The organism is Coralloluteibacterium thermophilum (assembly GCF_042654365.1).
Classification (GTDB): domain Bacteria; phylum Pseudomonadota; class Gammaproteobacteria; order Xanthomonadales; family Xanthomonadaceae; genus Coralloluteibacterium; species Coralloluteibacterium thermophilum.
Map to the genome: position 1 here is coordinate 1 of NZ_JBHSGG010000005.1, position 53,034 is coordinate 53,034.

Annotated in this window: 38 protein-coding genes, 1 tRNA gene and 3 pseudogenes; 11 read left to right on the plus strand and 31 right to left on the minus strand. The window is 72.6% G+C overall.

Annotated elements, in window-relative coordinates; all coding sequences use genetic code 11:
* A pseudogene (locus tag ACFO3Q_RS03210) lies at positions 1-6,589 on the minus strand (hypothetical protein); the annotation flags it as partial.
* A gap of 222 nt (positions 6,590-6,811) precedes the next feature.
* Positions 6,812-7,276: a DUF4019 domain-containing protein gene (locus tag ACFO3Q_RS03215; RefSeq protein WP_377003194.1), complete on the minus strand. Its 465-nt coding sequence runs from the start codon at positions 7,274-7,276 to the stop codon at positions 6,812-6,814.
* A 1,262-nt stretch (positions 7,277-8,538) separates the two neighbouring features.
* Between ACFO3Q_RS03215 and mutS the strand changes: the two genes are divergently transcribed.
* Positions 8,539-11,112, plus strand: coding sequence for a DNA mismatch repair protein MutS (gene mutS, locus ACFO3Q_RS03220; RefSeq protein ID WP_377003195.1), 2,574 nt, complete (start codon positions 8,539-8,541; stop codon positions 11,110-11,112).
* Positions 11,109-11,597, plus strand: coding sequence for a hypothetical protein (locus tag ACFO3Q_RS03225; protein WP_377003196.1), 489 nt, complete (start codon positions 11,109-11,111; stop codon positions 11,595-11,597). The genes mutS and ACFO3Q_RS03225 overlap by 4 nt, the downstream gene beginning before the upstream one ends.
* 1,273 nt (positions 11,598-12,870) lie before the next feature.
* Here ACFO3Q_RS03225 and thrC read toward each other — a convergent pair.
* The 4 genes from thrC to ACFO3Q_RS03245 all read right to left on the minus strand — a co-directional run bounded on the left by thrC (position 12,871) and on the right by ACFO3Q_RS03245 (position 18,470).
* Positions 12,871-14,169: a threonine synthase gene (gene thrC / locus ACFO3Q_RS03230; protein ID WP_377003198.1), complete on the minus strand. Its 1,299-nt coding sequence runs from the start codon at positions 14,167-14,169 to the stop codon at positions 12,871-12,873.
* Positions 14,157-15,131 (minus strand): homoserine kinase, encoded by a 975-nt coding sequence (locus ACFO3Q_RS03235; RefSeq protein ID WP_377003199.1) that lies wholly within the window; start codon positions 15,129-15,131, stop codon positions 14,157-14,159. Before ACFO3Q_RS03235 ends, thrC begins: the two co-directional genes overlap by 13 nt.
* Positions 15,128-17,644: a bifunctional aspartate kinase/homoserine dehydrogenase I gene (thrA, locus tag ACFO3Q_RS03240; RefSeq protein WP_377003200.1), complete on the minus strand. Its 2,517-nt coding sequence runs from the start codon at positions 17,642-17,644 to the stop codon at positions 15,128-15,130. The genes ACFO3Q_RS03235 and thrA overlap by 4 nt, the downstream gene beginning before the upstream one ends.
* 403 nt (positions 17,645-18,047) lie before the next feature.
* Positions 18,048-18,470 (minus strand): RNA-binding S4 domain-containing protein, encoded by a 423-nt coding sequence (locus ACFO3Q_RS03245; protein ID WP_377003201.1) that lies wholly within the window; start codon positions 18,468-18,470, stop codon positions 18,048-18,050.
* Between the two features lie 142 nt (positions 18,471-18,612).
* Here ACFO3Q_RS03245 and ACFO3Q_RS03250 point away from each other — a divergent pair, with 142 nt between their 5' ends.
* The gene (locus tag ACFO3Q_RS03250) at positions 18,613-20,145 is read left to right on the plus strand and encodes an MATE family efflux transporter (RefSeq protein WP_377003202.1); all 1,533 of its coding nucleotides are present in this window, start codon (positions 18,613-18,615) and stop codon (positions 20,143-20,145) included.
* Here ACFO3Q_RS03250 and ACFO3Q_RS03255 read toward each other — a convergent pair.
* From ACFO3Q_RS03255 to ACFO3Q_RS03265, 3 genes are read right to left on the minus strand one after another with little or no spacing between them, the layout of a single operon-like run.
* Positions 20,070-21,386, minus strand: coding sequence for an ATP-binding protein (locus tag ACFO3Q_RS03255; RefSeq protein WP_377003203.1), 1,317 nt, complete (start codon positions 21,384-21,386; stop codon positions 20,070-20,072). The genes ACFO3Q_RS03250 and ACFO3Q_RS03255 overlap by 76 nt on opposite strands.
* Entirely contained in the window at positions 21,383-22,045 is a 663-nt protein-coding gene (locus ACFO3Q_RS03260; protein ID WP_377003205.1) for a response regulator transcription factor, read from the minus strand. The genes ACFO3Q_RS03255 and ACFO3Q_RS03260 overlap by 4 nt, the downstream gene beginning before the upstream one ends.
* Positions 22,046-22,074: 29 nt before the next feature.
* Positions 22,075-22,413, minus strand: coding sequence for a PepSY domain-containing protein (locus ACFO3Q_RS03265; protein WP_377003206.1), 339 nt, complete (start codon positions 22,411-22,413; stop codon positions 22,075-22,077).
* Between the two features lie 120 nt (positions 22,414-22,533).
* Between ACFO3Q_RS03265 and ACFO3Q_RS03270 the strand changes: the two genes are divergently transcribed.
* Complete coding sequence (locus tag ACFO3Q_RS03270) at positions 22,534-22,968, plus strand: PepSY domain-containing protein (RefSeq protein WP_377003207.1); 435 nt, start codon at positions 22,534-22,536, stop codon at positions 22,966-22,968.
* Between the two features lie 54 nt (positions 22,969-23,022).
* Here ACFO3Q_RS03270 and htpG read toward each other — a convergent pair whose 3' ends face one another.
* The 7 genes from htpG to ffh all read right to left on the minus strand — a co-directional run bounded on the left by htpG (position 23,023) and on the right by ffh (position 30,318).
* Entirely contained in the window at positions 23,023-24,924 is a 1,902-nt protein-coding gene (gene htpG, locus ACFO3Q_RS03275) for a molecular chaperone HtpG (protein ID WP_377003208.1), read from the minus strand.
* Between the two features lie 328 nt (positions 24,925-25,252).
* Positions 25,253-25,639, minus strand: coding sequence for a 50S ribosomal protein L19 (rplS, locus tag ACFO3Q_RS03280; RefSeq protein ID WP_377003209.1), 387 nt, complete (start codon positions 25,637-25,639; stop codon positions 25,253-25,255).
* A 92-nt stretch (positions 25,640-25,731) separates the two neighbouring features.
* Positions 25,732-26,496: a tRNA (guanosine(37)-N1)-methyltransferase TrmD gene (gene trmD, locus ACFO3Q_RS03285; RefSeq protein ID WP_377003210.1), complete on the minus strand. Its 765-nt coding sequence runs from the start codon at positions 26,494-26,496 to the stop codon at positions 25,732-25,734.
* A gap of 170 nt (positions 26,497-26,666) precedes the next feature.
* Positions 26,667-27,173, minus strand: a complete 507-nt coding sequence (gene rimM / locus ACFO3Q_RS03290) for a ribosome maturation factor RimM (RefSeq protein WP_377003211.1) — start codon at positions 27,171-27,173, stop codon at positions 26,667-26,669.
* 37 nt (positions 27,174-27,210) lie between these two features.
* Positions 27,211-27,471: a 30S ribosomal protein S16 gene (rpsP, locus tag ACFO3Q_RS03295; protein ID WP_377003212.1), complete on the minus strand. Its 261-nt coding sequence runs from the start codon at positions 27,469-27,471 to the stop codon at positions 27,211-27,213.
* Positions 27,472-27,949: 478 nt separating this feature from the next.
* Positions 27,950-28,750 carry an aminotransferase class IV gene (locus ACFO3Q_RS03300; protein WP_377003213.1) on the minus strand — a complete coding sequence of 267 codons (801 nt, stop codon included), beginning with the start codon at positions 28,748-28,750 and terminating at the stop codon, positions 27,950-27,952.
* A gap of 188 nt (positions 28,751-28,938) precedes the next feature.
* Positions 28,939-30,318, minus strand: a complete 1,380-nt coding sequence (gene ffh, locus ACFO3Q_RS03305) for a signal recognition particle protein (protein ID WP_377003214.1) — start codon at positions 30,316-30,318, stop codon at positions 28,939-28,941.
* A gap of 110 nt (positions 30,319-30,428) precedes the next feature.
* On the opposite strand from ffh, the gene ACFO3Q_RS03310 reads away from it, so the two are divergent.
* Positions 30,429-31,220 (plus strand): cytochrome C assembly family protein, encoded by a 792-nt coding sequence (locus ACFO3Q_RS03310; protein WP_377003215.1) that lies wholly within the window; start codon positions 30,429-30,431, stop codon positions 31,218-31,220.
* Between the two features lie 356 nt (positions 31,221-31,576).
* On the opposite strand, the gene ACFO3Q_RS03315 is transcribed toward ACFO3Q_RS03310, so the two are convergent.
* From ACFO3Q_RS03315 to murJ, 9 genes and pseudogenes are all read right to left on the minus strand, one after another.
* On the minus strand, positions 31,577-32,113 hold the full coding sequence (locus ACFO3Q_RS03315; RefSeq protein WP_377003216.1) for a GNAT family N-acetyltransferase: 537 nt from the start codon (positions 32,111-32,113) through the stop codon (positions 31,577-31,579).
* The gene (radA, locus tag ACFO3Q_RS03320) at positions 32,110-33,489 is read right to left on the minus strand and encodes a DNA repair protein RadA (protein ID WP_377003217.1); all 1,380 of its coding nucleotides are present in this window, start codon (positions 33,487-33,489) and stop codon (positions 32,110-32,112) included. The genes ACFO3Q_RS03315 and radA overlap by 4 nt, the downstream gene beginning before the upstream one ends.
* A gap of 141 nt (positions 33,490-33,630) precedes the next feature.
* Positions 33,631-33,706, minus strand: a tRNA-Thr gene (locus ACFO3Q_RS03325).
* Positions 33,707-33,755: 49 nt separating this feature from the next.
* On the minus strand, positions 33,756-34,706 hold the full coding sequence (gene ispH / locus ACFO3Q_RS03330) for a 4-hydroxy-3-methylbut-2-enyl diphosphate reductase (protein ID WP_377003218.1): 951 nt from the start codon (positions 34,704-34,706) through the stop codon (positions 33,756-33,758).
* A gap of 53 nt (positions 34,707-34,759) precedes the next feature.
* Positions 34,760-35,260: a signal peptidase II gene (gene lspA, locus ACFO3Q_RS03335; protein WP_377003219.1), complete on the minus strand. Its 501-nt coding sequence runs from the start codon at positions 35,258-35,260 to the stop codon at positions 34,760-34,762.
* 92 nt (positions 35,261-35,352) lie between these two features.
* Positions 35,353-35,472: pseudogene (locus ACFO3Q_RS03340) on the minus strand (zinc finger domain-containing protein); the annotation flags it as partial.
* 98 nt (positions 35,473-35,570) lie between these two features.
* Positions 35,571-38,160, minus strand: a pseudogene (gene ileS / locus ACFO3Q_RS03345) (isoleucine--tRNA ligase); the annotation flags it as partial.
* A gap of 59 nt (positions 38,161-38,219) precedes the next feature.
* A complete protein-coding gene (locus ACFO3Q_RS03350; protein ID WP_377003234.1) occupies positions 38,220-39,161 on the minus strand; it encodes a bifunctional riboflavin kinase/FAD synthetase in 942 nt (313 codons plus the stop codon).
* A 129-nt stretch (positions 39,162-39,290) separates the two neighbouring features.
* Positions 39,291-40,847 carry a murein biosynthesis integral membrane protein MurJ gene (gene murJ / locus ACFO3Q_RS03355; protein WP_377003220.1) on the minus strand — a complete coding sequence of 519 codons (1,557 nt, stop codon included), beginning with the start codon at positions 40,845-40,847 and terminating at the stop codon, positions 39,291-39,293.
* Positions 40,848-40,969: 122 nt separating this feature from the next.
* Between murJ and rpsT the strand changes: the two genes are divergently transcribed.
* Positions 40,970-41,242, plus strand: coding sequence for a 30S ribosomal protein S20 (rpsT, locus tag ACFO3Q_RS03360; protein WP_377003221.1), 273 nt, complete (start codon positions 40,970-40,972; stop codon positions 41,240-41,242).
* 225 nt (positions 41,243-41,467) lie between these two features.
* Here the strand turns inward: rpsT and obgE are convergent, their stop codons facing one another.
* The 3 genes from obgE to rplU all read right to left on the minus strand — a co-directional run bounded on the left by obgE (position 41,468) and on the right by rplU (position 43,378).
* Positions 41,468-42,547 (minus strand): GTPase ObgE, encoded by a 1,080-nt coding sequence (gene obgE, locus ACFO3Q_RS03365; RefSeq protein WP_377003223.1) that lies wholly within the window; start codon positions 42,545-42,547, stop codon positions 41,468-41,470.
* A 243-nt stretch (positions 42,548-42,790) separates the two neighbouring features.
* On the minus strand, positions 42,791-43,045 hold the full coding sequence (gene rpmA / locus ACFO3Q_RS03370; RefSeq protein WP_377003224.1) for a 50S ribosomal protein L27: 255 nt from the start codon (positions 43,043-43,045) through the stop codon (positions 42,791-42,793).
* Positions 43,046-43,057: 12 nt separating this feature from the next.
* Positions 43,058-43,378 carry a 50S ribosomal protein L21 gene (gene rplU, locus ACFO3Q_RS03375; protein WP_377003225.1) on the minus strand — a complete coding sequence of 107 codons (321 nt, stop codon included), beginning with the start codon at positions 43,376-43,378 and terminating at the stop codon, positions 43,058-43,060.
* 328 nt (positions 43,379-43,706) lie between these two features.
* Between rplU and uvrA the strand changes: the two genes are divergently transcribed.
* From uvrA to ACFO3Q_RS03395, 4 genes are all read left to right on the plus strand, one after another.
* Positions 43,707-46,604 carry an excinuclease ABC subunit UvrA gene (gene uvrA / locus ACFO3Q_RS03380; protein WP_377003226.1) on the plus strand — a complete coding sequence of 966 codons (2,898 nt, stop codon included), beginning with the start codon at positions 43,707-43,709 and terminating at the stop codon, positions 46,602-46,604.
* Positions 46,601-47,230 (plus strand): acyl-CoA thioesterase, encoded by a 630-nt coding sequence (locus ACFO3Q_RS03385; protein WP_377003227.1) that lies wholly within the window; start codon positions 46,601-46,603, stop codon positions 47,228-47,230. Before uvrA ends, ACFO3Q_RS03385 begins: the two co-directional genes overlap by 4 nt.
* A 208-nt stretch (positions 47,231-47,438) precedes the next feature.
* Complete coding sequence (locus tag ACFO3Q_RS03390; RefSeq protein WP_377003228.1) at positions 47,439-48,881, plus strand: DUF4139 domain-containing protein; 1,443 nt, start codon at positions 47,439-47,441, stop codon at positions 48,879-48,881.
* A gap of 58 nt (positions 48,882-48,939) precedes the next feature.
* Entirely contained in the window at positions 48,940-49,704 is a 765-nt protein-coding gene (locus tag ACFO3Q_RS03395) for an enoyl-CoA hydratase/isomerase family protein (protein WP_377003229.1), read from the plus strand.
* Between the two features lie 105 nt (positions 49,705-49,809).
* On the opposite strand, the gene ACFO3Q_RS03400 is transcribed toward ACFO3Q_RS03395, so the two are convergent.
* From ACFO3Q_RS03400 to ACFO3Q_RS03410, 3 genes are all read right to left on the minus strand, one after another.
* Positions 49,810-50,712, minus strand: a complete 903-nt coding sequence (locus ACFO3Q_RS03400) for a hypothetical protein (protein ID WP_377003230.1) — start codon at positions 50,710-50,712, stop codon at positions 49,810-49,812.
* 160 nt (positions 50,713-50,872) lie between these two features.
* Complete coding sequence (locus ACFO3Q_RS03405) at positions 50,873-51,541, minus strand: NUDIX hydrolase (RefSeq protein WP_377003231.1); 669 nt, start codon at positions 51,539-51,541, stop codon at positions 50,873-50,875.
* A gap of 121 nt (positions 51,542-51,662) precedes the next feature.
* Positions 51,663-52,376, minus strand: coding sequence for an FKBP-type peptidyl-prolyl cis-trans isomerase N-terminal domain-containing protein (locus ACFO3Q_RS03410; RefSeq protein ID WP_377003232.1), 714 nt, complete (start codon positions 52,374-52,376; stop codon positions 51,663-51,665).
* Between the two features lie 303 nt (positions 52,377-52,679).
* Here ACFO3Q_RS03410 and ACFO3Q_RS03415 point away from each other — a divergent pair.
* Positions 52,680-53,034: hypothetical protein (locus ACFO3Q_RS03415; RefSeq protein ID WP_377003233.1), on the plus strand; the 355-nt coding region annotated here is incomplete at its 3' end.

Consider the following 53,034-nt stretch of genomic DNA (forward strand, 5'->3'; position numbering starts at 1 on the left):
CGGTCACCGGATCGTAGGTGGCACCGCCGCCGAGCGCGCCGGCCACGCTCTCGATGCCCTGCCGGGTCGCCAGCAGCTGCGAGCCGTTGATGGCGTCGAGGCTGGTCTCCGAGATCTCGCCGTCCGCCACGCCGGTCAGCACGCGCGCATCGCCCGCGTTGTTGGTGAAGTCCACGGTGTCGCCGTCCGTCCCGGCCGCCACCGTGATGACGCGGGTGGTGGCGTCCTGCTGCACCAGGCCCACCGTGCCCTCCGACAGACTCTCCTCGAGGCTGGTGGTGCGGCCGTCGATGTTGGTGATCGCACCCTCCACGCCGGTGACGGCCGTACCGCCCACGGTGTAGGTCGGCGCGCTGACCGTGCCGGTCGCCGGGTCGTAGGTCGAGCCGCCGCCCAGCGCCGCCGCCGTGGTGCTGCCCTGGGTGGACACCACGCCGTCCTGCGCCACCAGGGCGTCGCCCACGTTGGTGTAGCTGCCGCTCGACAGCACGTAGGTCGGGCCGGTGAACGCGCCGTCGGCACCGACGGCCGCACCGCCACCGTAGGCCTGGGCCATGTCCTGCCGCGTCGCGTAGAGCTGCGAGCCGGCCACCGCCTCGTCGCTGGTCGCCGTCACCGCGCCCTCGGCCACGCCGGCCAGGGTGCGCGCCTCGCCGTCCACGTTGGCGAAGGTCACGCTGCCACCGCCGACCTGGGCGCCGACGGTGATCTCGCCGTCCTCGACCGGCTGGCGCACCAGACCGACCGCACCCCCCTCCAGCTCCGCCAGCGCGCTCTCCAGCGAGCCGATGGCGCTCTCGTTGTTGATCGTGCGGCCGTCGATGTTGGTGATGGCATCGCCGAGGTTGGTCACCACGGTGCTGCCGCCCATGCCGTCGCCGACGGTGTACTGCGGCGTCGTGAAGGTGCCGGTCACCGGATCGTAGGTGGCACCGCCGCCGAGCGCGCCGGCCACGCTCTCGATGCCCTGGCGGGTCGCCAGCAGCTGCGAGCCGTTGATGGCGTCGAGGCTGGTCTCCGAGATCTCCCCGTCCGCCACGCCGGTCAGCACCCGCGCCTCGCCGGCATTGTTGGTGAAGTCCACGGTGTCACCATCCGTCCCGGCCGCCACCGTGATGACGCGGGTCGTGGCGTCCTGCTGCACCAGACCGACCGTGCCCTCGGCGATGCTCTCCTCCAGGCCGGCGATGCTGCTCTCGTTGGCCGTCGTCCGGCCGTCGATGTTGGTGACGGCGTCGCCGAGGTTGTTCACCACCGTGGTGCCGCCGGCGCCGTCGCCCACGGTGTACTGCGGCGGCGTGAAGGTGCCCGTCGCCGGGTCGTAGGCCGCGCCGCCGCCCACGATGCCCGCCACGCCCTGGCCCTGCTGCGCCACGATGGCGTCCTGTGCGGTCAGTGCGTCGCCGACGTTGGTGTAGGGCGTCCCGCCGATGGCATAGGTCGGCCCGGTGAAGGCCCCCGTCACCGGGTCGTAGAGCGCGCCGCCACCCAGTGCCGCCGCGACGTCGCCGATGCCCTGCCGGGTCGCGTAGAGCTGCGAGCCGTTGATGGCGTCGAGACTGGTCTCCGAGATCTCGCCGTCCGCCACGCCGGTCAGCACCCGCGCCTCGCCGGCGTTGTTGGTGAAGTCCACGGTGTCGCCGTCCGTCCCGGCCGCCACCGTGATGACGCGGGTCGTGGCGTCCTGCTGCACCAGGCCGACCGTGCCCTCCGCCAGGCTCTCTTCGAGGTTGGTGGTGCGGCCGTCGATGTTGGTGATCGCCCCCTCCACTCCGGTGACGGCCGTACCGCCCACGGTGTAGGTCGGCGCGCTGACCGTGCCGGTCGCGGGGTCGTAGGTCGAGCCGCCGCCCAGCGCCGCCGCCGTGGTGCTGCCCTGGGTGGACACCACGCCGTCCTGCGCCGCCAGGGCATCGCCCACGTTGGTGTAGCTGCCGCTCGACAGCACGTAGGTCGGGCCGGTGAACGCGCCGGTCGCCGGGTCGTAGGTGGCACCGCCGCCCAGCGCCCCCACCGTGCTCTCGGTCCCCTGCCGGGTCGCGAAAAGCTGGGAACCGTTGACGGCGTCGAGGCTGGTCTCCGAGATCTCGCCGTCCGCGACGCCGGTCAGCACCCGCGCCTCGCCGGCGTCGTTGGCGAAGTCCACGGTGGTGCCGCCGGTCTGGGCGCCGACGGTGATCGTCGCGGTGGGATCGGCCTGGCGCACGATGCCGATCTCGCCGCTTTCCAGCGCGGTGATGGCGTTCGTGTTCGCCGTGGTGCGGCCGTCGATGTTGGTGAGGGCGTCGCCCAGGTTGGTGGCGACCACGCTCCCGTCGGCGAGGGCGTAGTTCGGCGGCACGAAGTTGCCGTCCGCGTCGTAGTGGGCGTTGCCGCCCAGCGCCTCCACCAGGTCGTTGCGGGTGGCGCCGATGTCCGCGGTGTTGGTCGCCACCTGCTGGTTGGTCGCATAGAGCTGGGAACCGCTCACCGCGTCCACGCTGTCGGCGGAGATCTCGCCCTCGGCCACGCCGGTCAGGCGGCGCTCGATGGCGTTGGCATTGGTGAAGTCCACGATGTTGCCGCCGCGGCCGGCGCCCACGGTGATCGGCTCGATCGGGCTGAGGTCGGACTGCTGGACCAGGCCCAGCTGCCCGTCGATCAGCCCCTGGATGTTCGCCTCGGCGATCGACACGCGCCCGGTCTCCGGCGCGGCCAGCGCGGCGATGTCGTTCTCGTTGGTCGCGGTCCGGGTGAAGAGGTTGTTGATCGCCCCGTCCACGCCGACCACCTCCTCGCCCTCGATCTCGTAGGTCGGCAGGGTCACGATGCCCGTGTCGGGGTCGTAGGCGGCGGTGCCGCCGAAGGCGTCGGCAATGCTCTGGCCGAGGATCTCGGTCGCGCCGCGCAGCTGCAGGACGTTGACCGCGTCGTAGTCGCCGGAACCGGCCGCGAGGTTGGTGATCTGCCGCTGGACGCCGGCGCTGCCGATGGAGACCTCGCCTGCGGACGACTGCGGCGCCGTGAGCCCGAACGCGGCGTAGTCCGTCTGCACCCCCACGCCCGTGGCCGAACCCCTGCCGAGCGCCACCGAGTCGGCATGATCGACCGTCGTGTCCGCGCCCAGCGCCATGCTGCCGGTCGCGTTCTCGGTGAGGGTGGCCTGGCGCCCGATGCCGACGCCGTCCGTCGCCAGGGTCGCGATGGACACGGCATCGCCCATGCCGACGCCGAAGTCGGCGTTGACGATCGTATTGGGGCCGATGGCGATGGCGTGCGAGCCGATCGCGACCGAGTCGTTGGCGTCGGGGTCCACGCCGTCCGGGTTGGCATGGAAGAAGTGCAGGCCCGAGACCTCGAAGGATTCGAGGCGGCTGTTCACCCAGCCCATGTTGACCGCGTCGTCGGCCTCCAGCGGGTTGAGGACGCCCGAGATCCTGCGCAGCGCGCCGTCCTGGTTGCGGATGTCGATCACGGTCCCGCCGGTGTTGCCGCCGAGGGTGATGGTCGCGGCCGGATCGACCGTGCCGCCCGTGCCGAGCTGCTGGACCATGCCGGCGGCGCCGGTCTGGATGGCGACGATGCGCGTGTCGAGGTTGGACACCGCGCCGCCGACGCCGCTCACCAGGGTGGGCGTGGTGCCGCTGCCGTCGTCCACCTCGTACTCGGGCGTGGAGACCGTGCCGGTCGCGGGGTCGTAGGCGGCGCCGCCGCCGAGCCCGGCGGCGAGGCTGCTGCCCAGCGCCTCGGACGCGCCCTGCAGCTGGGCGACGTTCACCGCGTCGGTGGCCTCGGAGCCGGCGGCGACGTGCGTGATCTGCCGCTCGCTGCCGGCCGCGCCCACGGCGACCTCGCCCACGGACGACTGCGGGTCGGCCAGACCGAAGGCCGCGTAGCCGGCCTGCGCCCCGCGGCTGGTGGCCGATTCGGCGCCGAGCGCGACGGACGCGGCGTGCCCTGCGTGGGCATTGCGGCCGATCGCCACCGCGCCCACCGCCGCATCCGGCGCGGTCGGGTCGGCGGCCGCGTCCGAACCGGCCCGCGCGCCGTGGCCGATGGCGACGCCGCTCTCGGCGTCGTTCTCCACCGTCGCGAGATAGCCCGCGCCGAAGCCGTAGTCGCCGCTGACGATGACCTCCGGACCCGAGGCCGTGGACAGGTTGCCGCCGGCGACCGCGCCGCCGGCCGGGTTGTCGGGATCGGGACCCGGATTGACCTGGAAGTACACGCCCTCCGCGAACTCCACCGCGGCGATGGCCGACTGGAGCTGCGACAGGTTGACCGCATCGTTGGCGTCGGTCGCGTTGGCGACCCCGACCAGGCGCCGCGCGGCGCCGATGTCGTTGGCGAAGCTGACGGTGTCGCCGCCGGTGCCGGCGCCCACGGTGATGCCCGCGGACGGGTCCGCCGCGCCGGCCGGCCCGACCTGCTGCACCAGGCCCGCCTCGCCGACCTGCATCGCGGTGATGCGCGTGTCGAGGTTGTCCACCGCGCCGCCGACCCCGGTCACCTCGGTGGTCGCCGTGCCGCTGCCGTCGTCGACGGTGTAGACCGGCGCGGTGATCGTGCCGGTGTCGGGATCGTAGGTCGAACCGCCGCCGAGCGCCCCGGCGGTGCTGTTGAAGGACTGCGAGGCCGTGGTCCCGAGGTTGGAGACGATGGCCTCCTGCGCTTCGAGCGCATCGTGGACCGTCGTGTAGTTCTCGCCGCCGATGTTGTAGGTGGGCGGCGTCAGCACGCCCGTTTCCGAGTAGGCGGCATCGCCGCCGAGCATCGCCGTCAGGTCGTTGCCCACCGCGCGCAACTGGCGCACGGTCACGGCATCGCTGTCGGCCGCGCCGTCGGCCACGAAGGTGATCCGACGATTCAGGGTGGCGTTGCCGACCGAAACCGTCGAGCCCGGCACGGCCTCGCCGGTGCGCCAGCCCGTCCCGCTCGGCGCGGCGGTCTGCGACAGATAGCCCAGCGCCACCGAGTTCGCGTGACCCGCCACCGCCTCGCGGCCGAGGGCGGTCGCACTGGTCTGGGTCGCCTGGGCCTGGATGCCGAGCGCGGCGGAGCCGGCCCCGCTGGCCGTGGAGCGGTCGCCCAGCGCCACGGCGCTGGTGGCCGAGGCCGTGGCGCTGAAGCCGATGGCCACGGTCTGGGCGGCGGTGGCCTGCGCCTGCTGGCCGATCGCGGCCGAAAGCTGCCCGGTCACGTTGGTCAGCCTGCCGATGCCGACGCCGCCGCTGGCCGTCGCGCCGACCTGCGCGCCCGAGCCCAGGGCGATGGCGTCGGCCGCCAGCGCCTGGGTGTTGGTCGTGGTGTTCTGCGAGTTGCTCCCGGCCACCTGGGTCGAGCCCGCACCGATGGCGATGGAGCGTGCCCCGGCGGCGGCGGCGGAGTGGCCCATGGCCGTACTGGCGACGCCGGACGCCGTGGCCGCCAGGCCATGGGCCATGGCGTAGTCGGCACTGGCCAGCGCCTGGCGGCCGACCGCGATGGCGTTGAAGGCCGTGGCCTGGTTCGCCACGCCGAGGGTGATCGCGCTCTGCCCGGTGGAGCGCGAGTTGGCGCCCACCGCCACGGCGGTGCTGCCCAGCGCCTGCGACTGCGAACCGAGCGCCATGGAGGCCGCGCCCGAGGCGAGCGAATTGGCGCCCACCGCCGTGGTGTAGAGCGGCAGGGCGAGGTCCGCGCCCAGGCCCTGCCCATCCGTGCGCAGCTCCGGCACGCCGGTGGCGGCGACGGCGCCGCTGGCGGTCGCCTGCCGGCCGAGGGCGATGCCGCGCTCGGCGGCCGTGGCGACCTGGGCCTGGGTGCCGATGGCGATGGCATCGGCGGCCGCGGCCTGGGTGTTGGTGGTCGTGTCCTGCCCGACCTGATCGCCGGTGATCGACCCGGCGGTGCCGAAGGCGATCGCGCGCGCGCCCGTGGCCGAGGCCGAGTGACCCAGGGCGCTGCTGCCCAGGCCCGTCGCCGTCGCCACGTTGCCCATCGCCATGCTGAAGCTGCCGGACGCCACATTCTGGCGTCCGATGGCGATGGACGTGTTGCCGCTCGCGGTGCTGTGGCCGCCGATGGAGACCGACGAGAGGCCGGTCGCCTGGGCCGATGTACCCAGGGCGACCGCGAGACCGGCGGTCGCGCGGGAGCCCGCACCCACGGCGACGCCTCCCGCCAGGCCGCTCGAGTCGCCCGCACGCGCGTCGTCGCCGTAGGCCGTGCTGGAGTAGTTCGTGTCGGCCGAGATGGGCACGCCCAGCCCGTCCGTGCGCCTGGCGCCGATGTTCGTCCCAACGCCGCCGGCGAAGGCGTTGACGCCCACCGCGGTACCGGCGGCCTGCCCGGTGCCCACCGCCTGCGAGCCGCCACCGATGGCGATGCCGCGCAGTCCCGCGGAGATGACGCCGCCGCCCGCCGTGTACTGCTGCGCCAGGGCGCCGGACGCCCAGAAGGCCAGCGCACCCGCGACGATCAGCGCCAGCGCGCTGCGGCGCACCATGGGCCGCGGACGCCGGGGAAGGCGCAGGGGACCGCCCTGTACCGGGCGCGGCCACGCGGGCCGTGCGAGAACGGTGACCTCACCGAGCCGGACCGGCCGGCAGTTGACGTGGATGGTTCGCATGTCCAGATCCTCAAGCGTGCGTGCGGGGCTGGTCCTGGTGGGTCCGCCTTCGCGCGGAGTACGGAAACGTCGGGAGCGGAGGCCGGCGCCCGGGCCTGCGCCGGGCGGAACGGAATCCGGGTGCGGCGGCGGGTGCCGTCGCGATGTCGGGCCGCCGCGCGGGGTCGCGCGCGGGCGGGGCCTCCGGCGGCGGGCGGGCACCCGTGCCGGAGGCGGGGGCGCTCATCCGGTCGGGGCGACGATGTAGCCGGCGAAGCGCCACTGGCAGTCGTCGTCGCGGCGGAACGAAACCAGTTCCTCCGCCGGTCCGCCCGCGAAGCGGCTGCGGAAACCGACGCTGACGTAGCGGCCAGGCGCCACGGCGCCGTCCTGGGCCTGGATGTCCATCAGCTCGACGCGGATCCAGTCGCGGCGCTGCAACTGGCCCAGAGGCCGCCGCGCGTTCTGGACCGACTCGACGAACTGCTGCTCCGTGACCGCGGCATGCGTCACCGGCGTGGCCTGCCGCCAGAGCTGGGCGAGCTGCGGCGCCTGCGCCCGGTCCACGGCCTGGGCCATGGCCAGGGCGGCGTCGTGGAGGGTCCCGGGCGGCGACGTCGCGTCGTCGCGACACGCCTGCTGCTGCGCCCAGGCACCGCCCGCGGTCCCGGCCAGGGCCACCGCCACACTCAATGCAATCGCCTTCATTCCACCCTCCATGACGCTCTCTGGTCGCGCGGATGCGCCGGGCCGGCCGCGGCATTCGGGTGCCGGACCCGTCGCATGAATCCTTCTGCCCGGCGGGGGACGCCCCCTGACCGGAAAATCCCGCCGTGGAACCGGCCTCGCCGGCCACGGCGGACAAAATGCAGGCATTACCCGGCAGCCGCCCTCCGGAATACCCGGATGGACGTCGACGTTGTTTTTCGTTACCGATGCGACCGGGCGCGGAGTGCCTGCATCGCGCGCCGCTCCCGACGACCGCCGGGTCGCTCGCCCGGCCGCCTACCGGTGCAGGCGCCGGGCGCGGCGCGGGACGGTCAGGGGTGCCGGCATATCGGGACCGGACCGGGAATACCGGTCTCGCGGCGCCACTGCCGGATGTCCGGCGGGCGCCCGCGCCAGTTTCCGACGACCGGCTCCGGAGGCAGCGGCCTCCGCGCGGAGGGAAATTCGATGTTTCGCTGCACACATCCCTGCAGCGGGCCTGGATACGGCCACGTACCCGTTACGGACGACCGCGACATCGAGAGCATTCTCATCGTTGCTCCAGGGCGTTCCTTCGTCGAAAACGATTCTGCCCACGCGAAAATCGCTTCCGCAATATGGCCCGCAGCACCCCGCAGCCTTCACCCCTCGATCACTGAGATCATTACGCAACATCGACACGCAAACCCATGAAAACCCTCGGGAAGTCGCACTCCATCACGCGCCTGCGATATTCATTAACATGATCCCGCCGACGGATTCAGCGCAGGTACAAACTGCAAGCGACTGATTTTCAAGGAAAACATCTTCTGAACACTTCGTTAAGCACGTTCAGAGTTCTGCAATGAAACCACGACAAAAAAGGGCAATCCGAATGCCCTTCTGCCCCGGCGGCCCACGTTCCGAACGAAAACGGCGCCACGACCCGCACGTTCTTCTGCAGTCAGCCCGGACGCCGACATATTCGCGGGATACATATTCATTAGGTGCGCCCGGCGCCCACTGCCGCCCCACCATCCATCGGCACCCCAAGCACAAGCCCAAGTCCTGAGCCCCGAACCCCAAGCCCTGAGTCCTGCTGAGCCCCAAGCCCCAAGCCCCAAGCCCCAAGCCCTGAGCCCTGAGCCCCAAGCCCCACCCCCCCGAACCCAGCCCCTCCCCCGATCCCCTACAATCCACGGCCGCCGCGGCGCCGCCCGTCCGCCCTCCGCTTCCTCCGCTCACCCAGGCGCCCGCCCGGCGGGCCTGGCCTTCGAGTCCACATGTCCAGGAACAGCAAAGACCAGCCCGAACACACGCCGCTGATGAAGCAGTTCTTCGCCGCCAAGGCGGAGGCGCCCGACATCCTGCTGTTCTTCCGGATGGGCGACTTCTACGAACTCTTCTACGACGACGCGCGGCGGGCGGCCGAGCTGCTGGACATCACCCTGACCCAGCGCGGCAGCTCGGGCGGCGCGCCCATTCCCATGGCCGGCGTGCCGGTGCATGCGGTAGAGGGCTATCTCGCGCGGCTGGTCGCCCTCGGCGAGTCGGTCGCCATCTGCGAACAGATCGGCGACCCCGCGGCCAGCAAGGGCCTGGTGGAGCGGAAGATCGTGCGCGTGGTGACCCCGGGCACGGTCACCGACGAGGCCCTGCTGGAGGAGCGGCGCGACACCCTGCTGATGGCGGTGGCGCGCGGGCGCAACGGCTACGGCCTGGCCTGGGCCGACCTTGCCGGCGGGCGCTTCCTCTGCTGCGAACTGCCCGACGAGGACGCGCTGGCGGCCGAGCTGGCCCGCCTCGAACCCGCCGAACTCCTGGTGCCGGACGAGGACGGCTGGCCCCAGGTCGCGCTCGCCCGCGGCGGCGTGCGGCGGCGCCCGCCATGGCTGTTCGATGCCGATGCCTCGCGTCGCCAGCTCCTGAAGTTCTTCGGCCTGCAGGACCTGTCCGCCTTCGGCATCGAGGAACTGCCGACCGCGGTGGCGGCCGCCGGCGCACTGCTCGGCTACGTGGAGGAGACCCAGAAGCAGCGCCTGCCCCACCTCACCGCCATCGCGGTGGAATCCACCGCCGACACCATCGCCATGAACGCGGCGACCCGGCGCCACCTCGAACTCGACACCCGGGTCGACGGCAAGACCCGGCACACCCTGCTGGGCGTGATCGACAGCACCGTCACGCCCATGGGCGGGCGCCTGCTGCGGCGCTGGCTGCACCGCCCGCTGCGCGACCGCGGCGTGCTCGAACAGCGCCACCACGCGGTCGCCGCCCTGCTGGAATCGCGCGTGGGCGAGGACCTGCGCCAGCGCTTCCGCGGCGTGGGCGACGTCGAGCGCATCCTGACCCGCGTGGCGCTGCGCTCCGCGCGCCCGCGCGACCTCTCCACCCTGCGCGACGCCCTGGCCGCCCTGCCGGCCCTCCGCGAGGTGCTGGCGCCGCTGGACTCGCCGCGCCTGGTGGATCTCTCCCGCGAGCTCGGCGAGCACGGCACGACCGCCGGGCTGCTCGCCCGCGCGGTGATCGAGCAGCCGCCGGCGCTGCTGCGCGACGGCGGCGTCATCGCCGAGGGCTTCGACGACGAGCTCGACGAGCTGCGCCGACTGAGCACCCATGCCGACCAGTTCCTGATCGACCTGGAGACGCGCGAGCGCGCCGCGACCGGCGTGCCGACGCTCAAGGTGGGCTACAACCGCGTGCACGGCTACTACATCGAGCTGAGCAAGGCGCACGCGGGCAAGGCGCCCACGCACTACACGCGCCGCCAGACCCTGACCAACGCCGAGCGCTACATCACGGAGGAGCTGAAGTCCTTCGAGGACAAGGTGCTCTCCGCACGCGAGCGGGCGCTGGCGCGGGAACGCGGCCTCTACGAGGAACTGCTCGACGCGCTGGGCGGCGTGCTGCCGGCGCTGAAGCGGGCGGCGCAGGCGCTGGCCGAACTCGACGTGCTGGCCGCCTTCGCAGAACGCGCCGAGGCGCTGGACTGGTCGCGCCCCGAGCTGACCTCGAACCCGGTGCTGCAGATCGAGCGCGGCCGCCATCCGGTGGTCGAGGCGGTGCGCGAGGCGCCGTTCGAGCCCAACGACCTGATGCTCGATCCGGACCGGCGCATGCTGGTGATCACCGGCCCCAACATGGGCGGCAAGAGCACCTACATGCGCCAGAACGCGCTGATCGTGCTGCTGGCCCACATCGGCAGCTTCGTGCCGGCCGCGCGCGCCTGCATCGGCCCGATCGACCGCATCCTGACCCGCATCGGCGCGGGCGACGACCTCGCCAAGGGCCAGTCGACCTTCATGGTCGAGATGGCCGAGACCGCCTACATCCTCCACCACGCCACCGCGCAGTCGCTGGTGCTGATGGACGAGATCGGCCGCGGCACCTCGACCTACGACGGCCTCGCCCTGGCGCAGGCCTGCGCGACGCACCTGGCCGCGCACAACCGTGCCTGGACCCTGTTCGCCACCCACTACTTCGAGCTGACCGCGCTGGCTGAACCGGGCAGCGGCATCGCCAACGTCCACCTCGACGCGGTGGAGCACGGCGACCGGCTGGTGTTCATGCACGCGGTCAAGGACGGCCCGGCCAACCGCAGCTTCGGCCTGCAGGTGGCGGCGCTGGCCGGCCTGCCGCCGACGGTCGTCGCCGAGGCCCGGCGCAACCTCGCCGGGCTGGAGCAGCGCGCGGAGTCCGACGCCGCCAACGCCCCCGCCGGGCCGCCCCCGCAGCAGATGGGGCTGTTCGTCGCCCCGCCCTCGCCGGCGCTGGAGGCTCTGGAGAAGCTCGATCCCGACAGCCTGACCCCGCGCGCCGCGCTGGACGCGCTGTACCGCCTGAAGGCGCTGCTGTGAACGCGGCCGCCGCCGGGCGGGCCCGACGGCTCGGCGCCTGCGCCGTCTACGCGCTGGTGTTCGTCGCCCTGGGCCTAGCCCTGCAGGTGATCCAGAACGCGCTGGGCCTCGCCCTGCCCGTCCTCGCCGACACCGCCCTCGCCTGCCTCGTGGTCGTGCCGGCGGCCCTGCTGCTGGCCTTCCGCGTGGCGCGGCCGCGGCCGCTCGATCCCGTCGCCACCCATGTCGTGGTGGCGGTGCTGGTCTATGCCCTGATCATCGCCATCCTGGGCGCGGCCGGCGGACCGGCGTCCGGCGGCTGGCTGCTGTGGACGCAGCCGGAGGCCTGGGGCCGGCTGTTCGCCGCGCTCGGCCAGGGCGGCGCCATGCTCGCGGTCTCCCATCTCGCGCCCGTGCTCGCGGCGCTCGGCTGGCTCCACGTGCTGGGCGCGCGCCGCGGACGCAGCCCGGACGCGGACGACGACGGCCCGCCGGATCGCGGCTGAAGCCGCTCCCACCACCTGTAGGAGGGGCTTCAGCCCCGACCCACACCCGTCGGCGCCGCGGCATCGCGGCTGAAGCCGCTCCCACAGCAACCTGTAGGAGGGGCTTCAGCCCCGATCCACCCGTCGGCGCCGCGGCATCGCGGCTGAAGCCGCTCCCACAGCAACCTGTAGGAGGGGCTTCAGCCCCGATCCACCCGTCGGCGCCGCGGCATCGCGGCTGAAGCCGCTCCCACAGCAACCTGCAGGAGGGGCTTCAGCCCCGATCCACCCCTCGGCGCCGCAGCATCGCGGCTGAAGCCGCTCCCACAGCAACCTGCAGGAGGGGCTTCAGCCCCGATCCACCCGTCGGCGCCGCAGCGCATCGCGGCTGAAGCCGCTCCCACAGCAACCTGTAGGAGGGGCTTCAGCCCCGACCCACCCCTCGGCGCCGCGGCGCATCGCGGCTGAAGCCGCTCCCACAGCAACCTGTAGGAGGGGCTTCAGCCCCGACCCACCCGTCGGCGCCGCGGCATCGCGCCTGAAGCCGCTCCCACTGCAACCTGTAGGAGGGGCTTCAGCCCCGATCCACCCCTCGGCGCCGCAACGCATCGCGGCTGAAGCCGCTCCCACAGCAACCTGTAGGAGGGGCTTCAGCCCCGACCCACACCCGTCGGCGCCGCAACGCACGGCTGAAGCCGCTCCCACAGCAATCTGTAGGAGGGGCTTCAGCCCCGATCCACCCCTCGGCGCCGCAACGCATCGCGGCTGAAGCCGCTCCCACAGCAACCTGCAGGAGGGGCTTCAGCCCCGATCCACCCCTCGGCGCCGCAGCATCGCGGCTGAAGCCGCTCCCACAGCGACCTGTAGGAGGGGCTTCAGCCCCGACCCACACCCGTCGGCGCCGCAACGCATCGCGGCTGAAGCCGCTCCCACAGCAACCTGTAGGAGGGGCTTCAGCCCCGACCCACACCCGTCGGCGCCGCAACGCATCGCGGCTGAAGCCGCTCCCACAGCAACCTGTAGGAGGGGCTTCAGCCCCGATCCATCCCTCGGCGCCGCGGCGCGTCGCGGCTGAAGCCGCTCCCACAGCGACCTGTAGGAGGGGCTTCAGCCCCAACCCACCCCTCGGCGCCGCGGCGCACCGCGGCTGAAGCCGCTCCCACAGCAACCTGTAGGAGGGGCTTCAGCCCCGACCCACACCCGTCGGCGCCGCGGCATCGCGGCTGAAGCCGCTCTCACAGCAACCTGTAGGAGGGGCTTCAGCCCCGACCCGCCGGTGCGGCGCTCGTCCCGTCTATGTGGCCGCGTCGAGCGCGGCCGGGATGACGTCGGCGCCGGTGCCGACGCGCATCCCCTGCGCGGGCCGTGCGAGGAGGGCCGCCAGGGCCGGAGGCACCGGCACCGCGTGGCCCACCAGCGGCTCCACGATGCTCTCGAACTTGGCCGGATGGGCGGTCGCCACCACGGCGCGGTCGCCGCCCTCGCCCGCCGCGCGTGCGGCGTCCAGCGCGTGCAGGGCGCAGGCGGTATGGGGGCAGGCGACCAGGCCGTGCCGCGCCGGCGCCGCCCGCAGCGCGTCGCGGATGGCCGCGTCGTCCACCGGGACCGCGCGCAGCGCGGCGCGCAGTGCGTCCACGTCCGGCTCCAGCCAGCACAGGCGCTCGAAGTTGCTCGGTGCGCCGACGTCCATGGCGTTGGCGAGCGTCGCCACGCTCGGCACCGGCACGTACGCGCCGCCGGCGAAGAAGTCCGGCAGCACCCGGTTGGCGTTGCAGGCCAGGACGATGTCGCCGACGGGCAGGCCCATGCGCCGCGCGAGCAGGGCCGCGAGCGCGTTGCCGAGGTTGCCGGTGGGAACCACGAAGCCGAGCGGCCGCCCCGTCGTGCGCCAGTGGCCCAGCGCCGCGTGGGCGTAGTAGGCCGCCTGCGGCAGCCAGCGGCCCAGGCTGATGCTGTTGGCCGAACCGAGCGGATGCCGCGCGCGCAGCGCGGGGTCGGCCAGCGCGGCCTTCACCATGCGCTGGCAGTCGTCGAAGCTGCCGGCCACGCGCAGCGCGCGCACGTTGCCGCCCCAGGCCTCGAGCCCCTGCGCCTGGCGCGGCGACACCCGGCCCTCCGGGTACAGGATCAGTACCCGCATGCCCTCGCGTCCGTGGAAGGCCCCCGCGACCGCCGCGCCGGTGTCGCCCGAGGTGGCGACGAGGACGGTCAGCGGGCGCGCCGGATCGCGCGGCATCCGTTCGAGGCAGGCGGCGAGGAAGCGCGCCCCGAAGTCCTTGAAGGCCGCGGTCGGGCCGTGGAACAGCTCCAGCACGAAGTCCCCCGCGCCGCGCAGCGGGCGCAGGGGCGCGGCGATGGCGAAGGCCTCCGCGCAGACGGCATCCAGCGCGCCGGCCAGCGGATCGCCCTCGAAGAAGGGGGCGAGCAGGTGCGCGGCGGTCGCGGCGAGCGAGGCGTCCTCCGGAAAGCCCGCCGGGTCGAGCCGCGGCACGCGTTCGGGCACGAACAGCCCGCCATCCGGAGCCAGCCCGGCGGCCAGCGCCGCGGACAGGCCGGTCGGCGCCACGCCGCCGCGGGTGCTCAGGAACCGCATGGCCGCACCGCCGCCGCCGGCCCGGCCACCGGCGAGACCCAGGCGCGCGACGCGAAGCCCGCCGCGGCGAAGGCCGCGCGCATGGCCTCGCCCGCCGCCTGTGCGCGCTCGGCGTCGTCGAACCAGGCGAACACGCTCGGCCCCGCGCCGGAGATGCTCGCGCCGAGCGCCCGATGGTCGAAGGCCGCGGCCTTCACCGCGGCGAAGCCCGGGATCAGCCGTGCACGCCGCGGCTCCACCAGCACGTCGACGAGGCCCTCGTGGATCAGCCTGCGGTCGCCGCGCGCCAGCCCGGTGAGGAACAGCGCCAGGTGGGTACTGTGCGCGACCACCGTCTCCAGCCGGAACGGCTCGGCCAGTGCCGCGCGGGCGCGCCGCGTCTCCAGCACCTGGTCCGGATGCACCACCACGCAGTGCAGCCAGTCCGGCACGTCGAGCGGGATCATCCGCCGCGGGGTCGCCAGGACCAGCCCGCCGAGCAGCATGGGCGCCACGTTGTCGCCGTGCGCACTGCCGCTGGCCACCGCCTCGCCCTCCAGCGCGCAGGGATAGAGCGCCTCGCGCGACAGCGGCGCGTCGAGCAGGGCGTTGGCCGCGACCAGCGCGGCGACCGCGGAGGCGGCGGAACCGCCCAGCCCCGATCCCAGCGGGATGCCCTTGTCGATCTCCAGCTCGAAGCCGTGCGCCAGGCCGAGGCGCGCGCGCAGCGCCATCAGCGCGCGGCCGGCGGTGTTGGCCTCGGGGTCGCGCGGCAGGTCCGGCGCGCAGCCGCCGACTTCCGCGATGCGCACCCCGGGCGCGGCGGTCCTGCGCACGCGCACCCGGTCGCTCGGGCCGCGGACGACGTGGCCGAGCACGTCGAAGCCCACGCCGATGTTGCCGACGCTGGCCCAGGCCTCGCCGACCGCCACCTGCGGCGCCGCCCCGACGCCCTGCGGGCGCGTCGTCGTCCTCGTGCTCAAATCCGTGCCCCCAGCGCATGCGCGATCTGCAGAAGATCGCCGAAGACCCCGGCCGCGGTCACGTCCGGCCCCGCGCCCGGCCCCTGCACCACCAGCGGGTTCTCGGCATAGCGGCGGGTGCGGAACTGCACGAGGTTGTCGGTCAGCCGTCCCTGCGCGCAGGCGTCGGCCGGATCGACCGCCGCGAGCCCGACGCGGGCGGTGCCGTCGCGGTCCAGGCGGGCGAGGTAGCGCAGCACCCGCCCTTCCGCCCGGGCCGCCGCCAGCCGCGCCGCCAGCGGCGCGTCGAGCTCCTCCAGGCGCGCAAGGAAGGCCTCGCGCGGCAGCGCGGCCAGGGCCGGCGGCACCAGCCCTTCGACCTCCACGCGGTCCAGGGTGAGCGGCCAGCCGGCCTCCCGCGCGAGGATGACCACCTTGCGCGCGACGTCGATGCCGCCGAGGTCGTCGCGCGGGTCGGGTTCGGTGAAGCCCTGCGCATGCGCCTCGCGGACCAGGGCCGAGAACGGCCGGCTGCCGTCGTAGCGGTTGAACAGCCAGGCCAGGGTGCCCGACAGGATGCCCTCGATCGATAGCAGGGCGTCGCCGGTGTCGAGCAGGCTGCGCAGGGTCTGGATCACCGGCAGGCCGGCGCCGACCGTGGCTTCGTAGCGGAAGCGCGCGCCGCTGCGCAGCGCGGCCTCGCGGATGGCCGCGTAGCGCGTCCAGTCGCCGCTGCCGGCCTGCTTGTTGGGCGTGACCACGTGGATGCCCGCGGCCAGCCAGTCGGCGTAGCGCGCGGCCACCTCCGCGCTCGCGCTGCAGTCGACGATCACCGCGTGCGGCAGGGCACTGCTGCGCACGTGCGCGGCGAAGGCGTCCAAGTCGACCGGCGTGGGGTCGAAGTCCACCCCGGCGCGCAGGGCCTCGGCGTCCAGCGGCGCGTCCGACAGGCGCATGCGCCGGCTGTTGGCGATGGCGCGCACCCGGAGGTCGAGGTTGGCCGTGCTGCGCAGCCGCGCGAGCGTGTCGGCGAACTGCGCCAGCAGCGCGGTGCCGACGTTGCCGGTCCCGATCACGCCGATGGACACGGTGTGCGGCGACAGCCAGAAGGCGGCGTGGGCCGCGCGCAGCGCCCGCTCGGCGTCGCCCGCGGCGATGGCGACCGAAAGATTCCGCTCCGACGCGCCCTGGGCGATCGCGCGCAGATTGACCCGGGCGTGCGCCAGCGCGCCGAGCAGGCGCGCGGCGACGCCGGGCGTGCCGACCATGCCGTCGCCCACCGCGGCGAGCACGGCGACGTCGCGGGTCGTGGACACGCCCTGGATCTGCCCGCGCGCGATCTCGTCGACGAAGGCCGCGCGCACCGCGGCCTCGGCGGCCTCCGCCTGCGCTGCGCGGACGAGGCAGCAGATCGAATGCTCGGACGAGCCCTGCGAGATCATCACCACCGACACCCGCACGGCATGCAGCGCGGAGAACAGCCGTTCGGCGGTCCCCGGCACGCCGATCATGCCCGCGCCGCTCAGTTCCAGCACGGCGAGCTCGGACACCAGGCTCAGGCCCTTGACCGGTCCGGCGGCGGGCGACGGCCCGGGACCGATGTGCGTCCCCGGGCGCTCGGGGCGCAGGCTGTTGCGGATGCGCAGCGTCATGCCGCGCGCCATCGCGGGCGCCAGCGTCTGCGGATGGATCACCCTGGCGCCGAAGTAGGCCAGCTCGCAGGCCTCGGCGTAGGACAACGCCGGCAGGCAGACCGCATCCGGCACGCACCGCGGATCGGCGGAGAGCACACCGTCCACGTCGGTCCAGATGGTGAGTTCGCGGGCGTCGCAGAGCGAGGCGAGGATCGCGCCGGAGTAGTCGCCGCCGTTGCGGCCGAGGGTGGTCGTGCGCCCGGCGCGGTCGCGGGCGAGGAAGCCCGTGGCGACGATGCCCGACTCCGGATGCGCGGCGCGCCAGGCGGCGAGGCGGTCCGCGCTGGCCGCCCAGTCCACCGCCGCGCCGAGTTCGCCCTGCTCCACCACCAGCACCTCGCGGGCATCCAGCCAGGCCCAGCCGTCCGCCTCGCCGCCGAGCGCCGCGTGCAGCAGGCGCGAGGCGCAGAGCTCGCCGAAGCCGTGGACGTCCGCCAGGACGTCGGGCTCCGGCGGACGTGCGGGATCGAACGCGGCGAGCCGCCTGCCGAGATCGGCGAAGGCCGCGTCCAGCCATGCGTGCAGGGCGTCCGGCACCGCCAGCCCCCGCGCGGCGTCGCGATGCCGCGCGCGCAGCGCGTCCAGCTCGCCCACCCAGCCGCCGTCGCCGGTCGCCGCGCGCTCGCCGAGGCGGATCAGGGCGTCGGTGACGCCGCGCATGGCCGAGGCGACGACGAGGCCAGGCCCCGCCTCGCCGCGCAGGATCCCGGCCGCGGCGGCGATGCGGCCGGCTTCGGCGAGGCTGGAACCGCCGAACTTGTGCGCGTGCGCAGGGAGGGGAGCGGCGACGGCCGGTGCATCGGCCGGCGACGCGGGAAGGGCGACTGCGGAGCTGCTCATGGCGTGGGCCTTCTGGTGAGGCCGCGCCGGACGGGTGGGGATTCGCATCGCCGCACCCGGTCCGGGTGCGGCGGTGGAGGATCTCAGTCTCCGGACCGCACGCACGCCGGCGTACCGGTGGTACCGGTACCGCCGATGGTGGTGGTGGCGACGGTGCGGAGCACGCGCGCGGCCCGGCTGGCAGGGCCGGTCGGTCGGAACGCAGCGAGGGAGCGCGCGACGTGCATGGGCCCCGTTGTAGCGCGACCGCGGCGCGGCGGCAACCGTGCCGGCGCGCGGCCGTGCGCGGATGCCATGCGATGTAGGAGCGGCTTCAGCCGCGACCTGGGGGCGCGGCGGCGCGGCAATCGCGGCTGAAGCCGCTCCCACAGGCGCGCGGCGACGCACCGATGTGCAGGCGCGCCTAGCGCGGAAACCACGGCGGCAGGCCGTCGTCGGCCTGCTTGAACGACTTGATCTGGCGGCGCGCCTTCTTGTCGGGCCGCTGCGGCGGCGCCACCGGGCCGGCCAGGCGGCGCGCCTCGCGCGCGGCGGCGCGGGCCTCGCGCGAGGCCTCCGTCTCGGCATAGAGGGTCTGCGCCACCGGCGCCGGGCCACGGGTGTCCGACACCCCGAGCACGTCCACTTCGAAGCGCTCCTCGCCGCGGACGATCTCCAGGCGCTCGCCGGCGCGCACGGCGCGCGACGGCTTGCAGTGGGCGCCGCCGATGCGCACGCGGCCGTTGTCGATGGCCTGCTTGGCGAGCGCGCGGGTCTTGAAGAAGCGGGCCGCCCAGAGCCAGAGGTCGAGGCGGATGGCGGGCGGGGTCTCGGTGGTCGCGGTCATGCGTCGGAACGGGCTGGACGCGTCTTTCTTGATCCCGGCGCGGTGACCGGGCCGTGACGGACGCGGCGCCCAAGGATACGCGCACGCACGCTTCGCGCCGCGGCGGGCAGCCTCGGTGCCGCCGCCGCAGAGACGCTTTCGCATGCCGCCCGCCGCCCCGCCCTCCGCGCGCGACCGCCGCCTCGTCGAGGGCCCGGTCCCGCGCACGCTGGCCGTGTTCGCGCTGCCGATCCTCGCCGGCAACGTGCTGCAGTCGCTCAACGGCTCGGTCAACGCGGTGTGGATCGGGCGGCATCTCGGCGAGGCGGCGCTGACGGCGGCGACCAACGCCAACAACATCCTGTTCTTCCTGCTGGGCGCGGTGTTCGGCATCAGCATGGCGGCGACCATCCTGATCGCCCAGGCCACCGGCGCGCGCGAACCGGAGGTGGCGCGGCGGGTGATGGGCACCAGCGCGACCTTCTTCATCGGCATCTCGCTGCTCGTCGCGGCGGCCGGGTTGCCGCTGTCGCGCCACGTCCTCGGGTGGATGGGCACGCCCGCCGAGGCGCTGCCGCTGGCGGACGTCTACCTGCGGGTGATCTTCCTGGCGGTGCCCTTCCTCTACGCGCTGGCCTTCGTCTCCGCGGCGCTGCGCGGCGCCGGCGACACCCGCACGCCCTTCCTGTTCCTGGTCGTGGTGGTGCTGCTGGACATCGCGCTCAACCCGCTGCTGATCTTCGGCCTCGGGCCCCTGCCTGAGCTGGGCATCGCCGGCGCGGCGACCGCAACCCTGATCGCGAACGCGGCGAGCTTCCTCGGCCTGCTGCTGTGGCTGCGGCATCGCCGCCACCCGCTGTGGATCGGCCGCGCCGAGCGCCGACTCTACCTCCCCGATCCGGCGGTGCTGCGCACGCTGGTGGTCAAGGGCCTGCCGATGGGCCTGCAGATGGTGCTGATCTCGCTGTCGCTGATCGCGCTGATCTCCATGGTCAACGGCTTCGGCACCGAGACCACCGCGGCCTACGGCGCCGCGCTGCAGCTCTGGACCTACGTGCAGATGCCGGCGATGGCGATCGGCGCGGCCTGCTCGTCGATGGCCGCGCAGAACGTCGGCGCCGGCCTGTGGCCGCGCGTGCACGCGGTGGCGCGCGCCGGCGTGGGCTTCAACTTCCTGATGACGGGCCTGCTGATCGCGGCCATCGTGCTGTTCGACCGCTACACGCTCACCCTGTTCCTGCCGGTGGGCAGCCCGGCGGTGGAGGCGGCGCGCCACCTCAACCACATCGCGATCGGCTCCTTCCTGTTCTTCGGGGTGACCTTCGTGATCTCCGGCGTGGTGCGCTCCACGGGGGCCGTGGTGCCGCCGCTGCTGATCCTCGCCTTCGCGCTCTGGGGCGTGCGGGTGCCCTTCGCCGCCTTCATGCAGCCGGTGCTCGGCCAGGACGCCGTGTGGTGGAGCTTCCCGGTCAGCGGGGCGGGGGCGATGCTGCTGTCCCTGGCCTACTACCGCTGGGGCGGCTGGCGGCGGGCGCGGATGCTGGAGCGCGCGGTCGAGGCGACGCCGGCCAACGTCGCCGCGCAGGCCACCGCACCGCTGGCGGATGCGCCGCCGGACATTCAGCCGCCGCTCGGCAGCAGCAGCCTCGCGCGCAGCCCGGGCGAGCCCGGCTCCAGCTCGAACGCGCCGCCGTAGCTCTCGACGACCGCCTCGACGATGGCCAGCCCGTGCCCGGTCCCGGGCACGCGCTCGTCCAGGCGCACGCCGCGGCGACGGACGCGCTGGAGGTCGGCGTCGGCGAGCCCGGGGCCATCGTCGGCGACCTCGATCCACAGCCGCGCACCGTCGCTGCCGGCCCGCACGCGGACCGCGCTGCGCGCCCATTTGCAGGCGTTGTCGAGCAGGTTGCCGAGGAGTTCCTCGAGGTCCTCGCGGCTCCCGGCGAAGACCAGTTCCCCCGGCACGTCGACCTGCAGGTCCAGCCCGCGTGCCGCATGCACGCGCCGCATCAGCGCCGCCACCGCCTCGGCCACGGGCGCCACCGGACTGCGCGCGCGCGGGTCCACGCCGGCACCCACGGCGGTGTAGCGCTCGACGATGGCGCGGATGCGCGCCGTCTCGCTCCGCACGGCCTCCGGCACGGCGCCGCGCTGCAGCTCGGTCTCGATCACCGCCAGCGGGGTCTTGAGCGCGTGCGCGAGATCCTGGGCGGCACTGCGCGCCCGCGCCACGCGGCGTTCGTGCTCGTCGAGCAGGGCGTCGATCTCGGCCGCCAGCGGCGCGACCTCGGCCGGCAGCGCCTGCGCGTCGAAGCGCGCGCGCTCGCCGCGGCGCACGCGGGCCAGGGTCCGCCCGATGCGCCGGAACGGCCGCAGGCTCCAGGCCACCTGTGCGGCCAGGGCCAGCAGCAGGGCCGCGGCGATGGCGGCGACCGCCGCGGCGGCGAGCAAGCGGAACTCGCGCACCGCGCGCTCCGTCGCGTCCAGGCCGGCGGCCACCGCGACCCGCACCGGACGCTCCGCACGCGGCAGACGCACGTCCTGCTCGAACACGCGCAGGCGCTCGCCGCGCGGCCCCGTGGCGAAGCCTCGGCGCGCGCCGGCACCGGTCTCCTCCGCACCCTCTTCCAGCAGGATCCCGCCGTCCCAGAGCGAGCGCGACTGCAGCACCGCCGGTCCGTCCTCGACCCGCCAGTACCAGCCGGAGAACACGCGCGCATAGCGCTCGTCGAAAGGCTCCCGGCGCAGGCCAATGGCGCCGTCGGGCAACACCTGGAGCAGGGCCACGACGGAGGCGAAGTCGTCCTGCAGGCGGTGGTCGAGCGTGCGCTGCGCGGCGCGCTCGAAGCCCGCACCCAGCAGCCAGGCCGCCAGCAGGGCGGCGACCGCCACGCCGGCGATGCCGCCCGTCCACAGCCGCGCGCGCAGCGAGGTCACGGCGTCTCGGCGAGGCGGAAGCCCTGCCCGCGGACCGTGTGCAGCAGCGGCGCGGACAGCTTCCGGCGGATGCGGCCGATCAGCACGTCGATCACGTTCGAGTCGGGGTCGTAGCCGTTGTCGTAGACGTGCTCGCCGAGCTCGCTGCGGCTGATCACGCGGCCCGCGTGGTGCATGAAGTAGGCGAGGATGCGGAACTCCTGCGCGGTCAGCCCGAGCGGGCCGCCGTCGAGCAGGAAGCGCCCGGCGTTGACGTCGAGCTCCAGCGGCCCGCAGCGCAGGCGGGCGCTGGCATGGCCCGCGGCGCGGCGGATCAGCGCGCGCAGGCGCAGGATCAGCTCGTCGATCTGGAACGGCTTGGTGAGGTAGTCGTCGGCGCCGGCGTCGAACCCGGCCAGCTTGTCGTGCCAGCGCCCGCGCGCGGTCAGGATCAGCACCGGCAGCGCCAGCCCCGCCTCGCGCCAGCGGTGCAGGACCGACAGCCCGTCCATGCCGGGCAGGCCGAGGTCGAGCACGGCCGCGTCGAAGGACTCGGTCTGCCCGAGGAACTCCGCCTGCACGCCGTCGGCCACCCGCTCGTGCGCATAGCCGGCCTCGGCCAGGGCCGTCGCGATGCGGGCGGCGAGCGCGTCGTCGTCCTCGGCGAGCAGGATGCGCATGGGTGACTCCGGCAGCGGTGCGGCGGCGCTCAGTCGTCGTCGTAGTCGACGTCCTCGAGACGGCCGGTGCGGGCATCGTATTCCAGCTCGACCACGCGCCCGTCGGCCTGCAGGATCTCGATCTCGTACTGGTCGTCGTCGAGCTCGACCTCGATCACCCGCCCGGGATAGCGACGCTCCGCGTCCGCGAGGATCTCGGCAAGGGGGACGTAGTCGCCGCGGCGGCGGGCCTCGCGGGCGCGCTCGTGGTCGGCGTCGGCACCGGACCCGGCGCTGCGGGAAGGCAGCGGCGCCGCACCGGCCGCCAGGACGACGGCCAGCAACGCCAGGACGGCACGCGCGGGGAAGGAGCGAAGGAACGCGGTCATCCGCGCAGCATCGCGCCACGCATTAAACGCGTTGTGAACCGCACGATCAGACGCCGGTTAGACGCGATCCGGAGAGTGTGCGCTCCCGCCGGGCCACCGGCAGACACCAAGGACCACGACATGCGCCTTTCCCGCCTCCTCCCCGCCTCCCTCGCCGCCGCCCTGCTGACCGCCGGCGGCATGGCCGCCGCCCAGCCGGCCATGCGCGCCGCCGAGGCCGCCGAACTGCTGCGTGCCGCCGGCCATGCCGAGGTGCGCGACCTGGAGTTCGACGACGGGCTCTGGGAAGCCGACGTGCGGCGCGCGGACGGCCGCTGGAGCGACGTGCACATCGACCCGGCCACCGGCGAGATCCTCGACCCGGAGGACGGGCGCACCCTGCTCGATGCCGCCGCCGTCGCCGCCGCGCTCGAGGGCGCCGGCTACACCGCGATCCGCGACCTCGAACGCGAGGACGCGCTGTGGGAGGCGGACGCGCTCGATCCCCAGGGCCGCCCGGTCGAACTGCGCATCCATGGCGCGACCGGCGCCGTGCTCCACAGCCAGGCAGACTGAAACGACGAAGGGGCCGCGGATGCGGCCCCTTCCGGGTGAGCCCGACGCCGTCGCTCAGCTGAGCAGCAGGCGGTTCACGCGCTGCACGAAGGCCGCGGGATCGTCGAGCTGGGCGCCTTCGGCGACCTGCGCCTGCTCGAACAGCAGCAGGGCCAGGTCGGTGGCCTGCGCCTCGTCGGCCGAGGCCAGCCGCTGCACCAGCGGGTGCGTGGCGTTGATCTCGAGCACGGGCTTGGCGCCCGGCACCATCTGCCCCGCCGCCTTCAGCAGGCGCTGCATGTGCAGGGCCATGTCGTACTCGCCCAGAACCAGGCAGGACGCCGAATCGGTGAGGCGGGTCGAGACCTTGACCTCCTTGACCCGGTCGCCGAGCGCGGCCTTGATCTTTTCCACCACGGGCTCGGCGGCCTTCGCGGCCTCCTCGCGCCGGGCCCGGGCGTCGGCGCCGTCGGCCTCCCCGAGCTTTTCCAGGTCCAGCTCACCCTTGGCGACGTTGCGGAACGGCTTGTCGGCGAAGCGGGTCAGGTAGCCCGCCATCCACTCGTCGATGCGCTCGTGCATGAGCAGCACCTCGATGCCGCGCGCCTTCAGCGCCTCGAGCTGGGGGCTGTTCCGGGCCGCGTTCCAGCCGTCGGCGGTGAGGTAGTAGATCGCCTCCTGCCCCGGCTTCATGCGCTCGACGTACTGCTCGAGCGAGACCAGCTCGTCGGCGCTGGCGCTCTGCGTGGAGGGGAAGCGCAGCAGCTTCATCAGGCGCTCGGCGGACGACGGATCGTCGGCGACGCCCTCCTTCAGCGTGGCGCCGAACTCCTTCCAGAACCCGGCGTACTTCTCGGCCTCCTCCCGCGCCAGCTTCTCGAGCAGGTCGAGCACGCGCTTGGTCAGCGCGCCCTTGATGCGCTCGACCTGGCGGCTGGACTGCAGCAGCTCGCGGCTGACGTTGAGCGGCAGGTCGTCGGAATCGACCACGCCACGCACGAAGCGCAGGTAGGGCGGCAGCATCTGCTCGGCGGCGTCCATGATGAAGACGCGCTTGATGTAGAGCTTCAGGCCCTTGCGCTCGTCGCGTCCGCCGCCCATGAAGTCGAAGGGCGCGCGCGCCGGCACGAACAGCAGCGAGGTGAAGTTCTGGTTGCCCTCGACGCGGTTGTGCGTCCACACCAGCGGGTCGCCGAAATCGCCGGAGACGTGCTTGTAGAAGGCCTTGTAGTCGTCGTCGGAGATCTCGTTGCGCGGCCGCGTCCACAGCGCGGTGGCCTCGTTGACGGTCTCGAGCGTCTCGCCGCCGGACGCGCCCTCGTCCTTCTCCTCGTCCGCGTCCGCCTTCTCGGCGGGCAGGCGGATCGGGAAGTCGATGTGCTCGGAGTACTTGTGCACCAGGCTGCGCAGCTTCCAGCCGTTGAGGTACTCGTCCTCGCCCTCGCGCAGGTGCAGGACGATGGCGGTGCCACGGCCCGCCTTCTCGGCCGGCGCGATGGTGTACTCGCCGTCGCCGGCCGACGCCCAGGTCCAGGCCTGGTCGCTGCCGGCGCGGCGCGAGGTGACCGTGACCCGGTCGGCGACGATGAAGGCGGAATAGAAGCCGACGCCGAACTGGCCGATCAGCTGCGCGTTCGCCTTGTCGTTGTCGCTCAGCGATTCGAGGAACTTCTTCGTGCCCGAGCGCGCGATGGTGCCGAGGTGCTCGGCGAGCTCCTCCCGGCTCATGCCGATGCCGTTGTCGGCGATGGTGACGGTGCGGGCCTGCGGGTCGAAGCGGATGTCGATGGCGAGCGTCCCGTCCTCGCCCAGCAGCTCCGGCTGCTTGATCGCCTCGAAGCGCAGCTTGTCGCAGGCGTCCGAGGCGTTGGACACCAGCTCGCGCAGGAAGATGTCCTTGTTGGAGTAGAGCGAGTGGATGACGAGGTGCAGGACCTGCTTCACCTCGGCCTGGAAGGAATGCGTCTCGACGGTCATGGGCGGCAGTCGGAGTGAGTGGAAGACTGCCGCCGTAGGTGGGTCGCTGCGTTGCGGATTTCAAGCTGGGAGGGCGTGGGCATGGGGCACGGGGCTTTGGGCATAGCGGATCCGGCCACCCCGCCCCAAGCCCCAAGCCCCAAGCCCCAAAGCCCTGAGCCCTGAGCCCCAAGCCCCAAGCCCCAAGCCCCAAGCCCTGAGCCCCAAGCCCCAAGCCCCAAGCCCTGAGCCCCAAGCCCCAAGCCCTGAGCCCTGAGCCCTGAGCCCAAAGCCCAAAACAGAAACGGCCACCCGAAGGTGGCCGTTTCGTCGTCGCCCGGAGCTTGTCTTATTCGGCGGCCTGGGCGGCTGCCGAGGCGCGCGCGGTGGCGGCCAGGTCTTCCTTGATGCGGGCCTTCTTGCCCTCGAGACCGCGCAGGTAGTACAGCTTGCCGGCGCGGACCTTGCCGCGGCGCTTCACCTCGACCGAGTCGATCAGCGCGCTGTGGGTCTGGAAGACGCGCTCGACGCCGAAGCCGTGCGAGATCTTGCGGACGGTGAAGGCCGAGTTCAGGCCGGCGTTCTTCTTCGCGATGACCACGCCCTCGTAGGCCTGGACGCGCTCGCGGTTGCCTTCCTTCACCTTCACGTTGACGACGACGGTGTCGCCGGGGCCGAAATCAGGCAGCTGGCGCTGGATCTGAGCGGCTTCGAATTCCTGGATGAGCTTGTTCATGACGGTCACCGACCTGGAGTTGTTCTGTTGCGCCCAAGCCAGCCTGGCGCGTCGGAAAGTCGGGCATTATAGCCCGCAAATCCCCGCATGTGCTAGAGGGGCCGGGAGGTTTCCTGCGCGGCCCGCCACGCCCGCTGGAACGCCTCCAGCAGCGCGCGGTCGCTCGCCGAGAGCGCGGTCCGCGCCAGCAGGTCCGGCCGCCTGAGCCAGGTCCTGCCCAGCGACTGCTGCCGGCGCCAGCGCGCGATGGCCGCATGGTCCCCGCCCCGGAGCACCGCGGGCACCTCGCCCAGGGCGTGCGACTCGGGACGGGTGTAGTGCGGGCAGTCCAGCAGGCCGTCCTCGAAGCTGTCCTGCACGGCGGAGGCGGCGTCGTTGAGCGCGCCCTCCTGCAGCCTGCCGATGGCGTCCACCAGCACCGCGGCGCCGAGTTCGCCCCCGGAGAGCACGTAGTCGCCGATGGAGATCTCGAGATCGACCTCGGCCTCCACGAAGCGCTCGTCGATGCCCTCGTAGCGCCCGCAGACCAGGATCAGCCGCGGCATCGCCGCGAACTCGCGCACCCGGCGCTGGGTCAGCCGCTCGCCCTGCGGCGAGAGCAGGACCACCGGCGCCGGACGCGGATCCGCCGCGCGCGCGGCCGCCAGGGTCGCGCGCAGGGGGTCGATGAGCATGACCATGCCCGGGCCGCCGCCGAACGGCCGCTCGTCGACCCGGCGGTAGTTGCCGGCCGCGTGGTCCCGGGGGTTGTGCGCCACCACCTCCAGCAGCCCCCGCTCGCACGCCCGCCCCACCACGCCCAGCGCGGCGCTGGCCTGGATGAAGTCGGGGAAGAGCGTGAGGATGTCGAGGCGCATGGCGTGAGGGTGGAGCGGGAATGGGGAATCGGGAAGGGGGAATGGAAGCCGCTGTCGTCATGACGGCGGGTCGCCGGCAGGCGTCGTCCGGTGCCAGCATGGCCAGAAAGACGGGGCGAGCGGCTCGAGAGCGCCTGCACCTCCCTATTCCCGGTTCCCTCTTCCCCGCTTCAGAACTCCGGATCCCAGTCCACCACCATCCGCCCCGCGTCGAGGTCGATGCTGTGGATGACGTCGCCCATGACGTAGGGCAGCAGGCGTTCGCGGTCGCCGCGCACGACGACCACGTCGTTGGCGCCCGTCGCGAAGAGGTGCGAGATGCGGCCGAGGGCGACGCCCTCGACGGTGACGACCTCGAGGCCCTCGAGGTCCACCCAGTAGTACTCGCCCGGCGCCGCGGCCGGCAGCGCCGAGCGCGGCACCCAGATCTCCTGCCCGATCAGCGTCTCCGCCGCGTCGCGGTCCTCGATGCCCGGGAAGGTGGCGACGATGTTCTTGCCGGTCGCCTTGCCGCGCACGCCGGAGACCTCACGCTCGCGCCCGCCGGCGCGGAGGGTCCAGGGCTGGTAGTCGAAGATGGCGGTCCGCGGCTCGGTGTGCGACTCGATCTTGAGCTCGCCGCGGATACCGAAAACGCCGACGATCCTGCCCAGCAGGAGTCGGCGTTCGTCGTTCATGTGCACGAACCGGCCGCGCGGGGCGCGGCCGAGGACCTCAGGCCGTGGCCGGGGTCTGCGCGGCGGCTTCCTTCAGCAGCGCCCGCACCTTGTCCGTCAGCTGCGCGCCCTGGCCCACCCAGTGCTGCACGCGCTCCACGTCGATCTCGACGCGCTTCTCGGCGCCCGAGGCGACCGGATTGAAGTAGCCCACCCGCTCGATGTTGCGACCGTCGCGCGCGCTGCGCGAGTCGGTGACGATGACGTGGTAGAACGGACGCTTCTTGGCGCCGCCGCGGGTCAGTCGGATCTTGACCATGGTGGTTTTCCCAGTGTTGCCCAGTCGCCAGGATGGCGAGGTAAGCCGCGTAGTTTAGGCGACGGCGGCAGCGAAGGAAAGTGGGGTTCCAGACATCGGGTCAAACGGTCCGCAGGAGCGAGTGAGAGGAGCGGGAAGCGAGTGCGGGGCCAGGAGCCTCCCTCCTTTCTCATTCCTCACGTCTCGCTTCCCAGCCGAAAGCGCCCCTCCAACCCTCCCCCGCTTCGCAGGGGAGGGCGCTGCCGGCGCTCCGGACCAACGGCGGCAGAGGGACGAGCGCCCATGCCCATGCGACCCGCCCCTTCCCCCGCCTGCGGGGGAAGGCTGGGATGGGGGTGAACGCGCGCAGCGCGCTGGATCAAGGAGGACCGGAAGCAGGACGGGCAGCCATGCTTCCCTGTGTTCCCGCTCTTGGTGCCTCATTCCTCGCGGTACGGCGATGGGCGCCCCGCCCGCGCCTGCCGCGTGGGCGCACCGCTCAGATCCGTTCCGCCGGCTGCGACTCCAGTGCGGCGAACAGGCGGGCGGCCCAGGGATCCTGCCGGTCGAACTGCAGGCCATCGATCGCCACCACGGGGCGGATGCCTCCGGCGTTCAGCGCGAAGGCCCCCTGGAAGCGCGGGAGATCGGCCATGCGCACCGGTTCGCGCACGCAGGCGACGCCCGCGCGCGCCAGCCCCGCTTCCACCAGGCGCTCGGTCACGCCGCGGAGTGCGGGCGCGTCCGGCCAGACCACGCGCCCCTCCTCGACGAAGCACACGCTCCAGAACGAGCCCTCGGCCACGTGGCCGGCGTCGTCGATCAGCAGGATGTCGTCGAACCCCGCCTGCCTCGCCTCGCGCAGGTGGTGCAGGACCGGGAAGGTGCCCAGGTGCTTGATCGCCGGCAGCTCGCGCCGGTAGAGGACCGAACGCACCCGCAGCGGTGCGCCGGCGGGTGCCGGCGGGGCGGTGGAGACCAGGACGTCGGGCGCAGCGGCGCGTTCGGGATGCCGGCGGTCGAAGCCGCGCGAGAACACCGTCGCGCGCAGGGTGCAGGGCGCATCGCTGCCGGCGAGCGCCTGGCGCAGCCATCCGCGCACGCCGTCGCGGTCGAGCGGGCGGGCGAACAGCACCTCGGTCGCCTCCGCGAGCCGCCCAAGGTGAAGATCGAGCCCCCGCACCGCCCCCGCGCGCACCTGCATGGTGGTGAAGTGCCCGTAGTTCGCCCCGGCCAGCGCCGCGAGATCGGCGGCGCCGGCGGGGCGACCGTTCAGTTCGAGGCGGGCGGCGGGGGGCATGGCGGGTGGGCCGGAAATCGGGAAGTGGGAATCGGGACCTGGAGGATCGCACAGGCCGATGTTCCATCCGCTGTAGGCGTCGCAGGCCACATGCAGGCAAGGCGCGCTGCGCGCACTCGCCCACCACAGCGACCTTCAGGCCCCGATGACCCGTCCCGCCCCAAGCCCCAAGCCCGGGCCCCGGGCCCTCAGCGGAACGGCATCCCCCCGCGACCGCCGCCCATCATCCCCGCCATGCCGCGCATGCTCCGCATCAGGCCCTTCATGCCACCCTGGGAGAGCTTGCTCATCATCTTCTCCATCTGCATGAACTGCTTCATCAGGCGGTTGACGTCGGCGGGCGTGGTGCCCGAACCGCGGGCGATGCGCGCGCGGCGCGAGCCGTTGAGCAGGGCCGGGTGGCGGCGCTCCTTCTTCGTCATCGAGTCGATGATGGCGATCATGCGCGGCACTTCCTTGCCGGTGACCTGCTGCTTGAGGTTCTCAGGCACCTGGCCGATGCCCGGCAGCTTGTCCATCAGCGCGCCGATGCCGCCCATCCCCTGCATCTGCTGGAGCTGGTCGCGCATGTCGTTGAGGTCGAACTTCTTGCCCTTGGCGACCTTCTCGGCGAGCTTCTTGGCCTTCTCCTGGTCGACGTCGCGCTCGACCTGCTCCACCAGCGACAGCACGTCGCCCATGTCGAGGATGCGGGTCGCGATGCGGTCGGGATGGAAGACGTCCAGCCCGTCGACCTTCTCGCCGGTGCCGATGAACTTGATCGGCTTGCCGGTGATGTAGCGCACCGACAGCGCCGCGCCGCCACGGGCGTCGCCGTCGGTCTTGGTGAGCACGACGCCGGTCAGCGGCAGCGCCTCGGCGAAGGCCTTGGCGGTGTTGGCCGCGTCCTGGCCGGTCATGGCGTCGACGGTGAACAGCGTCTCCACCGGCTGGATCGCGGCGTGCAGCGCCTTGATCTCGGCCATCATCGCCTCGTCGATGGCAAGGCGGCCGGCAGTGTCGACGATCAGCACGTCGACGTGGTTCCTGCGGGCCGCGTCGATGGCGGCGCGCGCGATGTCGACCGGGTCGTCGCTGCCCTGCGAGGGATGGAACAGCACGTCCACCTGCTTCGCGAGCGTCTCCAGCTGCTGGATGGCGGCGGGACGGTAGACGTCGGCGCTGACCACCATCACCTTCTTCTTGCGGCGCTCCTTGAGGTGCCTGGCGAGCTTGCCGACGGTGGTGGTCTTGCCCGCGCCCTGCAGGCCGGCCATGAGGATCACGGCGGGCGCGGGGACGTTGAGGTTCAGCTCGGCGCTCTGCGCGCCCATCACCGTGGTCAGCTCGTCGCGGACCACCTTGATGAGGGCCTGGCCGGGGGTGAGGCTCTTCAGCACCTCCTGGCCGACCGCGCGCACCTTGATGCGCTCGATCACCGCCTGCACGACCGGCAGCGCGACATCGGCCTCGAGCAGGGCGATGCGCACCTCGCGCAGGGATTCGCGGATGTTCTCCTCGCTCAGGCGGCCGCGCCCGCGCAGGCGCTCGATGGTGCCGGAAAGGCGCTGGGTCAGGGACTCGAACATGGCTCGGGACAGGGAGACGTCGGACTGCCCAGTATACCGGGAGCGCCCCCGCGGCAGCCGCGGCCGGCCGGGCGATTCTCGGTCCCCCGCGGCTGTGCGACACTGCGCGGATGCCCCTCGTGCCCTATTTCGCCGCTCTCGCCTACCTCGTATCCGCGGCGATCGGGGCCCGCACCTTCATGGCCGCGGAGGACCGGAATCCCCTCGCCCCGAGGCTGCTCGCGCTGGTGGCGGTCCTGCTGCACACCGGCTACCACGCCATGGTGTGGCCCGACGCGCGCGGCGCGGACCTGCATTTCTTCGCCGCGCTCTCGCTGGTGGGGCTGGGCATGGCCGGCCTCAGCACCATCATCGGCTGGCAGCGCAATCTCGACGCGCTGGGGGTGGTCGTCTATCCGCTGGCGGTGGTCACCCTGCTGCTCTACCACCATTTCGGCCACGCACGGACGCAGGACCTCGACTGGCGCCTGCTGCTGCACGCATGGCTGGCGCTGCTCGCCTACGCGACGCTGGCCATCGGTGCGGTGCTCGCCATCCTGCTCTGGGTCCAGGAGCGGGCGCTGCGCCGGCGCCGCCTCGGCCCCTGGCTTCGCGCCCTGCCCCCGCTGACCCAGACCGAGGCGCTGCTGTTCGGCACCCTGTGGACGGGTTTCGTCCTGCTCTCCGCCACCCTGCTGTCGGGCGCGCTGTTCGTGCACGACCTGCTCTCCCAGCACCTCTGGCACAAGACCGTGCTCTCGGTGCTGTCGTGGATCGTGTTCGGCGTGCTGCTGCTCGGCCGCTGGCGCTACGGCTGGCGCGGCGGCAAGGCCGTGCGCCTGACCCTGGTCGCGATGGGCCTGCTGCTCCTGGCCTTCTTCGGCAGCAAGTTCGTGCAGGAGCTGCTGCTCAACTACCGGTAGAGGAGCGAGGGGGCCGCGCCCATTCCTCGCTGCTCTACCCGCAGCAAAAGCGCCCCCTCCCCAACCCTCCCCCGCTGTCCGCGGGGGAGGGAGCTGGCAGCGCTGCGTCGGACAGGTGGAATCGAGATGCACGGGCGAGGCCCTCCACGCCCACGCGACCGGCCCCTTCCCCGCCTGCGGGGGAAGGCTGGGATGGGGGTGAGCGCGCGCAGCGCGCTGCAGGGAGGGAAAGCGAGGAAACACGACAGCCGCTCCTTCCCCGCTCCTCCACCCTCACATCCTGATCAAAAGCGCCCTTCCCCAGGTCTTCCCCGCTGTCGGCGCGGGAGGGAGCCCGTGATGCGCGCGCTGGGCAATCAACCTGCAGGCGGGAACAGCCGGGCGAAGGCCAGGTGGTCCTGGGGGTCGCCGTCGCGGATGGCGCGGCACCGCAGGAGGCCCTCGCGTGCGAAGCCGTTGCGCTCCAGGACGCGGACGGAGCCGAGGTTGCGCACGTCGGCATAGGCCGCGATGCGCCGGAGGCCGAACCGCTCCGCCGCCCAGGGCACGAAGGCGGCCACCGCCGCACCGACGATGCCGCGCCGCCAGTGACGGCGCCCGAGCCAGTAGCCGAGCTCCGCGGAATGCGCGAACTCCAGTTCGCCCAGCCGCAGGCCGATCCCGCCGACGGCCTCGCCCTCCACGTCGAGCGCGAACGCCGACAGCGGGGCCTGTCCCTCCACGAACCCGAACCAGGCGTCGGCATCCTCCGGCCGGTACGGGTGCGGAAAGCGCAGGGAGAGGTAGCGCGCCACCAGCGGGTCGTCCGCGTGCCGCAGCAGGGCGGCACGGTCGCCGCGCCGCCAGGGACGGATGCGCCCGCGCCCGAAGTCGAGGACGGGCTCCTGGCTCATACCGCCTCCAGCGCCTCGGCCAGCCGCTCCACGGCGACGACCTCGAGATCCTTGAACGCGCTCTTCTTCGGCGCGTTCGCCCTGGGCACGATGGCGCGCCGGAAGCCGTGGGTCGCAGCCTCCTTGAGCCGTTCCTCGCCGTTCGGGACGGGACGGATCTCGCCCGACAGACCGACCTCGCCGAAGGCGACGGTCTTCTCCGGCAGGGGCGCGTCGCGCAGACTGGAGAGCACGGCCAGCAGCACGGGGAGATCGGCGGCGGTCTCCTGCACCCGGATGCCGCCGACCACGTTGACGAACACGTCCTGGTCGAACACGCCGACGCCGCCGTGCCGGTGCAGCACCGCCAGCAGCATGGCCATGCGGTTCTGCTCCAGGCCCAGTGCGACGCGCCGCGGATTGGCCAGCGGCGACTGGTCCACCAGGGCCTGCACCTCGACCATGAGCGGCCGCGTGCCCTCGCGGGTCACCATGACGGCACTGCCGGGGTTGGCCGCCGCACCGGACAGGAAGATGGCCGAAGGATTCGGCACCTCGCGCAGCCCCTTGTCGCCCATCGCGAACACGCCGAGTTCGTTGACCGCGCCGAAGCGGTTCTTGAAGGCGCGCAACACGCGGAAGCGGCTGCCCGACTCGCCCTCGAAATAGAGCACCGCGTCGACCATGTGCTCGAGCACGCGCGGTCCCGCGATGCCGCCCTCCTTGGTCACGTGCCCGACGAGGAACACGCTGGTGCCGGTCTCCTTCGCGAAGCGCACCAGGCGGGCGGCGCTCTCGCGCACCTGGCTGACCGAGCCCGGCGCCGCGGTGAGCTGCTCGCTCCACAGGGTCTGGATGGAGTCGGCGACGATCAGTCGCGGGCGGTGCTCGACGCAGCGCGCCAGCACCTTCTCCACGCAGGTCTCGGCCAGCGCCGCGAGGTTGTCCAGCGGCAGCCCGAGCCGCTGCGCACGCCCGGCGATCTGCCCGAGCGACTCCTCGCCGGTGACGTAGAGGCTGGGCAGCTGCTGGCCGATGGACGCCAGCGCCTGGGTCAGCAGGGTGGACTTGCCGATGCCGGGATCGCCGCCCACCAGCACGACCGAGCCTTCGACCATGCCGCCGCCGAGCACGCGGTCGAGTTCGCCGATGCCGGTCGAGACCCGCACCTCCGCCGCCTGGCTGACGCTCGCCAGCGAGGTGACCGCGGCGTTGTCGGTGCGCCCGGCCCAGCCGCTGTGGCGCGCCGGCGCCGCCGCGCCCTTGCCGGCGGAGGCCGGCTCAACCACGAATTCCGACAGCGTGTTCCAGGCGCCGCACTCGCCGCACTGGCCCTGCCACTTGTTGAAGCTGGCCCCGCATTCGGAGCAGACGTAGGCGGTCTTGGCCTTGGCCATGGGTGCTGGTTCGCGACGGACAGTGCGCAAGCCTACGCAAGCGGCGTCGCGGAAGGCGAGACGCCTGCGGCCGCCGCCGGCCTCGCCCGCCGCGGAAACGACGAAGGGCCCGCATCGGCGGGCCCTTCGTCATCGAACGTCTGGTGCCGGAAACAGGAGTCGAACCTGCGACCTACGCATTACGAATGCGCCGCTCTACCAACTGAGCTATTCCGGCGGAGCCGGCAATTCTACGGGCGGCCGCGGCCGCGGCGCAACGGCCGCGCTCAGTCGACCAGGGCGATGCGGAGCTCCTTCGGCAGGGCGAAGACCATGGTCTCCGGCTGGCCGTCGAGTTCGCGCACGCCGGTGGCGCCGAGTTCCCGCAGGCGGGCGAGCACGCCCTCGACCAGCACTTCCGGGGCGGAGGCGCCGGCGGTGACGCCGACGCGGCCGCGCCCCACGATCCAGGCCGGGTCGATGTCCTTCGCATCGTCGATCAGGAAGGCGGTGGCGCCGCACACCTCCGCCAGCTCGCGCAGGCGGTTGGAGTTCGAGCTGTTCACGGAACCGACCACCAGCACCACGTCGCAGTCCGCGGCGAGCGCGCGCACGGCGTCCTGGCGGTTCTGGGTCGCGTAGCAGATGTCGTCGTGCTTCGGCCCCTGGATGGCCGGGAAGCGCTCGCGCAGGGCCGCGATGATGTCGCGCGTCTCGTCCACCGACAGCGTGGTCTGGCTGGTGTAGGCGAGATGCCCGGGCTGGCCCACCACCAGTTTCCGCGCATCGGCCACGCTCTCGACCAGGTGGATCTGTCCGGCGCCGCAGCCGGCGTCCCACTGCCCCATCGTGCCCTCCACCTCGGGGTGGCCGGCATGCCCGATCAGGACCACGTCGCGCCCGGCGCGGCAGTGGCGGGCGACCTCCATGTGCACCTTGGTCACCAGCGGGCAGGTGGCGTCGAACACCTTGAGGCCGCGCCGCTGGCCCTCGCGCCGCACCGCCTGGGAGACGCCGTGCGCGCTGTAGATGACAATGGCGCCGTCCGGCACCTCGTCCAGCTCCTCGACGAAGACGGCACCGCGCTGCTTCAGGTCGTCCACGACGAAGCGGTTGTGCACGACCTCGTGGCGGACGTAGATCGGTGCGCCGAAGTTCTCGATGGCGCGCTTGACGATCTCGATCGCACGGTCGACGCCGGCGCAGAAGCCGCGGGGATTGGCGAGCAGGACGTCCATAACTCAGAAAGTCCGGCCATGGACGGCCGGGTTCCTCAACGGGGAGGCCGGCATTATCCCCCCTTCGTCCCGGCCTTGCCCGTGAACACGCTGAACAGCACGATCCCGATCGCGCCGCCCACGATGGCCGAGTCGGCGAGGTTGAACGCCGGCCAGTGGTAGCTGCGCCAGTAGACCAGGATGAAATCCACGACCTGGCCGTGGACCAGGCGGTCGATGACATTGCCGATCGCGCCGCCGATGACCAGGGCGAACGGCAGGGCCGTGCGCCAGTCGCTGCGCGGGGTGCGCGCCAGCCACCACGTCAGCAGGCCGCTGATGCCGATGGCCAATGCGGTGAAGAACCAGCGCTGCCAGCCGCCGGCCTCGCTCAGGAAGCTGAAGGCCGCGCCGGGGTTGTAGGTCAGGGTCCAGTCGAAGAACCCGGGGATCACCTCGATGCGCTCGTAGAGGCGGATCGAGCCGAGCACGATCCACTTGGTGAGCTGGTCGAGCGCGATCACCACGACGGAGAGCGCGAGCCAGGGCAGCGCGTTGGGTTTGACCTGCGACATTCGGGGCATCCTGCTGCAGGCGCCGGACGGCGCCAGGGGGAAAGCACGCATCGCACCGCGCCGCTCCACGCAGGAACGCGGCGCGGCACGCTCTAGAACCAGCGCCGGACCTCGCCGGGACCGTCCACGTTGCCGGCACAGCGCCCGCACAGCTGCGGGTGCGCGGCGTGGCTGCCGACGTCGGGCAGATAGTGCCAGCAGCGGATGCACTTCTCCGCGGCGCTGGGCACCGCCCGCACCCAGGCGTCGATGCCCTCGGCGCGGACCGCGTCGTCCGGGCGGGCGTCGGCCGGATGCACGCGCAGCGCCGAGGTGATGAAGAGGTAGCGCAGCTCGTCGGCGACGCCGGCATAGCGCGCCGCGGTCGCCGCGTCGACGTAGAGGTCCACCTCGGCCTCCAGCGAGGCGCCGATGACCCCGGAGGCGCGCATCGGCTCCAGCACCCGGCTGACCGCCTCGCGCAGCGCCAGCAGGGCATCGAGGTCGGCCGCGGACAGCGCGGCGTCCGCCGGCAGCGGCGCCAGGCCCTCGTACCAGGTCGCGAACAGCACGTTGTCCTCGCGCGCGCCCGGCAGGTAGCCCCAGATCTCGTCGGCGGTGAAGGCCAGGATCGGCGCGATCCACCGCACGAAGGCCTCCGCGATGCGGTACATCGCCGACTGCGCGGAGCGCCGGCCGAGCGAATCCACCGGCATGGTGTAGAGCCGGTCCTTGGTCACGTCGAGGTAGATCGAGCCGAGGTCGACGGTGCAGAAGTTCGCCAGCGCCTGCACGACCTCGGCGAAGTCGTAGCGCGCATAGGCGGCCGCGATGCGCTCCTGCAGCGCATGCGCGCGATGCACCGCCCAGCGGTCCAGCAGCACCGAGGCCTCCAGCGGCACCAGGTGCCGCGCCGGGTCGAAGCCGGCGAGGTTGCCGAGCAGGAAGCGCGCGGTGTTGCGGATGCGCCGGTAGTTGTCGGCGCTGCGCTTGAGGATCTCGTCCGAGACCGACATCTCGTTGCGGTAGTCGGTCGAGGCCACCCACAGGCGCAGGACGTCGGCGCCCATCTTGTCCATGACCTGCTGCGGCGCGACCACGTTGCCGATGGACTTCGACATCTTCCGGCCCTGCGCGTCCACGGTGAAGCCGTGGGTCAGCACCTGCCGGTACGGCGCCGCGCCGTCCATCGCCACGCCGGTGAGCAGCGAGGACTGGAACCAGCCGCGGTGCTGGTCGGAACCCTCCAGGTAGAGGTCGGCCGGCTTGCCGTAGCCGCGCGCGGCCAGCACGCCCTCGTGGGTCACGCCGGAGTCGAACCAGACGTCGAGGATGTCGGCGATCTTCTCGTACTGCGCCGCCTCCTCGCCCAGCAGCTCGGTCGCGTCCAGCGCGTACCAGGCGTCGATGCCGTCCCGCTCCACGCGGTCGGCGACCTGCCGCATCAGCGCCACGCTGCGCGGGTGCGGGTCGCCCGTCTCGCGGTGCACGAACAGCGCGATCGGCACGCCCCAGGTGCGCTGGCGCGAGATGCACCAGTCCGGGCGCCCCTCGACCATGCCGGCGATGCGCGCCTTGCCCCACTCGGGGAACCAGCCGACGGCGTCGATGGCGGCGAGCGCCTGCGTGCGCAGGCCGGCCTGGGTCATGGAGATGAACCACTGCGGCGTCGCGCGGAAGACCACCGGCGTCTTGTGCCGCCAGCAGTGGGGGTAGCTGTGGCGGATGCTGGCGTGCGCCAGCAGCATGCCGGCGGCGCGCAGCGCCTCGACGATCAGCGGCTCGGCCTTCCACAGGTGCACGCCGGCCAGGGCGGTCCCGCCCAGCGCCGGCGTGCTCGGCAGGTAGACGCCGCGACCGTCCACCGGGTTGATCTGCGCTGCGCCGTAGCGCTCCAGCAGGCCGTACTGGCGGCTGACCGCGAAGTCCTCCTGGCCGTGCCCGGGCGCGGTGTGCACGGCGCCGGTGCCGGCGTCGTCGGCCACGTGCTCGCCCAGCAGCAGCGGGATGTCGCGCTCGGCGTAGAACGGATGCGCCAGGACGTGGTTCTCCAGCGCGGCACCGCGCGCGCGACCCAGGATCGTCGGCGCGTCGATGCCGTAGCGCGCCAGCGCCGGGACGGCCAGCGCCTCGGCCAGCACCAGCAGCACGCGACGGCCGTCGCGCGCGGGCCCCTCGGCCAGCACATAGTCCAGGCCGCCGCCGACCGATACCGCGAGGCTGGCCGGCAGCGTCCACGGCGTGGTGGTCCAGATCGGCACCGCGACGACCGCCTCGCCTGCCTCGACGCCGAAGAGCGCGGCCAGGGCCTGCGGGTCGCGGGCGTCGTAGGCCACGTCGATGGCGTGCGAGGTCTTGTCGGCGTACTCGATCTCGGCCTCGGCGAGCGCCGAGCCGCAGTCGAAGCACCAGTGCACCGGCTTGGCGCCGCGCACCAGGTGGCCGTTCTCCACGATCTTCGCCAGCGCGCGGATCTCGTTGGCCTCGAACTGGAAGTCCAGCGTGCGGTAGGGGCGCTCCCAGTCGCCGAGCACGCCCAGGCGCTTGAAGTCGCGCCGCTGCAGGTCGATCTGCTCGGCCGCGTACTCGCGGCACTTCTGCCGGAACGCGGCGGCGTCGAGCTTGTCGCCGACCTTGCCGTACTTCTTCTCGACCGCGATCTCGATCGGAAGGCCGTGGCAGTCCCAGCCCGGCACGTAGGACGCGTCGAAGCCCGCCATCAGCCGCGACTTCACCACCACGTCCTTCAGGATCTTGTTGACCGCGTGCCCGATGTGGATGGCGCCGTTGGCGTAGGGCGGGCCGTCGTGCAGCACGAACTGCGGGCGGCCCTTGGCCTTCTCGCGGATGCGCGCGTACAGCCCCTCCGCCTCCCAGCGCTCGAGCATCTTCGGCTCGCGCTTCGGCAGATCGCCGCGCATGGGGAAATCGGTGGCGGGCAGCTGGATCGTGCCCTTGTACGGGTTGGTCTGGTCCTGGCTCACGCGTCGGCCTTGGCTGGGGTGGCGCCGAGGATCGCCCGCGCCTCGGCGGCGTCGCGATCCATCTGGACGACGAGGGCGTCCAGGTCGGCGAATTTCTCCTCGTCGCGCAGGTGCGCGACGAACTCCACGTCGATCCGGCGCCCGTAGAGGTCGCCGTCGAAATCGAACACATGCGCTTCGAGCAACGGCTCGATGCCGTCGACGGTCGGCCGCGTGCCGAGGCTGGCGACGCCCGGCAGCGGGAGCGCGCCGATGCCGTGCACGCGCACCGCGAAGATGCCGCCCAGCGCCGCGGTGCGGCCGCCGAGGCGCAGGTTGGCGGTGGGGTAGCCCAGCGTGCGTCCGAGCTGGCGGCCGCGCACCACGCGCCCGCCGATGGCGTAGGGCCGCCCGAGCAGGCGTCCGGCCTGCTCCAGCTCGCCCGCCTGCAGATGGTTGCGGATGGCCGTGGCGGACACGCGTTCGCCGGCGTGCATCACCGGCTCGATCTCGTGCGCGGCGAAGCCGTGTTCGGCGCCCATCCGGCGCAGCAGCGCGATGTCGCCCCCACGGCGGTGGCCGAAGCGGAACTGCGGCCCCACCCAGACCTCGCGCGCGCCGAGACGCCCGACCAGCACCTCGCGGACGAAGTCCTCCGCCGGACGCGCGGCGAAGGCGGCATCGAAGCGCAGCAGCCCGACGCGGTCGGCGCCCAGGCCGAGGAGGCCGGCGATCTTGGCGCGCGGCAGCGTCAGCCGCGGCGGGCGGGCGTCGCCGGCGAAGAACTCGCGCGGCAGGGGTTCGAAGCTCAGCGCCACCGCCTCCGCATCGAGCGCGCGGGCGCGATTCACCGCCGCCGCGACCAGCGCCCGGTGGCCCAGGTGCAGGCCGTCGAAGGCGCCGATGCACACGGCGCTGCCGCGCGGGCACGGGCGCAGGCCGTGGACGTCACGGAACAGGCGGCGCGCGGCGGCGGGCGGTGGCGTTGCGGTCACGGGGATCTCGGTGGGGCGCGCGGACGGACGGCCGCGCGCGCCGGTGGCCGCGGCGACCACCGAACCACGAAGTATAGACGCCCTGTAAAGGGCTCAATGCCGCAGGTGGCGCGGACGCAGGCCCAGCGCCGCCAGCGCCGACCCGTAGGCGAGCACGCCCGCGCCCACCGCGGCCAGCACGCCGGCGACGCGCCCGGCCGGGTGCAGCGCCGTGAAATCGCCCACGGCGGCGGAGACCGCCACCACCACGCCCGTCATCACCAGGCAGGCCAGGGCGATCTGCAGCAGCAGCCTGCCCCAGCCCGGCAACGGCCTGTAGATCCCCAGGCGACGCAGGGAGCGCCACAGCAGCACCGCGTTGACGATGCCCGCGAGCGCGGTCGCCGCGGCGATGCCGCCGTGGGCGCCGGGGACCTCCAGCCACCACAGCGGCGCGACGATGACGACGGTCAGCGCCACGTTGCTCGCGACCGTCCACAGCGCGGCGCGCATCGGCGTCTTCGTGTCCTGGCGCGCGTAGAAGGCCGGCGTCAGCACCTTGCTGAGCATGAAGGCCGGGATGCCCACGCTCATCGCGGCGAGGCTGATCGCGGTCATGCGCGTGTCCAGCACGCTGAACGCACCGTAGTTGTAGACCGTGGCGGTGATCGGCCCCGCCAGCAGCAGCAGGCCCAGCGCCGCCGGCACCGCGATCAGCAGGGCGAGGCGCAGCGCCCAGTCCAGCGAGGCGTTGTAGCCGGTGCTGTCGGTGCTCGCATGGGCGCGCGACAGGTGCGGCAGGATCACCGTGCCGATCGCGACGCCGAACAGCCCGAGCGGGAACTCCACCAGCCGGTCGGAGAGGTACAGCCAGGTCTGGCTTCCGGTGACCAGCAACGAGGCGAAGACCGTGCCCACCAGCAGGTTCAGCTGCGCGACCGAGGAGGAGAACAGGGTCGGCAGCATCAGGGTCGCCACCTTGCGCACGCCCGGATGGCGGAAGTCCACCCGGAACCGCGGCCGCAGGCCGAGCCGCCCCAGGGCGGGCCAGAGCACCGCGAGCTGCAGGACGCCGGCCGCCAGCACGCCCCAGGCCAGCGCCATCGGCGGCACCTCGAACTGCGGCGCCAGCCACAGCATGGCCGCGATCATGGCGAGGTTGTGCAGGATCGGCGTCGCCGCCGGCAACGCGAACTTCCGGTAGCTGTTCAGGACCGCCGCCACCAGCGCCATCAGCGAGATGAACAGCAGGTAGGGGAAGGTGATGCGCAGCATCGCCGCGATCAGGCCGAGCTTCTCCGGGTCGTCGAGCGCCCCGGGCGCGAACACCCGCGCCACCAGCGGCGCCAGCAGCATACCCGCCGCGGTCACCACCAGCACCACCGCGCACAGGGCGCCGGCCATGTGGTCGATGAAGTCCTTCAGCGCGGCGCGGTCGCCCTTCTCGCGGATCTCGTTCAGCACCGGCACGAAGGCCATTGCCATGGAGCCCTCGGCGAACACCCGGCGCAGGTAGTTCGGGATCCGGTAGGCGATGACGAAGGCGTCCATCGCCGACGAGGCGCCGAACAGCGTGGCCTGCAGCATGTCGCGCACGAAGCCGGCGATGCGCGACAGGAAGGTCATCCCGCTGAACGCCGCGGTCGAGCGCAGCAGCCCCGGACGGCTCATGCCGCCCTCCCCGCGCGGGCCCGCCGCGGCGCCGCCGCCTCCCGCAATTGACTCAACCCCATGAAACCACCATAATTTCCGGTCTTTCGTCCCGAACCACACCAGCTTCCAGGAATCCCATCGTGGCAAACATCAAGTCCGCCCAGAAGCGTGCCCGCCAGGCCGTCGTGCGCAACGCGCGCAACTCCAGCCAGCGCTCGCGCCTCCGCACCGCCGTCAAGAACGTCATCAAGGCCATCGGCGCCAACGACGTCGCCGGCGCCGAAGCCGCCTACAAGATTGCCGAGCCGATCCTCGATCGTTTCAGCGCGCGCGGCCTGATCCACAAGAACAAGGCGGCCCGCCACAAGAGCCGCATCAGCGCCCGCATCAAGGCGCTCAAGACCGCCGCCTGATCGGCGCGGGGTTCGGGACACGGAAAAGCCGGCGCAAGCCGGCTTTTTTGTTGCCCCGGCCCAGGCCCGGGCAGACGCCCGGGAGCACGGCACGACGGGGCCCGCCGACGCGGCCTCGCCTGCGCGCGCGGCCGCCACCGGGGCGTCCGGTTCCTGCGCCGTGCCGACGCGCGCGCCGGCGCGGCGTGGCCGCGACTGGACGGATTCCACGCCGGTTCCGCGGACTCAGCCGCCGGCGCCGCCGCGCCAGGCCGCCTCTTCCGCGGCCTCGGCCAGCGCCTCGCGCTGGCGGTCGAACTCGGCCATGACCTGCTGCGCGATCGGCCAGGTGCCCTCGCGGGCGAGCGCCGAGACCACGAACCACGGGCCGGTCCAGCCGAGCAGTCCGACGATGGCCGCCGCGTGCGCGTCGCGCTCCTCCGGCAGCATCAGGTCGCCCTTGTTGAAGACCAGCCAGCGCGGCTTGTCGAGCAGGGCCTCGTCGTACTTGCGCAGCTCGTTCTCGATCGCCCGGACCTGCCCGGCGACGGCCTCGGGCGTGGCCTCGTTCTCGTCCAGCGGCGCCATGTCGACCAGGTGCAGCAGCAGGCGGGTGCGCTGGATGTGGCGCAGGAACAGCGCGCCCAGCCCCGCGCCCTCGGCGGCGCCCTCGATCAGGCCCGGGATGTCGGCGATGACGAAGCTGCGGTGCGGCTCGACCGCGACCACGCCCAGGTTCGGATAGAGCGTCGTGAACGGGTAGTCGGCCACGCGCGGCGTGGCCGAGGAGACCGCGCGGATGAAGGTGGACTTGCCGGCGTTCGGGAAGCCGAGCAGGCCCACGTCCGCGAGCAGCTTGAGCTCGAGGCGGACCAGGCGCACGTCGCCCTCCGTCCCCGGCGTGGCCCGTCGCGGCGCCCGGGTGACCGAGCTCTTGAAGTGCATGTTGCCCAGCCCGCCCTTGCCGCCCTGCGCGACAAGGAGACGCTGGCCGTGGGCGGTCAGGTCGCCGATCAGCTCCTCGGTCTCGACGTTGGTGACCGCGGTGCCGACCGGCACGCGGATCTCCAGATCCTCGCCGCCCTTGCCGTACATCTGCCGGCCCATGCCGTTCTCGCCGCGTTGCGCCTTGAAGCTGCGCTGGTGGCGGAAGTCGACCAGGGTGTTGAGGTTCTCGTCGGCGACCAGATACACGCTGCCGCCGTCCCCGCCGTCCCCGCCGTCCGGCCCACCCAGCGGGATGAACTTCTCGCGGCGGAAGCTCACGCAGCCGTTGCCGCCATTGCCCGCGGCAACCTGGATTTCTGCTTCGTCGACGAATTTCATTGCTTGAGAGCGGGGAAGAGGGAATGGGGAAGAGGGAATGGGAGGCCTGAGGCACGAGGAAGTCTAGCTCGCGAATCGGCCATGGGACGCGAAGCACGATCCCACCGCACACGCGCATGAACGAGCGTACGCCCCCGGGATTGAGCCGAGCCGGCACCTCCCGCTTCCCGACTCCCACTTCCCGGCTTCAAAAAGAAAAGCCCCGCCGAAGCGGGGCCTTTCGCTACGGCGCAGGCGCCTGGATCAGGCGACCACGCTCACGGTGCGGCGCTTGTTCGGGCCCTTGGTCGAGAACTCGACCTTGCCGTCGACCAGCGCGAACAGCGTGTGGTCGCGGCCGATGCCGACGCCGGAACCCGGATGGAACTGGGTGCCGCGCTGGCGGACGATGATGTTGCCGGCCTCGATGGCCTGGCCGCCGTAGATCTTGACGCCGAGGTACTTCGGATTGGAGTCGCGGCCGTTGCGCGAGGAACCTACGCCCTTTTTGTGTGCCATGACTGCTTCTCCTTACTTCTTGCCGCCGGCGCTGATGCCGGTGATCTCGATTTCGGTGTAGTGCTGCCGGTGCCCCTGCTGCTTGCGGTGGTGCTTGCGGCGGCGGAACTTCACGATGCGCACCTTGTCGGCGCGGCCGTGCGCACGGACCGTCGCGGTGACGGTGGCGCCCTTGAGGTCGTCGCCCAGGGTGATCGACTCGCCGTCGCCCAGCATCAGCAGGTTGTCGAACGTGATGGTGGAACCTTCCTCGACGTCGAGCTTCTCCACGCGCAGGGTCTCGCCCTGGAGCACGCGGTACTGCTTGCCGCCGGTAACCAGAATTGCGTACATACCGGATGCTTCCTTTAGTAGTTCTTTTTCGGTGCCGCACGCCCGGACGCGGGCGAACAGAAGCGGGATGATACCGGCCCGGCCCGACGCGGGTCAATCGCGGGCGCGGCAGATCCGCGCGGAAGCCACTGAATCCGCTGTGGAATGTGAAGGCCGCCCGCCTGCACCTTCCTGAACTCCGCGACCGCGCCGTCGTCCCGGCGCCCGGGCGGGGTTGCGGCCGCTGCTATCCTGCCCCATCTGAGCCGACGTGCCGCTCCCGGCAGGCGACATGCCGCCCTGAGCGCGGCCCCTGCCCCACGCGGCGTCTCCCCCAACCGGACGGACCATGGACACCATCCGCATCCGCGGTGCGCGTACCCATAACCTCAAGAACCTCGACCTCGACCTTCCCCGCGACAAGCTGATCGTGATCACGGGGCTGTCCGGCTCGGGCAAGTCCTCGCTCGCCTTCGACACCATCTACGCGGAGGGCCAGCGCCGCTACGTCGAGTCGCTCTCGGCCTACGCGCGCCAGTTCCTGAGCGTGATGGAGAAGCCCGACATCGACTCGATCGAGGGCCTGTCGCCGGCGATCTCCATCGAGCAGAAGTCGACCTCGCACAACCCGCGCTCGACGGTCGGCACCATCACCGAGATCTACGACTACCTGCGCCTGCTCTACGCGCGCGTCGGCACGCCGCGCTGTCCGCAGCACGACCTGCCGCTGGATGCGCAGACCGTCAGCCAGATGGTGGACGCCGTGCTCGCGCTCGACCCGGAGCAGCGCTACATGCTGCTGGCGCCGGTGGTCCGCGACCGCAAGGGCGAGCACGCGCAGATCTTCGACCAGCTGCGCGCGCAGGGCTACGTGCGCGTGCGGGTGGACGGCGAGCTCCACGAGATCGACGCGGTGCCCCGGCTCGCGCTGCGCGTGAAGCACACCATCGAGGCGGTGATCGACCGCTTCCGTCCGCGGCCGGAGCACAAGCAGCGCCTGGCCGAGAGCTTCGAGACCGCGCTCAGGCTCGGCGAGGGGCTGGTCCAGGTCGTCTCGCTCGACGACGACAAGGCCGCGCCGCTGCTGTTCTCCTCGAAGTTCTCCTGCCCGGTCTGCGACTACTCGCTGCCCGAGCTCGAGCCCCGGCTGTTCTCGTTCAACTCGCCCAACGGCGCCTGCCAGAGCTGCGACGGCCTGGGCGTGACCCAGTTCTTCGATCCCGAACGCGTGGTGGGCCATCCGGAGCTCAGCCTCGCCGCGGGCGCCGTGCGCGGCTGGGACCGGCGCACGACCTACTACTTCCAGCTCGTCAGCGCGCTGGCCAGGCACTACAAGTTCAGCGTCGACACGCCCTGGAACGCGCTGCCGGAGAAGGCGCGCAAGGCCGTGCTGTACGGCAGCGGCGACGAGCCGGTGAGCTTCACCTACATCTCCGATTCCGGCGGGCGTCACCAGCGCAGGCACCCGTTCGAGGGCATCGTCCCCAACCTCGAGCGCCGCTACCGCGAGACCGATTCCGCGGCCGTGCGCGAGGAACTCTCGAAGTACATCAGCAACCGCCCCTGCCCCGACTGCGGCGGCGCCCGCCTCAACACCGCGGCGCGCCACGTGTTCGTGGCCGAGCGCAGCCTGCCGCAGATCTCCAAGCTGCCGGTGGACCAGGCGCTGGAGTTCTTCTCCGGCCTCACCCTGTCGGGCTGGCGCGGCGAGATCGCGGCGAAGATCGTCAAGGAGATCCGGGAACGGCTGAAGTTCCTGGTGGACGTGGGCCTCGACTACCTCACCCTGGAGCGCCAGGCGGACAGCCTGTCCGGCGGCGAAGCGCAGCGCATCCGCCTCGCCTCCCAGATCGGCGCCGGCCTGGTGGGCGTGATGTACGTGCTCGACGAACCCTCGATCGGCCTGCACCAGCGCGACAACGAGCGCCTGCTCGGCACCCTCACCCGCCTGCGCGACCTCGGCAACACGGTGATCGTGGTCGAGCACGACGAGGACGCGATCCGCCTCGCCGACCACGTCCTGGACATCGGCCCGGGCGCGGGCGTGCACGGCGGCGAGATCGTCGCGCAGGGCACCGTCGAGGACATGATGGCCTCGCCGCGCTCGTACACCGGGCAGTACCTGTCGGGCGCGCGCAGGATCGAGGTGCCCGCCAGGCGCCATGCGCCGGACCTGAAGCGCATGCTCCGCATCGAGGGCGCCAGCGGCAACAACCTCAAGAACGTCGACCTCGAGATCCCCGCCGGCCTGCTCACCTGCGTCACCGGCGTGTCCGGCTCCGGCAAGTCCACGCTCATCAACAACACGCTCTACCCCCTCGCCGCCAGCGAGCTCAACGGTGCCGCCGCGCGCGCCGCCGCGCACCGCGCGGTGCACGGCATGGAGCTGTTCGACAAGGTCGTCGACATCGACCAGTCGCCCATCGGCCGCACCCCGCGCTCCAACCCCGCGACCTACACCGGCCTGTTCACGCCGCTGCGCGAGCTGTTCGCCCAGGTGCCGGAAGCGCGCGCCCGCGGCTACTCGCCGGGCCGCTTCAGCTTCAACGTGCGCGGCGGCCGCTGCGAGGCCTGCCAGGGCGACGGCCTGATCAAGGTCGAGATGCACTTCCTGCCGGACGTGTACGTGCCCTGCGACGTCTGCCACGGCAAGCGCTACAACCGCGAGACGCTGGAGATCCTCTACAAGGGCCACAGCATCCACGACGTGCTGGAGATGACCGTCGAGGACGCGCTGAACCTGTTCGAGCCGGTCCCGTCCATCGCGCGCAAGCTGGAGACGCTGATCGACGTCGGCCTGTCCTACATCAAGCTGGGCCAGGCGGCCACCACGCTGTCCGGCGGCGAGGCGCAGCGGGTGAAGCTCTCCAAGGAGCTGTCGCGCCGCGACACCGGCAGCACGCTCTACATCCTCGACGAACCCACCACCGGCCTGCACTTCCACGACATCGAGCACCTGCTCGGCGTGCTGCACCGCCTGCGCGACGAGGGCAACACGGTGGTGGTGATCGAGCACAACCTGGACGTCATCAAGACCGCCGACTGGATCGTCGATCTCGGTCCCGAGGGCGGGCACCGCGGCGGGCAGATCATCGCCACCGGCACGCCGGAGGACGTGGCGCGGAACCCGGCCTCGCACACCGGGCGCTTCCTCGCCCGCATGCTTCCGGGGTTCGATGCCGCCACGCCCGCAGCGGCACCGAAGAAGGCCGGCGGAAACGGCAAGCGCAGGAGGTCGGCGGCATGAGCACGGACGAGGACAAGCGGAACGAGGCGAAGGGCAGGAAGGACGAGGCGGCCAAGCCGCGGCGCGCCCCGCGCAAGCGCGTCGCGCGCAAGCCGGCGGACGCAGCACCCAAGGCGGGGGCCGCCACGCAGGACGCGTCCCCGGCCCCTGCGCCCGCCGCCACCACGGCGCCGGCGCCGGCTCCGGTTCCGGCGCCCCCGGCCGGCGCGGCCGCAGCGGCGCCCCAGCGCGTCGTGCTCACGCGGATGCCGCTGCCGGTGCGCTGGCGCGACCTCGACGCCTTCAACCACGTCAACAACTCGAACTTCCTCACCTACCTCGAGGAGGCCCGCGTGCGCTGGCTCACCGGCCTGGCGGGCGACGGCCTCGACGGCCAGGTGCTGCCGCTGATGGCGGCGGCGCGGCTCAACTACCGGCGACCGATTCCGTGGCCCGCCGACGTGGTCGTCGAACTCCACGTCGAGCGCCTCGGCACCACCAGCGTGACCATCGGCCACCGCATCGTGGCCGCGGACGACGACGCGGTGCTCTACTGCGACGGCGATGTGACCATGGTCTGGGTCGACCTCGCCAGCGGCAAGCCGGCGCCGCTGCCGGCCCTGGTGCGCACCGCCTGCGGCGGATGATCCTGAACGGAAGGCCGGCCTCCGCGGAGACCGGCCGACCCCGTACGGCGGCGCCGTGCGTTGCAGGTGAATACCATCCGCAGACCGCACCGGGAATCCAATGATGCGCACGCCCTTCAAGTCCGCCCTCGCCTCGGCCCTGCTCGTCGCGCTCGCCGCCTGTTCGCCGGCCGCGCCCGACCGGGAGCCGGCCAACGGAGCCGCCAGCATGCCCAGCCCCTCCCGCGACGCCGCCGGCGCCACCCGCCTGACCGTGTACAGCGGCGACTTCGAAGGCGTGAACAACGCCTACCCGGGCGAGGGCATGCCCGGCCTCGCCCTGGTGAGCCAGACGCTCCGCCGACAGGTCCCCGCCGGCGACGGCGAGCTGGCCGTGACCGGCCTTCCGCGCGCGCTCGACGCCGGCACCGTCGCGCTGGCTCCGCAGGATGGCGGCGTGCAGGTGCGCGGGCAGCGCTACGAATTCGCCCTGGCGGGCCAGGAGGAACTGCTGCAGCGCTCCATCGGACGCCCCATCGAGGTGAGCTACAGCACCGGCGGCAGCCGCCAGACCGACCGCGGCGTGCTGCTCGCCGCCGGCAACGGCCTGACCCTGCGGCTCGACAGCGGGCGCATCAAGGTGCTGCGCGAGTACGACAGCTTCGACCTGGTGGAGCTGCCCGGCGGCCTCAACGCGCAGCCGACCCTGCGCTGGCAGCTCGCCGCCGACGCCGCCGGCGAGCGCGACTTCCTGCTCGACTACGCCACCGGCGGGCTGGCCTGGCGCGCCGAATACCGGGCGGTCCTTGCCGGCGCCGACGGCGCCTGCCGCATGGACTTCGCCGGCAGCGCGCAGGTCGCCAACCGCTCCGGCGCCGCCTTCGCCGACGCCGAGCTGACCCTGGTCGCCGGCGAGCCCAACCGCACCGCCAAGGTGCAGCCGCGCATGGAGCGGATGCAGATGGCCGCGGCGCCGATGGCCGCCGACGTCGCCGGCGCACCCGAGCCCCTCGCCTCCGGCGAGTACCACGCCTACACCCTGCCCGGCCGCACCGATCTGCCCGACGGCAGCGTGCAGCAGGTGCCCCTGCTGGATGCGGCACGCGGCGTCGCCTGCGAGCGTCGCTACGAGACCCGCAACGGCGTCGCCGGCTGGACGCCGCCGCGGCCGATCGTCCAGCGCGACTTCAACCTGGTCCAGGGCCGCATCCAGGTCGGCGCCTCGCTGCGCTTCCGCAACGACGCGGAGGCGGGACTGGGCCGGCCGCTGCCGGAGGGACGCGTGCGCATGTTCGACGGCGCCGACTTCCTCGGCGAGGCGACGCTGCACCACACCCCGGTGGGGGCGGAGGTCGCCCTGCCGATCGGCAACGTGTTCGACCTGAGCGGCGAACGCCGCCGCGAGGACTTCCGGCTCGACAGTGCCGGCCGCACGATGACCGAGCGCTTCGTCGTCACCCTGCGCAACGCCCGCGATGCCGCGGCCACGGTGCGGGTGGTGGAGGGCCTGCCGCGCTGGAGCGAGTGGGAGATCGTCGAGGCGGGCGGCCGTACCTGGACGCGCGAGGACGCGCATGCGGTGGCGACCGAGGTCGAGGTCCCCGCGAACGGCGAAGCCGCGGTGACCTACACCGTCCGCTACCGCTGGGCCGCGGACGTGCAGCCGCAGTAGGCCTGCCCGGGGGCGGGATTTGCGGCAGACTGCCCGCCCCTTCCCATCTTCTCCCGCCATGCTCGACATCATCGAACACGAGGGACTGCACGAACTCCGCCTCGCCCGTCCTCCGGTCAACGCCCTGGATCCGGCACTGCTCCGGGCGCTGATCGAGGCGGTCGAACGGGCGCCCCAGCGCGGCGCGCGCGGGCTCCTGCTCTCCGGCGGCCAGGGCGTGTTCTCGGCCGGTCTCGACGTGCCGCACCTGCTGACCCTCGACCGCGACGGAATCCGAGGAGCCTGGAGCGCGTTCTTCGGCGCGGCGCGGGCGCTCGCGCGCTCGCCGATACCGGTCGCGGTCGCCATCGGCGGGCACTGCCCTGCCGGCGGCTGCGTGCTCGCCCTCTGCTGCGACTACCGGGTCATGGCCGACGCGGGCGACGGCGCCGCCGCGTTCCGCATCGGCCTGAACGAGGTCCAGGTCGGGCTTCCAGTCCCGGACTCGATCCAGGTCCTCATGCGCCGGGCGGTGGGGCCGCGCGCAGCGGAAACGCTGCTGGTGACCGGCGCCATGGTCGAGGCGCGCCGCGCGCTGGCACTGGGCCTCGTCGACGAGCTCGTGGCGCCGGAGGCCGTCCACGGCCAGGCCATGCAATGGCTGCGGGACCTCGCGCGACTGCCCGCCCAGGCGGTGCGCGCAACGCGTGCGGTCGCGCGCGCGGACCTCGTCGCGGCCCTGGGCGAGGCGGACACGATGGACGTGGAGCCCTTCGTCGAGCAGTGGTTCGGCGAGGAAACCCAGGCCGCGCTGCGCGCGATGGTGGCGCGCCTCGGCCGCTAGAACGCTTCAGGCGCCGCCGCCGACGCGGCGGCGGCCTCGGTCCCCAGCCGCTCCGCAAGTTCACCTGGAGCCGGGCCGCCCCATTGAGCCCGGCTCTGAGTGAACTCAGCGGGCTTGGCAGTGCAAAGTGCCGCCTCCACCAGGATGCGGGGTCCAGCCGCAATCGAAAGAGCCGGTGCCCGATCCACTGACTTCCGCGCCGATCCGCCGGAAGTAGTCGGCAAGATCCGTCACGTCGTCACCACCGCTGGCAGGACCGTACCAGTGTCCTTGGCCTCCGAAGGATGCAGGCCCCATCGGCACAAGTTGGCCGTTCGGGGTGCGAGCGCTGTCCGGAACATACTCCACGCGCTGCTCGGCCAGCTTCACCTGAAAGTAAAGGTGCCCGCCGTCATGAGTATTGATCTTTACGTTCAACAAAGCCTGCGGACTTGCACCAAGATATGCTGCCGCAAAGCTGACGATAGTCTGGTAGACACTCTCTGCGATCGGGAAATTGGTGGTGTTTACGCTGAAGTTGGGATCCCTGAGCCGATCACCGATGCGAGCGCGGAGATTGTTGTCCAGCATCACATCGTAGATGGATGCGGTCCCCAAGCCATTTACGCCAAGATCGTGCGCATGCACCTCGATTTCCAGCCGGTTGGTCCCTCCAGTCGCATCGTGCAGATTTTTCATCGCATCGAAGGCTGCAATGGCACCATCGGGAGGAACTCCCTGATCGACCCGGTAGTACCCGCTCGCAGCCTTAATCTCGCGCCTCGGCTCCTCCCATCCTCCACCGCCATCGGTCCAGCTTACGGTCGCAGCGAGGAAAATGCCGTAACGGAGGCTATACACAAAGTAGTACCCGCTCCCTTGCACAAGGGCGGCCTGCTCCAACTGGACATAGTTGGAGCAAGATTCGCACTGGACAGTCCTCGGCAACTGCTGCGCCACGCCAGGCCTCCATGACAACGCCGAAACCGCCAGCACGACGCTTACCAACGCACCCTTCGCAAAATCCATATGCACTCACTCCTTGGGTAGTTCTCCATCCGGACGATATCCGGCTGCCGCTCCAGCGCGACTGTCATCGATCATATACGGAAATTGGCGAGGTTTGACACGAAAAACACGCCTGCAGGAAGGGCGCCACCTGTTCCGCGAAGACAGTGGTAAGCGAGCCTCACCGCGCCGCCTCCAGGCGCATGCGCAGGTTCACCAGCATGGCCGCGGTCGCTCCCCAGATGCGGTAGCCGCCCCACTGGAACTCCACCACCCGCCGCGGGCGCCCCTTCCACTCGATCTGGGCGGCATGGGCGTTGGCCGGGTCGAGCAGGAAGGACAGCGGCACCTCGAACAGTTCGTCGACCTCGCGCGGGTCGATGGCCGGCACGAAGTCCGGCGACACCCGCGCCACCACGGGGAAAACGTGGAATCCGGTGATGGTGACCAGCGGGTCGAGGTAGCCGACGGGGGCGGCCTGCTCCCGCGCGAGGCCCACCTCCTCGGCGGCCTCGCGGAGCGCGGCGGCGACCGGATCGGCATCCTCCGGCTCCATGCGACCGCCGGGGAAGCTGATCTGCCCGCCGTGATGGCGCAGTTCGGCGTGCCGCACGGTCAGCAGCACGCACGTGCCCCCGTCCCGCGGCACCAGGCCCACCAGTACCGCCGCAGGTCGCAGTGCCGTGCCCGCAGGCAGCAGGTCGGCCACCTCGCCCATGTTCCACGCCGGCACGGTGGGTGCCGCGTCCAGCGGAAGCAGCGCGCGGGGCAGGCGCGGAAGCTCGGGCACGGAGATCGCCGGGGCCGTCGGGGCGCGCGCGGCAGGCGACGAGGAGAAGGAACCGCTCATGCGCGCATTCTGCCGCCACCCGCGCGGGCCGGCAGCGGCGCAGGCCGCAGGAACGACGAGGCCGCGCCGGATCGCTCCGGCGCGGCCCCCCGTCGCAGGCGCGCCCGAGGCGCGCCGTGGATCACTGGATGCCGACCAGCTTCACGTCCAGCGTCACGGCCTGGTTCGGGCCGATCGGGGACTGGGGCGTGTCGCCGTAGGCCTGGTCCGGCGGCAGCACCACCTCCCAGCGCGCGCCGGTGGACATCAGCGGCAGCACCTCGCGCAGGCCGGCCAGCGGAGCCTGGCCGACGTTGAGCGTGGCCTCGCGCTGCGGGATGAACTCCTCGCCGGTCGCGGCCAGCTTGGCGCTCAGCTGCACGTTGACGTTGCTGGTGGCGGTCGGCTTGGCGCCGCTGCCGCGCTCGACCTCGCGGTACTGCACGCCGCTGGGCAGCGTGGTCACGCCGGCCTGGGCGCGGTTGCTCGCCAGGAACTGGTCCGAACGGGTCTTGTTCTCCCGCGACGCGGCCTCGAAGGCGGCGCGCGCGCGCTCGAACATGCGGCGCTGCATGCCCTCGAGCTGCTGTGCCATCTGCTGGGGCTGCACGCTGGGGTCCTGCTTCGCGAAGCCATCCTGCACCGCACGCACCACCTGGGCGATGTCGACCTGCTCGCCGCTGTCGGCGAGGCTGCGGCCGAGGTCGTAGCCGATGGCGTAGCTCAGGGCGTTGCGGTCGACGGGCACCGGCGCCGGAGCCTGCTGAGCGGCCTGGGCGGGCTGCTGGTTCTGGGCCAGCGCGGCGCCGCTGAGGGCGATTGCCGCAACCGACGCGGCCAACAAGCGCAACTTCATTAACAACCTCCAGAGGAAGGAATTCCCTGCATGTCCGGGATTCGGGTCGGCCCAGGGATCCATCGTCGCGGCCGACGAACTAGCATAGCGGTGGCCATTTACGTCCGCCACCGGCTGCCATTGACCGGCCGCCGGGCCACAAGTTCCCGCCGGTTCGCCTCGAACCCGGCGGCATTCATCGAAGCCGGCCCGCATGCCCGATCCGACCCACACCCGTCCTGCCGTCACGGTGCCGCTGCCAAGGCGCGCCGGCCCGTGCGGCGGACCGCGGGCGTCCGGCACGACCACGACCACGGACGAGGCATGAGCGCGCGCCCGCTTCCTCCGCCCTGGCTGCGCCCGGCGGTCCGCACGGCGCTCGACGCCGCCGCGCCCTGCGTGCGCTGCGGCGCCTGCGATGCGCTCGCGCGCGCGGACGCGTCCCCGCAGGTCCTGCATCTCCTGGCGCTGGACGGGCGCCTGCCGGAGGCCGAGGACGCCGGGCTGATGCGGGCGGATCCGTCGCCCGTGCTCGACGCCGCCTGCCCCAGCCGCATTCCGCTGTCGGGGATCCTGCGCGACGCCCGGGACGAGCAACGGCGCCGCCACGAGGCGCGCGCGCGCCACGACGCCCGGCGCGCGCGCCTCGAACGCGCCGCCGCGGAGGCCGCGGCCCGGG

Bases quoted from the DNA above. Each gene is read 5' to 3' on its own strand.
- ACFO3Q_RS03215 (WP_377003194.1), bottom strand. From the start codon at position 7,276: ATGAAGGCGATTGCATTGAGTGTGGCGGTGGCCCTGGCCGGGACCGCG.
- mutS (WP_377003195.1), top strand. From the start codon at position 8,539: ATGTCCAGGAACAGCAAAGACCAGCCCGAACACACGCCGCTGATGAAG.
- thrC (WP_377003198.1), bottom strand. From the start codon at position 14,169: ATGCGGTTCCTGAGCACCCGCGGCGGCGTGGCGCCGACCGGCCTGTCC.
- thrA (WP_377003200.1), bottom strand. From the start codon at position 17,644: ATGAGCAGCTCCGCAGTCGCCCTTCCCGCGTCGCCGGCCGATGCACCG.
- ACFO3Q_RS03245 (WP_377003201.1), bottom strand. From the start codon at position 18,470: ATGACCGCGACCACCGAGACCCCGCCCGCCATCCGCCTCGACCTCTGG.
- ACFO3Q_RS03250 (WP_377003202.1), top strand. From the start codon at position 18,613: ATGCCGCCCGCCGCCCCGCCCTCCGCGCGCGACCGCCGCCTCGTCGAG.
- ACFO3Q_RS03260 (WP_377003205.1), bottom strand. From the start codon at position 22,045: ATGCGCATCCTGCTCGCCGAGGACGACGACGCGCTCGCCGCCCGCATC.
- ACFO3Q_RS03265 (WP_377003206.1), bottom strand. From the start codon at position 22,413: ATGACCGCGTTCCTTCGCTCCTTCCCCGCGCGTGCCGTCCTGGCGTTG.
- ACFO3Q_RS03270 (WP_377003207.1), top strand. From the start codon at position 22,534: ATGCGCCTTTCCCGCCTCCTCCCCGCCTCCCTCGCCGCCGCCCTGCTG.
- htpG (WP_377003208.1), bottom strand. From the start codon at position 24,924: ATGACCGTCGAGACGCATTCCTTCCAGGCCGAGGTGAAGCAGGTCCTG.
- rplS (WP_377003209.1), bottom strand. From the start codon at position 25,639: ATGAACAAGCTCATCCAGGAATTCGAAGCCGCTCAGATCCAGCGCCAG.
- trmD (WP_377003210.1), bottom strand. From the start codon at position 26,496: ATGCGCCTCGACATCCTCACGCTCTTCCCCGACTTCATCCAGGCCAGC.
- rimM (WP_377003211.1), bottom strand. From the start codon at position 27,173: ATGAACGACGAACGCCGACTCCTGCTGGGCAGGATCGTCGGCGTTTTC.
- rpsP (WP_377003212.1), bottom strand. From the start codon at position 27,471: ATGGTCAAGATCCGACTGACCCGCGGCGGCGCCAAGAAGCGTCCGTTC.
- ACFO3Q_RS03300 (WP_377003213.1), bottom strand. From the start codon at position 28,750: ATGCCCCCCGCCGCCCGCCTCGAACTGAACGGTCGCCCCGCCGGCGCC.
- ffh (WP_377003214.1), bottom strand. From the start codon at position 30,318: ATGTTCGAGTCCCTGACCCAGCGCCTTTCCGGCACCATCGAGCGCCTG.
- ACFO3Q_RS03310 (WP_377003215.1), top strand. From the start codon at position 30,429: ATGCCCCTCGTGCCCTATTTCGCCGCTCTCGCCTACCTCGTATCCGCG.
- ACFO3Q_RS03315 (WP_377003216.1), bottom strand. From the start codon at position 32,113: ATGAGCCAGGAGCCCGTCCTCGACTTCGGGCGCGGGCGCATCCGTCCC.
- radA (WP_377003217.1), bottom strand. From the start codon at position 33,489: ATGGCCAAGGCCAAGACCGCCTACGTCTGCTCCGAATGCGGGGCCAGC.
- ispH (WP_377003218.1), bottom strand. From the start codon at position 34,706: ATGGACGTCCTGCTCGCCAATCCCCGCGGCTTCTGCGCCGGCGTCGAC.
- lspA (WP_377003219.1), bottom strand. From the start codon at position 35,260: ATGTCGCAGGTCAAACCCAACGCGCTGCCCTGGCTCGCGCTCTCCGTC.
- murJ (WP_377003220.1), bottom strand. From the start codon at position 40,847: ATGAGCCGTCCGGGGCTGCTGCGCTCGACCGCGGCGTTCAGCGGGATG.
- obgE (WP_377003223.1), bottom strand. From the start codon at position 42,547: ATGAAATTCGTCGACGAAGCAGAAATCCAGGTTGCCGCGGGCAATGGC.
- rpmA (WP_377003224.1), bottom strand. From the start codon at position 43,045: ATGGCACACAAAAAGGGCGTAGGTTCCTCGCGCAACGGCCGCGACTCC.
- rplU (WP_377003225.1), bottom strand. From the start codon at position 43,378: ATGTACGCAATTCTGGTTACCGGCGGCAAGCAGTACCGCGTGCTCCAG.
- uvrA (WP_377003226.1), top strand. From the start codon at position 43,707: ATGGACACCATCCGCATCCGCGGTGCGCGTACCCATAACCTCAAGAAC.
- ACFO3Q_RS03385 (WP_377003227.1), top strand. From the start codon at position 46,601: ATGAGCACGGACGAGGACAAGCGGAACGAGGCGAAGGGCAGGAAGGAC.
- ACFO3Q_RS03390 (WP_377003228.1), top strand. From the start codon at position 47,439: ATGCCCAGCCCCTCCCGCGACGCCGCCGGCGCCACCCGCCTGACCGTG.
- ACFO3Q_RS03395 (WP_377003229.1), top strand. From the start codon at position 48,940: ATGCTCGACATCATCGAACACGAGGGACTGCACGAACTCCGCCTCGCC.
- ACFO3Q_RS03400 (WP_377003230.1), bottom strand. From the start codon at position 50,712: ATGGATTTTGCGAAGGGTGCGTTGGTAAGCGTCGTGCTGGCGGTTTCG.
- ACFO3Q_RS03405 (WP_377003231.1), bottom strand. From the start codon at position 51,541: ATGAGCGGTTCCTTCTCCTCGTCGCCTGCCGCGCGCGCCCCGACGGCC.
- ACFO3Q_RS03410 (WP_377003232.1), bottom strand. From the start codon at position 52,376: ATGAAGTTGCGCTTGTTGGCCGCGTCGGTTGCGGCAATCGCCCTCAGC.